This is a genomic window from Methylobacterium sp. 174MFSha1.1, assembly GCF_900116815.1.
Taxonomy (GTDB): Bacteria; Pseudomonadota; Alphaproteobacteria; order Rhizobiales; family Beijerinckiaceae; genus Methylobacterium.
In genome coordinates this window covers 1-56,161 of sequence record NZ_FPCB01000039.1, presented here as the reverse complement: position 1 = coordinate 56,161, position 56,161 = coordinate 1, and the positions used below count along the sequence as shown (strand labels likewise).

Genomic DNA, 56,161 nt, shown 5'->3' with positions numbered 1-56,161 from the left:
GGCATCGCGTTGCCGGGCATCAGGCTGCCCGGCGTCGCCGCGCCCGTCACGGGGGAGGTCCGGGCGATCGGCGGCACGACCGTGCCGTGGGCGTCCCGGGCGGGGTTGCCGAGCCACTCGGCGATCTTGTCCCGGTTCTGGTAGCCCGCCACCGCGAGCAGTCCCAGCAGGGCGGTCATCGAGGGATATCCGTTGCTCATGTCGTGTCCTCTCCGTGTGAACCGTTCAGGGTGAAGCGGTGCGTTGGGGCAGGTGACTGCTTCCCGCATCGGCGCGGGAAACGGACGTAACCTCACCGATGGTGTTCGCGACCCGATCTTCGGTCTGCCGACGATCCCTGGTCCGTCGAAGACTTGAGACTGTCGACGAGCCGGCCAGACCGCTGTCTCTCGCGATCCCGGCCTGTCCCGTCGGAAGAGCGTGTTCGGGCGGTCGCCGACGCGTGGCGTCAGCCGCGCTCCCGCTCCGGCGATCCGGATCGCCCCGCCTTCGGCGAGGTCGATTCCTGCTTCTGGCGCCGTCCCTCGGCCTCGATCCGGACATCCCCGGTGAGCTTGCCCAGAGCCTCCTTGACCGAACCCTTGAGATGATCGGCGGCCGTCGAATTCCGGTCTTCGGTCATGGGTTCTCCTCTGCGATCAGTAAATCCATAACCGTATGGGAGATGATACCCCGCCAATAGCATTCAATGATCGGTTTATACTAGTAGTGCGGACGGCATATTTGGCCGAGATGACGATCGGGCCCGCCACTCTCGCAGTCGGTCCGGAACTGCGGTCGCCCGCCGTGCTCCGGGTCGACCGAGTACGTCGGCCATTGACGCAGCGTTAAGACGAGCGATCGCCGCGCAATTCGCCCTCTCGTCTCGTCGCTGCCCTACCGGCAGTGATCCACAAACAAGTCGCGCACCAGCGGGTTCCGAAAATTTATGGCGCCGGTCTGGTATGACCGTATCATTGACAGGGGGGCGCTCGACCGAAGACGGGCGTTCAGCCCGTCCATCGGACCGATCCGGGATTGCCCCTGATCGGTGGGGAATGCCCGATCCCGGTCGACCGGCACCGTCAGAAGGTGGGCTTGGAACCGCCGACGACGATGCGGTGCCCCGGCGACCGAGATCTCGCCGAAGGCCAGGGGCTCTCCGCCGGCCCGCGCGCAGACGATGTCGGTCAACCGTCGGCTCACGGTCGCGCCCGCCCGGCCCGGACGACCCCGTCCAGGGTCGAGGCGAGGACCACCCCGATGAGCGCCACCGCGACGAACACCGCCAGCAGGGCCGAGCCGACGGCCTCCTGTCCGAACACGTGGTCGTTGAGGAGGCCGACCAGCACCGGCCCCAGGCCGAGCGCGACCAACGTCACCCCGGCGATGAACATCGCACTCACGAACCCGCGCATGGAGGCGGGCGTCAGGAACTGCAGGCCGGCCAGTGCCGCCGGGCTCGTCAGGCCGAGCGCCGCCGCCAGGGCGGCGAAGCCGGCGAGGGAGAGCCGGAGGTCGTCGGACAGGGTCATCACCGCGGTGCAGGGCGGCACGAGGAGCAGGCCGGCGGCGAGCGTCCGCCCGGCGCCGGCCCGTCTGCCGGCAGCGCGCCCGCGGTCGATGAGGCGGCCGCCCGCGAGATGGCCGAGCGGTGCGACGAAGAGCACGAGCAATCCGAGATGCACGCCGCTCTCGGCCGGCGTCAGGCCGTGCGCGCGCACGTAGAAGATCGGCGCCCAGGCGGCGAGCGTCTGCGTGACGAGGACCGCGCAGGCCGCGGCCCCGAAGAGCACGAGATAGGGCCTGCGACGACGGCGGATCCAGGCCCAGGCCCGGCCGCTCCTGCTCCGCGCCGCGCTCCCTCGGGCCGGCGGTGCGGCGATGCGCAGGGCGGCCGCGACGGCGAGGATGTTGGGCAGGCAGGCGAGGACGAGGAGGGCGCGCCACGGCGGCAGGTGGCCGAGGCCCGGCAGGTACAGGCCCCCGGCGGCGGTCAGCAACGCCAGGACGCCTCCGCCGGCGAGCAGCGCGAGGCTGCGCCCCAGGCTCGCGCTGGCCGTCAGCCAGGACACGCCGCGTCCGAGGCGGCCGGGCGGCAGGCGGTAGGCCAGCAGCGACAGCGCGGCGGGCGCGACGGCCGCCTGCCCGAGCCCGAGCAGCATGCGCGCCAGCACCAGCACCAGGAACGACTCCCCGAGCCCACATATGATGGCGGCCGCGCTCCACACGACGATGCCCGTGGCGAGCATCGCGGGCTGACGCCCGCGATCGGCGGCCCGCCCCCAGACCGGCAGGCTCAGGGCGTGCAGCAGGACGAACGCCGAGCCCTGGAGGATTCCGAGCTGCGCATCGGTCAGGCCGAGATCGAGCTTGAGCGGGTGCGCCACCACGGTGAGAAGGAACCGCTCGCAGAAGGCGAGCAGCTGGATGCCGGCGAGCAGGAGCGTGAGGGAGACGGAGCCGGACCGTTCAGGCCCGGAGCCGGACGGCGTCATCATGGGTACGGGCGGAAAGGGTTGCCATGACGGGAACCACGTCAGCGTCGTCGCGACCGATGCAAGGAAAATGAACGCGCCGTGGATTTGATCGACGGAGCCCAGCGCGGCCGGCACGTGCTCCCGCGCGAGCGGTACCGTGTCGAGGTGCGCACCTTCCCTGCGCGATCGATGCGGATGGGGCGTATCCCCGATCGAGATCTCGCCCGGCTCCGGCCGACGCTCCGCCCCGGCCACGAATTCGCCGGCCAGCAGACTGTGCAAGGCAAAATGGCCGAAGCCGTCCCGTCGCGCGCCGGACGCACGGGGCGCTCGGGCCACAGGACGGCGTAGCCCTCCTCGACCCTGACCAGCACCTCCAGCGCGCCTCTCGGATGCCCAACCACCCGCGGACCGCGGCGATGCCGAGCACGTCCACGAGGTCTACGGGAATGGCCTTACGAAACCACCAACGCTCGCCGCGCCTGACGACGTACAGGGGCACACCGAGCCGGAGCCTGGACCGGGGTCCGGGCTGTGACGGGCATCGTGCCGCCCAGACTCTGCCGCTTGGCAGAAATCTCAATGATTTCAATGTCTTATAATGGCGGAGACGGAGGGATTCGAACCCTCGAAGCCCCTTTCGGGGCTTGCTCATTTAGCAAACGAGTGCCTTCAGCCGCTCGGCCACGTCTCCTGTGGGTCAACGCTCTAGGGAATCGGCGGGGCGCGGTCAACCGGTTTCGTCGTGATCGAGGGCGGGGCGCGCAGCCCGTCCCGTGCCGGTCGGCGACGGCCTCCCCGGTGTCGTCCCGCTCGGCGCGGGCGGCGCCTTGGCAGCCGATCGTTAACCCTACCGGTCCTACATCTCCGGCCTGTCCGGCAGACGGGAGGGTGAGGCGTGAACGCACTGGTGCCGAAGGAACTCGCCGCGAAGCTGAGCGCCCTGCCGCGCCGCCCCTGCGCGCTGGGCGAGGCCGGGCACGAGCCGCACAAGCCCGTCTTCGCCGAGATCCTCGACCGCTCCGGACACGGCACCGGTCATTTCGTCCGCTTGCCGCAGAGCATGGTGGAGATGATCACCCGCGAGGCGAGAGGCCCCGAGACGGTGCGCGCGCCTGAGGCGGCGCCGGAGCCCGCGGACGACATCGCCGCCGAAGGCCCGGCCGAGAGACCCGCCAAACCGCGCCGGAAGTCCGCCGGTACGCCCAGGCGCTCGGCCCGCGGCGGGGCCTGAGCCCGCCGCACCGAGCGGCCTAGGCCCGTCGCGATAGCCCGGCAGCCGATGGACCGCCGAGGCGGTCTGGCGGCCTGCTCTCGTCGCCCGTCATTCGTCGGAGCGTCTTCGCGAGAGATTGTGTGAGCGGTCGAGGCTGTGCGCCGCCTTCCGCCGCGACTTGGCGCGCCCGGCGTGCGTTCCGATGCGCGACGCGCAAGGTGAGCCGGGCGACGAAACCTGTCCCCGGCGACGGCGCTTCGTGCGGGTTGGTCGATCGCGATCCGGATCGACCCCGTTCCAGCTCTGCGGCGCGAACGATGGCTCGGCGCGGCCGCCGCGGCGTGCTGGACCCCGCCGGCGGCGGACCGGCGCGGCCCTCATTCCCGCCGCGCCCGGCATTCCGCAGAGATCCGAGATAGGAATCATATCACATCATTCCCGGCCTTCGCGACCTCGTGCGAAAGCTCGGCCGCGTAGGCAGCCGGGTGCGTCGCAGCGCTTCATTTCTGTTCATTTCTACGACGACACCAACCACGGACCCGCCGCGTGCGGCGAAGACTGTCGATGATATCATGATAACGGTTAGATCTAGGCGTGGAAATATAAATCAATCTTAGGCGAACACACTGGATTAGGTCGATTTATATATTGGTCTATACGATCGAAGACTCAGATTGCGTCAACCAAATCAGATCTGTGCTTCCGGAAATTCCTGATTGCGTCGAATTTTACGGATTTCGGCTTGGACTTCGAAACACCTCGGAGCCGATGCTCGCCTCCAGCACAGGAGAGCAAGATGCAAGTTTCGGCGACAGGAAGCACAGTTCACGCATCGACCAACCGCCCGCAGGGCGTGGCTGCGACTGGTAAGGCCAAGCCTGATCTTCTGTCTCGCTTCGAACTCGCCAGCCAGATATTGGGACTTGCGTCGTCGCGCGCCGTCTCGTCGGGGGATCGCGAGGTTGCCGCGGGCCGGACCGGTTCGTCCAGGGCCGTCCCGGTCGATGCGAGCGGGCGGACGGCCGCGAAGGCTGCCGGCAGAACGGTGGCGGCCGTGCTGGACGGGCTCGATGCCGCCGCGCTCCGCGTTCTTCCGCTCAAGCCCGGGCAGGTGGTGCGGGACCTGGTGCACGGGGCCGCGTCCGGCGACGTGCAGCGGGCGGTCCAGAGCTACGCCGCCGATACGGTACGGGCGGGGACGAGCGCCGTCGCGACCGCTGCCGTCCCCATGGGCACGCTGCCGCGGACAATCTCCGACGCGCCGCCCGCGCTCGGCGTTCCCGACCTCGCGCCGACGGCGGATGCCGACGGGAAGCCCCGGCCGCAGGGCCCGGGCGAGGTCGCGGTGACGGGCCCCGGCCAGGCGGAGCGGGGCAAGGCGAAGCGGAGCGAGATGAAGCGCGGCAAGGTGGAACACGGCCCGGTAGGACGCGACAGGGCCGAACACCCACACCCACACAAACACCCGCATTCCGGCCAGGCCGGCCCGGCGCATCCCGCGGGACCTCACGGAGCCGGCCACCGGGACGCGCAGGGGCCGGGGACGCCCGAGGGCAAGGCCGCGCACGATGCCCGCGACGGCACGCTGCCGGCCGCTCCGGGCGGGGCGACCGCCGCCACGAAGCCGGCGCCCGACGCGAAGCCCGATCCCCGCGCCGTCGCGGCTCAGCCGTGGAAGGATGCGTCGGTGGCCAAGCCCGCCACGGAGTCCAAGCCCGCCGTCGAAGCAAAGCCCGCGACGGATACCAAGCCCGCCCTCCGCGCCGAGGCCGCTCCTCCCGCCAAGGCCGCCCGGCCGGCGCCGCAGGCGGCAAAGGCTGCGCCGGAGACATCCGCCCCGGAGAAGACCGGCACGGAGAAGACTGCGTCGGAGAGAACGGCACCGGCGAAGCCGGCGGCGGTGAGCGCCGCGGTGAAGAGCTACAAGGGGCAGTGAGCGGGCGCTACCGTGAGCGGGCGCTACCGTCCGCCGCGCCCGCCCTCTGGCCCACCCAGGCTCCAGCGCTCCCGCAGGGCCTCGGCCACGAAGGCGAGCACCGTCGCGGAGGTGCGCACCACGCGGCTCATCGTCAGGATGCCGTGGGTCTGGTCGGAGAGATGCAGCGCCGTGACCGGCACGCCCTCGCGCTCGAGACGGTGGGCGTAGAGGCGGCCCTCCTCGCAGAGCGGGTCGTGGCCGCAGGTCAGCACCAGGGCGGGCGCCGTGCCGGCAAGGCTCGCGGCGCGGGCCGGGGAGGCGCGCCAGTCGGTGCGGTCGCGCGGGTCGGGGGCGTAGTGGTCGACGAAGTAGCGCATCGTGCCGGCGGTCAGGGGCTGGCCCTCGGTGATGCGCTCGAAGCCCTCGCTGGTCAGGCCGAGATCGACGGACGGATAGAGCAGCACCTGCATCGCCGTCCGCGGCAGGATGCCGTCGCGGCCCATCAGGGCGAGCACCGCCGCGAGATTGCCGCCGGCGCTGTCGCCGCCGACCGCGAGACGGTCGGGATCGACGCCCAATCCCTCCGCCCGCTCGGCCACGAAGGTCAGAGCCGCCGCCGCATCCTCGACCGCGGCCGGGAACGGATGCTCGGGGGCCAGCCGATAATCGACCGCGATCACGCAGGCCTGCGTCAGGTTGGCGAGGCGCCGGCAGACCCAGTCGTGCGATTCGATGTTGCCGAGCACCCAGCCGCCGCCATGCAGGTAGAGGAGGCAGGGTAGGGGCGTGCCCGGCACCGTGCTCTCGCCGCGATAGAGCCGCAGCGGCACCGGCCCGGCGGGGGAGGGGGCGGCGAGATCGCGGATCTCGGCGACCGGGTCCGGCGGCGGCTGAAGGGCGCGGCGCCCGGCCAGGTAGCCGCGCCGTGCCGCCTCGGGCGGCAGCGCCTCGAGGGGTTGCGCGTTGGCGGCGCGCAGCATCGCCAGCAGGGCCTGGACGTCGGGGTGGAGGGCGGGCATGGGCGGCTCGAGCGAGGTCTCGGGACGGAGAGCCTTAGCAGGTCTCCGCCGGTCTGGTTCTGGCTGTCCGGGGTCTGGCTCGCACGCCTTAGGCGGTCGGCCAGGCGAAGAAGCCGCGGCCCTCCGATTCGAGGTGGCGGTTCAGCACCATGCGGTGGACCTCGTCGGCGCCGTCGACCAGGCGGGCTTGGCGGGCGTAGCGGTAGATCCACTCCAGCACCGTGTCCTTGGAATAGCCGCGGGCGCCGTTGATCTGGATGCCGATATCCGCCGCCCGGTGCAGGGTGTTGGCGACGTGGACCTTCGCCATCGAGACTTCTTTCCGGGCGAAGCGGCCCTGGTCGAGCTCCCAGGCGGCGCGCATCACCAGGAGGCGGCCGATCTCGATGTCCATGGCGAGGCCGCCGAGCATCAGCTGCACGCTCTCGCGGTCGGCGAGCCGGACGCCGAAGCCCTCGCGCTTCACCGCATACTCCTGCGCGATCTCGACGCAGCGGCCGGCGAGCCCGAGCCAGCGCATGCAGTGGGTGAGGCGGGCCGGGCCGAGACGGACCTGCGTCACCTTCAGGCCCTTGCCCTCGCCGCCGAGAACGTCCTCGGGCTTGATCGTGAGCCCGTCGAAGGCGAGCTCGCAATGGCCGCCATGCTCCTCCGGTCCCATGATCGGGATGCGGCGAACGATCTCCCAGCCCGGCTGATCGCGATGGAACAGGAAGGCGGTGAGCCCGTAGCGCGGATCGTCCGAGGTGCGGGCGATCAGGATGAAGTGGGCCGCGTCCTCGGCGCCGGTGATGTACCACTTGCGGCCCGAGATCCGCCAGGAGCCGTCGGGCTGGCGCTCGGCGCGGGTCCGGATCATCGACGGGTCGGAGCCGCCGCCGGGATGCGGCTCGGTCATCGCGAAGGCCGAGCGCACCGCACCCGACACGATCGGCTCCAGCCAGCGCGCCTTCTGCTCCGGCGTGCCCAGCGCCTCCAGCACCATCATGTTGCCGTCGTCGGGGGCGGCGGAGTTGAACACGACGGGCCCGAAGATCGAGCGGTTCATCTCGGTGTAGCAGGCCGCCATCCCGACCTTGTCGAGGCCCTGGCCGCCGGTCTCGGGCTTGAGCTGCAGGCACCACAGGCCGGCCGCCTTCGCCTTGGCGCGCAACGCGGAAAGCGCCTCGGGACCGATATTCTCGTGCTCGTCCCAGGTGGTGCGGTCGGCCTCGACGGGCAGGATCTCGGTCTCGACGAAGGCCGCGATGCGGGCGCGGAACTCCTCGATGCGCGGGGAGAGCGTGAAGTCCATGACCGAATCCTCCGGGCGGTGGAATTATAATTCCAAACGCTTGCGCCACCCGGAGCCCGCGGTCAAGCGCGGACCGGTCGTCGCGTCGCCGCGCCCGCCCGCCGCGCTCACTTGCCCTTTGGCGGCCCGGTCGGGACCAAGAGTGCGATGCGATAGGCGCCGGCCTCGCGGCCGATCAGGAACACGCTGGTGGGGGCGGCGTCGCCCTCGACCGGCGGTTCGTCGAACACCACCCGCAGCCGGTCGGTGATCGGCATGTTGGCCTTGAGGGTGCCGCGGGCGGTGGCCTCGGCGAGGCCGTCCTCCGGCATCGGCTCCAGGGACGCCGCCTTGATCGGCCGGCCGAAGCCGGAGCGGATCTGGTACAGCGTCAGGCGCTTGCGCTGCGCCCGGGTGCCGGTCCAGTTCACCAGCCGCTCGAAGGCGGCGACGTCGTGGTCGCGGATGGCCTGCGTCACGTAGGCGACGAGGGCGTCGGGTTGCGAGGGCAAGGGTGCCGCGCTGGCGGCGGCCGCACCCTCCTGCGAGCCCGGTTGCGGGCTCTGCGCGCCCGCCGGCCCCGCGAGGAGGCCGGCGAGCGCCAGGGCGGCGAGACGCAGCCCCGGCTTCATCATCGAACGGCTGCCGATCACTCGACGAGGAGTCACTTGGCCGCCGCCTCCTCGCCCATGACCCGGAACACCCAGATCACGCCGCCCTGGGGCAGGACGCTGACCCGGCGCTCCTCGGGGATGAGCGCGTTGATGCCGGTGAGCATGCGCTCGGCATCGACGCCCCAGCCGGCCTGGACCGCGACGTACTGGATCCCGTCGATCATGTAGCTCGACGGCACGCCGGTGACGCCGGAATTCAGCCGCGTCTCCCACAGCACCTTGCCGGTGGTGCCGTCGAGCGCCCGGAACTTGCGGTCGCTGGTGCCGCCGGCGAAGATCAGCCCGCTGCCGGTGGTGAGCAGCGGCCCCCAATTCGCCGAATCCTGGAAGTCGTGCTGCCAGGCCTTCTTGCCGGTCTTCGGATCCCAGGCCTGGATCGCCCCGATGGCGAAGGGCTTCGACTTGTCGACGCCGTCGCGCAGGCGCAGGGAGTTCAGCACCTCGTCGATCGGGATGCCGATATAGAGCTCACCGGGCTTGCGCGTGCCGGCCTGGGCCCCGGCCAGCTCCGAGCACAGGTTGTCGTTGCTGGGGATGTAGAACAGCCCGGTCTTCGGGTTGTAGGCCTCTGGCGGCCAGTCCTTGCCGCCCCACAGGCCGGGGCAGAAGGCGGCGCGGCGGTTGATGCCCGGGATCTTGGACTGGTCGTAAGTGGGACGGCCGGTCTTCGGGTCGAGGGACGAGAAGACGTTCTGGTAGACGAACGGCTTGCCGTCGACGAAGCTCAGCGGCCCGTCCTTGCTGCGCTCCAGCGTCCAGAGGTAGCCGTTGCGGCCGGCATGGATCGCGGCGGGGATCTTCTTGCCGTCGCGCTCGATGTCGATCAGCACCGGCGCCGAGACCTCGTCCCAGTCCCAGGCGTCGTTCCAGTGGTACTGGTGGTGGCCCTTGATCTTGCCGCTGTCGAGATCGAGGGCGACGACGGACGAGGTGTAGAGGTTGTCGCCCGGCCGGGAGTCCGGCGTCCACGGGCCGCCGTTGCCGGTGCCGAAATAGGCGAGGTTGGCGGCCGGATCGTAGCTGCCCTGGATCCAGACCGAGCCGCCGCCGGTCTTCCAGGCGTCGCCCTTCCAGGTATCGGCCGCCGGATCGCCGGGGCCGGCCACCGTGTAGGTCTTCCAGGCCTCGTTACCGGTCTCGGCGTCGAGCGCCGTGATGAAGCCGCGCACGCCGTACTCGCCGCCGGAGACGCCGACCACGACCTTGCCCTTCGCCACCAGCGGCGAGAGCGTCATGTAGTAGCCGTCCTGCCAGGGGGCGACGCACTTCTCCCACTTCACCTTGCCGGTGGCCGCACCCAGCGCGACCACGCAGGAATCGGTGGTGGTCATGTAGACGTTGTCGCCGTAGAGCCCGACGCCGCGATTGGTCGGGTGGAGCTGCGACAGCTCCGGCGGCAGTTCCTTCTGGTAGCGCCACAGGATCTCGCCGGTGCGGGCGTTGATCGCCATCACCTGGGCCTGCGGTGTGGTGACGAACATCACGCCGTTGTTGACGATCGGCGGGGCCTGGTGGCCCTCGCTCACGCCGGTCGACAGGCTCCAGGCCGGGACGAGCTTGGTGACGTTCTTCGCGGTGATCTGGTCAAGGGGGGAGTAGCCCCAGCTCTGGTAGTTGCCGCGGTATTGCAGCCAGTTCTCGGGCTCGGGATTGGCGAGGCGCTGGTCGGTGACCGGCTTGTAGTCGACCTTGCCCTCGGCGGCCTGCTTGCTGTCGGCGGACCCGGCCTGGACCGGAGCGGCGGACAGCGCGAGGGCTACCGCACAGGGCGCGACCGCGGCGAGCCAGCCCCTGGCGCGAACGAGACGTGACATGCTGCTCTCCTCAACCAAGGAGCCGGCGCGAGGGCCGGCCCGGCGTTTCCCGAAAACCCTGATGGTTTCGTCGTCCGGATCCGCGTCGTTGCTGCGCGGCTCTCGGTCCCTTGTCGCAAGGCGGCGCGACGGCGCCGCCCTGCATCCTCGCGGACAGCGCGGCAGCGCTGCCGTTTCCGGCGCGGGGCGGCGCGCGAACGCCGTCCCGTTCCGCTCAGGCGGGGCCCGGCCCCGGCTTGGACGTGAAGCCGCCGGCCACCATCAGCGTGCCGCCCTCGCCCTTGGCCAGCGGCAGCACCGGCAGGCGCTTGCGCGCCGGCCCCTTGGCCACCCGGCCGCCTTCGGCGGGCAGGAACTCGGAATGGTGACAGAAGCAGCTCAGGCGCTTCGATTCGTGGTTCCAGCCCGAGATGGTGCAGCCCTGATGGGTGCAGATGGCCGAGAGCGCGAGCACGCCCTCGACCGCGTGGGCGCGCTGGTCCTCGGCGACCTGGTCGGGCGCGACCCGCACCAGGATGATCTTGGCGAAGCGCGAGCCCTCGCGCTTGTTGCCCTGAGCATCGACCGCCACCGCCTCGACGAGGTCGCCGCCGACGGGCAGGCCGTCGAGCGTCACGGGCTGGCCGGCCTTGGCGCCGTCGCCGATCACCAGCCGGTCGCCCTTCTGCGGCAGCAGATCCTCGGGCCCCGCCCAGGCGGTGCCCGCCGCCGCGCAGCAGGCGACGGCCCCCATCACCACGCTGCGCCGGTCGAGTCCGGACTCGGACCTCTGCGCGCGCCGTTCTCCGCGATCCATCGTTCCTCCCGGTGGAATCGTTCTTTGTTCTTATGATTTTCTATATGAGTAGACGAGCGAGCGGTCGCGTCAACCCGCTTCGTGCCGAATCACGGGTTCCTGATGTTGCCTGTGCTTGGTGCGGTGCGAAGAAAAGCTGTGCGATGCAGCGCGAGCGCGCCGATTGGTTCACCGGGAGAGCGCGCGCCGCAGGATCCCGGCGAGCGCGTCCGGCGTGACCGTGACCGGGATCCGGCCGACCGGCACCCCCGCCGGGCCGACGAGGAAGAACTCGACCGGGTGGTCGACGACGCCGTCGTGGCGCCGGATCGGCGCGGCGTAGGCCGCCGCGAGGCCGTCGATGACCGCGACCGGACCGGTCACCGCCACGATGGCGGGGTGGAACGTGTCGAGGTAGGACGCCAGCACGCCCGGGCCGTCGCGCTCCGGATCGGCCGCGATCAGCACCGGCGCCAGCCGGGCGAGGAGGGCCGGCGGCAATTCGTCGAGGGCCTGCGTCACCGTCATCAGGGCGGTCGGGCACAGGTCGGGGCAGCGGGTGTAGCCGAAATAGACCAGGCGCAACCGGCCTGTGAAGCGGGCCTCGTCCACGGCCGTCCCGGTCTGGTCGACGAGACCGCGTCCGGCGGGCCAAGCGAGGGAGCCGGCGGCGGAGGGGTGGGACGCTGCGGCGCCGCACAGCAGGACCGCCAGTGCCAGTCCCCGGCCGAAGCGCCGCAACCGTGACGAGACCGCACCCATCTTCACCCTCACCCTGCTGGACGATGTAAGCGCCTCCACCGCAAATCGCCAACAGAAGTCGGCGATCATCCCCGTATCTCGCAGGCTTTTGACGAACGACAGTGCACCGTTCCGCCACCTATTGGATGATCGACAGCGGCGGCGAGGTTCCCTTAACCTTTCCCGACGGGCGCCGACGCATCGCCGCACATTCGAGCCATCGCCGCAGCCCTCCGTTAAGGGCGAGAGGTTCGTATGTCCCCATCAGCGAACGGGTTGCGGCGAGTGGCGACCATCGCCTCGAGAGGACGTCATGGCTATCATCAAGCAGCTCATCACCTCGGCCGGACCGGTACTGGCCTATATGGGCGTCATGCCGGTGCTGCGGATGGTGCCGTTCCTGCGCCGCGAGCCGCCGGCGCTCCTCGATGGACCGCTGCAGCAGACGGTCGACTTTCCGGCTTTGCAGCCCCCGGCCGACACCTACCTGCCGGCCTTCTCGACGATCCTGTCGGGCAACCCGGCCCAGACCGCGACCTACCTCTACCGCAGCGCCGACGGCCAGTTCGCCGCCGGCATCTGGACCTGCCGGGTCGGCAAGTTCCGCATCGACTTCGACCGCGACGAGTTCATCCAGATCCTCGAAGGCGTGGTGACCGTCACCGATGCCGAGGGCGGCTCGCGCACCTACCGGGCCGGCGATGCCTTCGTCACGCCGAAGGGCTTTTCGGGCACCTGGGACGTGATCGAGCCGATCAAGAAGCACTTCACCTGGTACGGGGCGGCGGAGGAGGGGGTCTGCTCCGCGTTCTAGGCGAGGCGGGCAAGTCAGTCGCGCGACAATCCTGACACCCTTCGCGTCATCCCGGGGCTCGACGAAGTCGAGAACCCGGGATCCATAACCGCCGACGCTTCAGGATAGAGCGACCAGCGTTCCGTCTCATCCTGCGTCGTCGGCGGTTATGGATCCCGGGTTCCGCTGCGCGGCCCCGGGATGACGTCGAAGGTGTGATACCGGCGCGAGCCTCCGGACAACCGCCCGACCCGACCCCTACAGATCGAAATTCGTCGGCAGCATCACGACGTCGCGGATGGTCATGCCGCGCGGGCGCGTCAGCATGAACATCACCACGTTCGCCACCTCCGCGGGCTCGAGCAGGCTGCCGGAGGCGCGGGCCTCCGCCAGCTTCTCGGCCGGCCAGTCGGCGAGCAAGGCCGTGACGACGGGGCCGGGCGAGATCGCGCCGACGCGGATCCCGTGCTTGAACACCTGCCGCCGCACCGTCTGGACGAAGCAGTTGATCGCCCATTTCGACGAGGCGTAGACCGGTTCCCACGGCGTCGGGTAATGCGCGGCGAGCGAGCTCGTCACGATGATGTCGCCCACGCCCCGCTCGATCATGTGCGGCAGCACGTCGTGGACGTTCTTCATCACGACGTTGACGTTGAGGGTGAGCATCCGGTCGATCGCCGCCGATTCGGCCTCGACGAGGTCGCCGCCGACGTAAGTCCCGGCATTGGCGTGCAGGATGTCGAGGCGGCCGGCCGCCGCCAGGATCCGCGGCAGCAGGTCCGCGCAGGCCGCCGGATCGAGGAGGTCGAGGGGCAACGGGATCGCCGCCTCGCCATGCGTCGCACACAGCGTCGTCAGCGCCGCCTCGTCGCGGTCGACCAGCACCACCCGGGCGCCCGCCGCCAGCATCGCCTCGGCGCTGGCGAGGCCGATCCCCGAGGCCGCGCCGGTGACCGCCGCGACCTTGCCGTCGAGTTCCCCCGCCACGGCGCGTCTCCTATCGCAGGGCCAGGGCCGGCACCGCCGGTACCGCCGGCTCGCCTTCGCGCGGCAGGCCCGACTGCCAGACCGTGTTGGCGCGGCCCTTCTCGTAGCCGTCGTCGTAGAGGCGGCGCATGTAGGCGGTATCGAACCCCTGCGAGGCCGGGACCTCGGGGATGCGCCGGTCGATATAGGTCAGGTTGAAGCCCATCCCGTTGCGGCGGGCGAAGGCCTGGGTGCTGGCGAGCGTCGCCCGGGCGCGGGATCGCCCGACGGTCGAGAGCGAGCGCACCGCGATCGGCAGGGTGCCGTTCTGCACCACGTCGAAGCTCGGCTCGATGCGGCCGTTGATGACGACGTAGATGTTGGGCTTCCCGCGGCTCGCGGCGATGCGCCCGTCCTGGGTCAGGAAGGCCTCGGGCAGGGTGAAGACCGGGGTCACCACCGAGCCGTCGACATGCATCTCCTGGAAGGCGCGGTTGCCGGCCTGGGCGTCGATCAGCATCGGCGGGAAGACCGCCGGCACGCTGGCCGAGGCGGTGAGCACGTCGCGGAACAGGGCGGCCGCGTTGGGCTGGCCGCTCGCCGCGATGGCGCCCATGTCCCAGATCACCGCGCGCTGCGAATCGAGGTTGGTGGTGACGACGAGGAGGCGCCGGCCCTTGCGGTGCTCCTCGGCCACCGCCGCCAGCAGGTCGGGCGTGACGTAGCGCCCGACGAGGTCGCGCAGGCGCGCGTCGCCGAACAGCCCGTCGCCGATCAGCACGTTGAGCGGGTTGGGCGAGCGCACCAGGGTCGCGGCCTCGCCGCTGGTGTAGATCTCGCGCAGGTAGCCGTCATAGGCCGGCCCCAGGAATGCGAAGGGGGCGATCAGCGCGCCCGTCGAGACGCCCGACACCATGGTGAAGTTCGGCCGCCGGCCGGTCTCGCTCCAGCCGTTGAGCACGCCGGCGCCGTAGGCCCCGTCGCCGCCGCCGCCCGAGAGGGCGAGGTAGCTGAACGGCTCGCGCGAGGATTTCACCTGGTCGGCGACCGCCGCGAAGCTGCGGGCCGGCCCGTCGGCCCAGAAGCGCACGTCGGGGGCCTGCCCCGGCACCGTGGCGGTAGCGGCCTCGGCGGCCGTGTAGGGGGCGCGCGGCAGCGACGCGCAGGCCGCCGCCTGCGCCCCGATCAGGGCCACCGCGAGGCCGCGCATCCAGGTCGATCGATTGCGCACGATCATCACACCACGAGTTTTGCCAAGGAGTACACGAATCCGCCCCGACCGGGAGTATCCGACGAAGACGGCGAAACGGCAACGCTTATGGCAAAGCTCGAGCGGCGGAACGGTTCCGCCGTCGTCACTCTGCAGGCTTCACTCGGCGGCTTTGGGCCCGCCGGCACGGCGGCCGAAATCCGGCTCGGCGGTCTCCTGGCCCATCGCGACGATGCCGCGGCGGATCGTCCGGGTGCGGGTGAACAGGGCGTGCAGGGCCTCGCCGTCGTCCCAGCGGATGGCGCGGGCGAGCGCCGCCAAGTCCTCGTTGAACCGGCCCAGCATCTCCAGCACCGCCTCCTTGTTGGTGAGGAAGATGTCGCGCCACATCGTCGGGTCGGAGGCGGCGATGCGGGTGAAGTCGCGAAAGCCGCCGGCCGAGAACTTGATCACCTCGGACTGGGTCACGGTCTCCAGGTCGGCGGCGGTGCCGACGATGTTGTAGGCGATGAGGTGCGGCACGTGGCTGGTGATCGCCAGCACGAGGTCGTGGTGGGCCGGGCTCATCGTCTCGACGACCGAGCCGAGGCCCTCCCAGAACGTCCGCACCCGCGCGACCGCCGCCGGGTCCGTGCCCTCCGGCGGGGTCAGGATGCACCAGCGGCCGTGAAAGAGGCTGGCGAAGCCCGCATCCGGCCCCGAATGCTCGGTGCCGGCGACCGGATGGGCGGGCACGAAGCTGACGCCCGCCGGCAGGTGCGGCTCGGCCGCCGCCACCACCGCGGCCTTGACCGACCCGACATCGGACAGGATCGCCCCGGGTGCGAGCGATCCCGCGATCTCGGCGGCCACCGCCCCGATGGCGCCGACCGGCACGCACAGGATGACGAGGTCGGCCCCGGCCACGCCGGAGGCGAGGTCGGTCGTGGCCTCGTCGGCGAGCCCGAGGGCGCGCACCCGCTCGATCACGCCCGCATCGCGGTCGACCGCGACGATCTCGCCCGCGAGCCCCGACGCCCGGGCGCCGCGGGCGATCGAGGAGCCGATCAGCCCGAGGCCGACGAGGGCGAGGCGCCGGAACGCCTCAGCCACGCGCCGCGCCCTTCTGGGGAGCGCCGCCTTGCACGAACTCGGTCAGCGCCGCGATCACGGCCTCGTTGGCCTCGGCGGTGCCGATCGTCATGCGCAACGCGTTCGGCAGGCCGTAGGCGCCGACCCGGCGCAGGATCAGGCCGCGGGCGGTGAGGTAGGCGTCGGCGTCGGCCGCCGAGCGGCCGGCCTCGTCGGGGAAGTGAATCAGCACGAAGTTGCCGACGCTCGGCGTCACGCTGAGTCCGAGCCCTTCGAGCGCCGTCGTGACCTTCGGCAGCCACGCATCGTTGTGGGCCACGGCGTTCGCGATGTGGGCGTCGTCCGCCATCGCGGCGGCGCCGGCGGCGATCGCCGCGGAGCCGAGGTTGAACGGGCCGCGGATGCGGTTGACCGCGTCCACGATCGCGGCCGGCCCCACCATCCAGCCGATGCGGAGCGCGGCGAGCCCGTACACCTTCGAGAAGGTGCGGGTCATCACGACGTTCTCGGACTCGGCCACCAGCTCGAGGCCGGCGGCGTAGTCGTTGCGCCGGACGTACTCGGCATAGGCCGCGTCGAGGACGAGCAGCGTGGTCTTCGGCAGGCCGGCGTGCAGGCGCCGCACCTCGTCGAAGGGCAGGTAGGTGCCGGTCGGGTTGTTGGGATTGGCGAGGTAGACGATGCGAGTCTTGTCCGTCACCGCCGCGAGCAGCGCGTCGACGTCGGTGGTGTGGTCGCGCTCCGGCGCCACCACCGGCGTACCGCCCGCCGCCAGGATGGCGATGCGGTACACGAGGAAGCCGTATTGCGAGTACAGCCCCTCGTCGCCCGGGCCCATATAGGCGTAGGTCAGCAGCGACAGCAGCTCGTCCGAGCCGGCACCGCAGACGATGCGCTCCGGGTCGAGGCCGTATTTCTGCGCGATGGCTTGGCGCAGCTTGGTCGCGGCGCCGTCGGGATAGAGTTCTAGATGCGCCGCACTGTCCTGCGCCGCGGCGATCGCCGCCGGGCTCGGGCCCATCGGCGTCTCGTTCGAGGACAGCTTGTGCAGCTTCACGCCGGCCGGCGCCGCGCTCTTGCCCGGGACATAGGCCTCGATCTCGAGGACACCGGGGCGCGGGACGGGGCGAAGGGCGGCGGCGGACATGAGCGAACCTTGGGGTCGATGTCGAACAACGTCACGCCCTCTAGAGCAAGTCGCGGCCTTTGGGAAACGGCGCGCATCGCGCGGGAGGCCTGCACCCGACACGGCGCCGATTCGCCGGTGCGACCCGGAGGGCCCAGGTAGCGTCGGCTAGCGTCAGCGGGCGCGGGGCGGTACACCGGGGCTTCACGGTCGCCCGTCCCGGCGCGACCCGCACGCCCGCCGGATCATGCAGCCGAGCCTTTCCGTGTCATGCGCCGCCTGATCGTCGAGGAGCCCGTCACCCGGGCGGCGCCCTGGTCCTTACGCCTCGCCTGGCTCTCGCTGGCGGTGGTCGGCCTCGCTCTGCTGCTCGTGCGCGATCCCCGGGCCGAGACCGAGGCGGCGCTCGCGGCCCTTGGCTCCGGGGTCGGTCTCGCGGCCCTGGCGGTGCTGCTCGCCGTCGCGGCCTTCGTGCGGATCTGGCGCGAGGGCGCGCGCGGCCTCGGCGTCGCGGTCGGCGGCCTGCTGCTCGCGGTCCTGGTCCTGGCCTATCCGGCCACCATGGCGGTCCGCGGCGTGATGCTGCCGCCGCTCACCGACGTCTCGACCGACATCGAGAATCCGCCGGCCTTCTCGCGCTCCCGCGCCGCCTGGGAGGCGCGGGGCGGACGATTGCCGCGCGATTCCAACCCCGCCGCCCGGGCGCTGCAGCGCGAGGCCTATCCGCAGATCGCCCCGCTGACCCTCGATCTCGGCCCCGACGAGGCCTTCGCCCTCGCCCTGAAGGCCGCGCAGAACCGCAAGTGGCAGGTGGTCGAATCCTACAAGCCCGGCGGCCGGGCCGGGAACGGCCGCATCGAGGCGGTGGTGCGCTCGCGCCTGCTCGGCCTGCCCTACGACGTCACGGTGCGGCTCCATCCCCGCGCCGACGGCACCCGCATCGACGTGCGCGCCGCCACCCGCTTCGGCGACCGCGATTTCGGCCAGAACGCGGATCACATCCGGGCGTATCTGGACGAGATCGGGAATCTGGCGCTGGCGGTGAAGTAGGCGGGAGGTTTTCGGAGCCTCGTTTGCGTCATTGAAGCGCGCGATCAACCCTCCCCCCTCTGCGGGGGAGGGTGGCCCCTGCGTCAGCAGGGGTCGGGAGAGGGGCAGCGCGACGCTGATCCAGGTGGTGCCTCCCACAACGGTTCAGTCTCTTCCGGAAGCGTGGTTCCCCTCTCCCGCCCGGCTCCGCCGGGCACCCTCCCCCGCAGAGGGGGAGGGGAAACCCGTGCCCGATCATCGGGCCCTCACCCCGGCCGATACTCGGCATCCAACGCCGGCAACCCGTCCGTCGTCACCCGCCCGCGCTCCACCAGATCCTCCAGATGGGCGAAGACCGAGAGCGCCGCGGCCGGGCGCAGCTTCGGGTCGAGGCCGGAATAGAGCGCGGCGACGAGGCCCGGGATCGTGCGCTCGCCGGTGGCCAGCCGCTCCAGGATGCCGGTCTCGCGGGCGCGGCGGTGGCTGAGGAGACCGCGCACGAAGCGCTGCGGGTCGCGCACCGGGCCGCCATGGCCGGGCCAGTACACGCTCTCGGACCGGCCCCGCAGCTTGTCGAGGGAAGCCATGTAGGCGCCCATCGACCCGTCCGGCGGCGCCACGATGCTGGTCGACCAGGCCATGACGTGGTCGCCCGAGAACAGCGCATTCTCCTCGGAGAGCGAGAAGGCGAGGTGGTTCATGGTGTGGCCGGGGGTGGCGAGCGCCGCCAGGGTCCAGCCCGGGCCGGAGACGGCGTCGCCCTCGGCGAGCTCGCGGTCCGGCCGGTGGTCGGCATCGCCCGCGGCGTCGAGCCGGCCCTGCTCGGCCCCGCGCACCGCGCGGGCCGGCCGGTGCGGGCCGCAGCCGACGATGGGCGCGCCGGTGGCCATCGCGAGGGGTCGGGCGCCGGGCGAGTGGTCGCGATGGGTGTGGGTAACGAGGATCGCCTCGACCGTTTCGCCGTCGAGGGCGGCCAGCAGCGCCGCCCGGTGCTCCGGATGGTCCGGGCCGGGATCGATCACCGCCACGCGGCCGTGCCCGACGAGATAGGTGCAGGTGCCGCTCTGGGTGAAGGGCCCGGCATTCGGGCAGACCAGCCGCCGGATCAGCGGCGACACCGCCTCGACCCGGCCGCTCGCCGGGGCCTCGCGCAGGAAGGACGGCGCCGCGTCGGGCGCCTCGGATTCGCTCATTGGACGGCCTCCCGCGGCGTCGACGACGCGTCCGGGTTAGCGGCCGTGCTCCCCCCTGTCGAGGGGCGGAGCCCCGCGCATCATGTAGCCATCCACGCCCAGGCCAGCAGGCCTGCGAAGAACAGGCCGGAACTCACGAAGACGGCCGCGACTTCGCGGTAGGGCAACAGACGATTCTCGAGCGCGGGCGACATGGCGGGAGACTTGGCGGACGGCGATGCGGGGAGGGCGCCGGGCAGGGGCCTCGGCGCATTGAGTTTCGTCACGGGCGCCTGTGAATCGCAAGCGCCGCGAGGGCGCCGTTTCCCGGAAGAGCGCCCCTGTCTCCGGCCCGCAACAGAATCCGGCGGGATGGCTCAGCGGTACGGCGAGGGCGCGACGATCCGGATCGGGGCGGCGCTCGCGTCGCTGACGATCTCGGCGAAGCCCGTGACCCCGGCGGCGTAGCGCAGGCGGCCGAACCCGCCGCCCTTCTCGGCGGCGAGCGAGCGGCGGAACTCCGCCCGCGCCCGCTCCAGGCGGCTCACGTCGAGGGTGCGGTCGAGCTCGCGCCGCTCGCCCGCGGAGAGCATCGCGGCGCGGCGGAAATCGACGAAGCGGGCCTCGCCCGTCCCGCCGCGACCGGCGAAGACCTGGGCCCCCGCCCCGCCCGCCACGGCGTCGCCGGGCCGCAAAGTCGCGTCGCGCAGGAGCAGCCGGGCGTAGCCGCCGGTACCCGGGTTGCACGAGCAGCTCGGCGTCAGGCGGCTCCGGTACGAGAAGGCGGCGGCGAGGCTGCGATAGGGCCTGCCGGCCCGGTTCACCGCCTGGTCGAGCTCCTCGCCGGCCCGCACCGTGTAGAGGGCGGTCTCCGCCCCCGGGCAGGCAGCCGCGCAGGCCTGCTCGTGCGCCGGCGCCGCGTCGCCCTTCTGGAGGTTCGCCAGCGGGAACATGTAGCCGTCGCAGGTGCGCACGCAGACGGTGCGGGCGTGGCTGCCGGCACCGTCGTAGCGGCTCGCCGCGGGGACCGGCTCGCGGGTCTGGCGGACGGAAACGGGTCTCGGCTCGGCGGCCTGCCGGCGCGGCGCCGGATCGCTCCAGCGCGGGCGCTCGACGGCGGCGCTGGCCGGCCGGCTCGTCCAGCGCACCCGCCGATCCTTCAGGGAGGCCTCCGCCCGCGGCGCCCGCGCCGGCAGGCCGAGGCTGCGTGGCACGTCGCCGAGCAGGAAATCGAGCACGCCGGCATCGTCCGCGGCATGCACCAGGGTGGTGCCGGCCCCCACGCCCCCGAGGCCGAGCAGCGCGCCGAGCGCCAGCGTGCGGACCAGGGCGCGCGTCCGGGCGCCACCGGCCACGGTCGGAATCGGGGGGAAGTTCACGGGATGCCTCACCAAAGGTTAATGGCAATTAACAATTCGCCCCGGACTCGCGCAACTGCGGAAAAGCGCTGAGTTAACAATTTCATGACTCGGGCCCGCCGGTCGGGTGATTCGACGTCCGGGCGCCTCGTCCGGATACTCTCCGCCCATCGACTCCGCACACCCGGCAGGCGGGATCGCGAGACCGTTTCGGCTCCCGGCGCGTTGAGGAGGGGAGCGGCGGCCGCGCGCGGACCGCCCGTCACGACGGAGAGACGCGATGGATTCCGACCGAATCGTCGGTGCCGGCCAGGAGCTCGGCGGCAAGGTGCAGCAGCGCGTCGGGGAGTGGACCGGCGATTCCGGCACCCGGGCGCAGGGCCTCGCTGACCAGGCGGCGGGGACGGCCCGCACGATCTACGGCCAGGCCAAGGACGGGGTGAGGGAGGCGGTGCGCGGCCTCGCCGACGCCGCGCCGGGCTCGATCGACCAGGCCCGCGAGACCGGGCGCCACACCTACCGCCGCGCCGACCGGGCGGTGGCCCGCCAGATCGGCGACCATCACCTCGCGGCCCTGCTGCTGGCGGGTGGGATCGGCTACGTCTTCGGCTGGCTGATGCACAACCGGCACTGAAAACCGGCACTGAAACGAGAAGCGCCCGCGGGATCGCCGCGGGCGCCGTCATCGATGGGCAGAATTTGCGACGGCGTCGGGTGCCCCCGCCTCAGACGCCCTCACCCATGGCCGATTGCATCATCCGGTCGCCGGAGAGGTCATCGTCGCCGTAGCCGAGGAGCTCGGCCAGACGGTTGCGGGCACGGTTGACCCGGCTCTTGATCGTGCCGATCGCGACGCCGCAGATGCCCGCCACCTCCTCGTAGGACAGGCCCTCGGCGCCCACCAGGATCAGCGCCTCGCGCTGGTCCGGCGGCAGCTTGGCGAGGCCGGCGCGCAGGTCCTGCACGTCGAGGCGGTGGCCCTGGTCGGGGGCGGTGAACAGGCGCGCGGCGTAGGAGCCGTCCTCGTCCTGCACCTCGCGCATCCGCTTGCGCTGCTCGGAGTAGAAGGCGTTGCGCAGGATGGTGAACAGCCAGGCGTTCAGGTTGGTGCCGGGCTGGAAGCGGTGCTGGTTCTGCCAGGCGCGCAGGATCGTGTCCTGGACGAGGTCGTCGGCCCGCGCCGCGTTGTTGGTGAGCGAGAGCGCGAAGGCGCGCAGCGACGACAGGGCGGCCAGCATCCCCTCGCGGAATTCCGGCTCGACGGCGCGGCCTTGCGCGGCGAGCGCCGCCTCCAGCCGCTCGATCAGCGCGAGGAAGATCTCGGGGGTCGCGGCGGTCTCGAGGGGCGCGTAGGCGGCGCGCAGCTGGTGGCCGAGATGGCGCTGGACGGTCGGGGGCAGGCCGGGCTTGGCTTCGGTGTTGAGGATGGGGTTGTCGGTGGACGCCATGCGACTCTCACGTTCTGAAGCGGGGAGGGCGGGGCGGCGGCACTCTGACGGGCCGCTCGCGACAATACCCCGCCGGGGCTTCCTGGTAGGGGAAGTGGGGCGCGCCGCGCGCCTGTCGATCCGCGCGCATCGCCGCGGGTGGGGGAGGAGCTCAGCAGCGGCGGATCCGGTGCCTCACCACGCCCTCGATCCGCACCCCGTCGCACCACATCGCCGTCTCTCCGTCCCTCGCGCGGCCGCACGGCCGCACGGCGCCCGGGCCGGCGGCCCGGGTCGCGAGGGGCAACGGATTCGTACTGCCCAGGTTCCGTTCTCGAGTTCCCTTCTCGAATTCCCCCGTTCGGATGCCCTGCTTCGTTGTTTCGCCGCACCTGCGTGCTACCAGGTGCGGGCGCCGGGCTGGCTCCGGTACTCGGCCGCACGGATGCGGGTCATCAGGCGGTCGAGTTCGGAGAGCAGCGCGGCTTCCTCGCCTTGCGCCGCGGCCGCGGCGGAGGGGTCGGTGAGGTAGAGGCGTTCCTGCTCGGCCCGGGCGAGGCGCTGCTCCAGTTCCGCCCGCTCGGCGTGGAGGGCCATCAGCTCCCGGCGCATCGGGTCGTCCGACTGGGTGTCATCGGACCTGGGATCGTCAGACCTGGGATCGTCGGGTTTCGGGTCGTCGGGGCGGCCGGTGTCGCGGCTGCCCTGGCTGCGGTTTCGCTCTGTCGTCGTATGAAGGTTGTGCACGACGGCTCGTCCTGTCGGTATGATCGCGGCCCGCGCGGGCCTGCACGCATTGCCCTCCCAACGCATGAGAGGGCCGGACCGTCGCATCCGGCCGGCGTCTGTCATCTCAGCGTCATGCAACCGTCATAGGGCCGGCGTCGCACCGGGCTTATCCCTCGCGCCGCGGCGGACGCCCCGGCAACGATCGGGACACGATCCGGCGCACCAGGGAAGCCGGTCGCGTCCTCACCGGCCGTCGACGCGCAGGGTGCGGGCCAGCGACAGCGCGCCCGCATCGTGCCGGACCGATCCGAACACGGAGAGATACCAGTGAAGCCCTTCTCCTACGCGCTCGCCATCGGGCTCGCGACCGCCCAGATCGCCACCTCGGCGCTCGCCCTCGACATCACCGGCGCCGGCGCCACCTTCCCGTTCCCGGTCTATTCCAAGTGGGCCGAGGCCTACCGCAAGGAGACCGGCAACGGCCTGAACTACCAGTCGATCGGCTCGGGCGGCGGCATCAAGCAGATCCAGGCCAAGACCGTCGATTTCGGCGCCACCGACGCGCCGCTGAAGGGCGCGACCCTCGACAAGGACGGCCTGGTCCAGTTCCCGACCGTGATGGGCGGCGTCGTCCCGGTGGTGAACATCCAGGGCGTCAAGACCGGCGAGGTCAAGCTCACCGGCGAGGTCCTGGCCGAGATCTACCAGGGCAAGATCAAGAAGTGGTCGGACCCGAAGATCGCCAAGCTCAACGAGGGCGTGAAGCTCCCCGACGCGCCGATCACCGCGGTCTACCGGTCGGACGCCTCCGGCACCACCAACATCTTCACCACCTACCTGTCGGACGTGTCGCCGGCCTGGAAGGCCGAGCTCGGCGCCTCGACCACGGTCAGCTGGCCGGCCGGCCAGGGCGGCAAGGGCAACGAGGGCGTCACGGCCGTCGTCAAGCAGGTCCCGAACGCCATTGGCTACGTCGAGTACGCCTACGCCAAGCAGAACAACCTGCCGGTCGCGCTGATCCAGAACAAGGACGGCCAGTTCCCGATGCCGGGCGACGAGGCCTTCCAGGCCGCCGCCGCCAATGCCGACTGGAAGGCTGCTCCCGGCTTCGGCATCTCGCTGACCAACCAGGCCGGCGCCAAGGCGTGGCCGATCACCGCCGCGACCTTCATCCTGGTCCACAAGAACCCGGCCGACGCGGCCCGCACCGCCGAGGTGCTGAAGTTCTTCCGCTGGGCCTACAAGAGCGGCGACAAGCTGGCCTCCGACCTCGACTACGTGCCGCTGCCCGACAAGGTCGTCGGCCAGGTCGAGGACGAGTGGAAGACGATCGTCAAGGACGGCAAGCCCGTCCTCAGCAACTAAACGTGCGGCCCAAGGCCTGACACTCGGGAGGGCGGGTTGCTCCGCCCTCTTCACTCCGCCGGCCCGATCCCGGGCCCGCGCGGCGATTGAGCGATGCCGAGATCCCGCCGCCGGCCGCCGGGTCGCGTCCGACTCGCGTCGATCCGCCGAGCGCGCTAGAGGCCGCTCACTCCAAGGGAAACCCGGATGGTCGCGTTGTCTGAGAACGTCGCTCTCGCGGCGAGGCGTGAAGCCGCCCGCCGCCCCCCCAGCCCCGTGGGCGACCGCATCTTCCGCGCCGCCGCCTTCGCGTCGGCGCTGCTGGTGCTGCTGGTCCTCGCCGGCATCCTCGCCTCGATCGCCTATGGCGGCTGGCCCGCCTTCCAGGCCTTCGGGCCCCACTTCCTCGTCTCCAGCGCCTGGAACGTCGGGCGCGAGGAGTACGGCGCGCTCGTCGCCATCATCGGCACCCTGGTCTCGGCGCTGCTCGCCCTCGTCATCGGCGTGCCGATCTCGCTCGGCATCGCGATCTACCTGACCCAGCTCTGCCCCGGCTGGGCCCGCCGCCCGGTCTCGATGACGATCGAGCTGCTCGCCGCCGTGCCGAGCATCATCTACGGCATGTGGGGCCTGTTCGTCTTCGCGCCGCTCTTCGCGCGCTTCGTGCAGATCCCGGTCTCGAACCTCGTCGAGGGCATGCCGATCGTCGGCACCCTGTTCTACGCCCAGGTGCCGTCCGGCGTCGGCGTGCTCACCGCCGGCATCATCCTGGCGATCATGATCGTGCCGTTCGTGGCCTCGATCACCCGCGATATGCTCGACCAGATCCCGACTGTCCTGCGCGAGAGCGCCTACGGCATCGGCTGCACCACCTGGGAGGTCGTGCGCCACGTCCTGATCCCGCAGGCCTCGGTCTCGATCATCGGGGCGATCATGCTGGGCCTCGGCCGCGCGCTCGGCGAGACGATGGCGGTCACCTTCGTGATCGGCAACGCCAACCGGCTCTCGGCCTCGATCTTCGATCCGGGCTCGACCATCGCCTCGCGCATCGCCAACGAGTTCAACGAGGCCGACGGCCTGCAGCTCAGCTCGCTCATGGCGCTCGGCTGCATCCTGTTCGTCGTCACCTTCATCGTGCTCATCATCGCCCGGCTGCTGGTGCGCCGCGCGAAGGTGGCCTGATCCCCTGAACCCCGCCCAAGGACGCTTCCGATGAACGCCTCCCCCGCCGCGGTCCAGGGCACCGCCCCCGCCCGGCCCGCTCCCCAGGAATGGGGCCGGGTCCGCGCCAGCCGCCGCTCCGCCGACAAGATCCTGATCGTGTCCTGCACCGTCGCGACGGCGCTCGGCGCGATGGTGCTCGGCTCGATCCTCCTGATGCTCATCATCGAGGGCGTGCGCGGCTTCACGCCGACCCTGCTCACGCAAGTGACCCCGGGCCCCGGCTCCGAGGGCGGCGGCATCGCCAACGCGATCCTCGGCAGCCTCGTCATGACGGCGCTCGGCATCGTGGTGGCCACCCCGATCGGCGTGCTCGCCGGCACCTACCTCGCCGAGTACGGACGCACCTCGAAGCTCGCCGACCTGATCCGCTTCCTCAACGACATCCTGCTCTCGGCGCCCTCGATCCTGATCGGCCTGTTCGTCTACACCCTGATGGTGCGGCCGATGGGCGGCTATTCGGGCTGGGCCGGCGGCGTGGCGCTCGCCATCATCGCCACGCCGGTGATCGTGCGCACCACCGAGGACATGCTGCGCCTGGTGCCCGGCACCCTGCGCGAGGCCGGCGTCGCCCTCGGCGCGCCGACCTCGATCGTGATCCGCAGCGTCACCTGGCGGGCGGCGCAATCGGGCATCGTCACCGGCGTCCTGCTGGCGCTGGCCCGCATCGCCGGCGAGACCGCGCCGCTGCTCTTCACCGCGCTCAACAACAATTCCTGGTTCAGCCCGAACCTGATGGGCGGCGTCGCGAACCTGCCGGTGATGATCTACCAGTTCGCCCTCTCGCCCTACGAGAACTGGCGCCAGATGGCCTGGGCCGGCGCGCTCCTCATCACCGTCACCATCCTGGGCCTGTCGATCGTGGCCCGCCTCGTCCTGAGCGGCCCGAAGGGGCGCTGACCGCACACCCTGCTTGGAGACAACCCGATGAGCGCCACCGCCACCGCCGCGCCGGTCGTGGGCCAGAGCACGGCCGACGAGTCCGCCCAGGTCCGCCTCGCCGTCAAGGACCTCAACTTCTACTACGGCGACTTCAAGGGGTTGAAGAACATCAACCTCAACTTCCTCGACCGCCAGGTCACGGCACTGATCGGGCCGTCGGGCTGCGGCAAGTCCACCCTGCTGCGCACCTTCAACCGGATCTACAGCCTCTATCCGGAGCAGCGCGCGGAAGGCGAGATCCTGCTCGACGGCCGCAACATCCTGGACTCGTCGATCGACCTCAACGAGCTGCGCGCCCGGGTCGGCATGGTGTTCCAGAAGCCGACCCCGTTCCCGATGTCGATCTACGACAACATCGCGTTCGGCATCCGGCTCTACGAGCGCCTCGGCAAGGCCGACCTCGACGTCCGGGTCGAGGAGGCCCTGCGCAAGGGCGCGTTGTGGGACGAGGTGAAGGACAAGCTCAAGCAGTCCGGCATGGGCCTGTCGGGCGGCCAGCAGCAGCGCCTCTGCATCGCCCGCACGGTGGCGCAGCGCCCGGAGGTGATCCTGTTCGACGAGCCGACCTCGGCCCTCGACCCGATCTCGACCGGCCGCATCGAGGAGCTGATCGAGCAGCTGCGCGGCGAGTTCACCATCGCCATCGTCACCCACAACATGCAGCAGGCGGCGCGCATCTCGCAGTTCACCGCCTTCATGTATCTCGGCGAACTGATCGAGTTCGGGCCGACCAACCGGCTGTTCATGAACCCGTCGAAGCGACAGACCCAGGACTACATCACCGGCCGATTCGGCTGAGGCTCACGGACTCATCCCGCCGGCCCGGGCTTCGCCGGGCCGGCGCGCCACACACTCCACCTCATCGCGGGGAGTCAGCCCTCATGTCGAACCACATCGTCACCTCCTACGATCAGGAGCTGCAGAACCTGCGGCGCAGCATCGCCGAGATGGGCGGCATCGCCGAGAAGATGGTGGCCGATTCCGGCCAGGCGCTGCTGCGCCGCGACACCGCCCTCGCCCAGAGCGTCATCGCCGTCGACCAGCGCCTCGACGGGCTGCAGCGCGAGATCGAGGAGAAGGCCATCCTCCTCATCGCCAAGCGCCAGCCGATGGCGGTCGACCTGCGCGAGACGATCTCGGCGATCCGCGTCTCGGGCGACCTCGAGCGCATCGGGGACCTGGCCAAGAACGTCGCCAAGCGCGTCGTCGCCGTCGCCGACCAGGTCCAGCTGCAGAAGATCGTCGTCGGCGTGGAGCACATGAACGAGCTGGTCCAGGGCCAGCTCAAGGACGTGCTCGACGCCTACGCCACCCAGGACACCGTCGTCGCCCTCGACGTCTGGGCCCGGGACGGCGGCATCGACGCCCTCTACACCTCGCTGTTCCGCGAGCTCCTGACCTACATGATGGAGGATCCGCGCAACATCACGTTCTGCACGCACCTGCTGTTCTGCGCCAAGAACGTCGAGCGCATCGGCGACCACACCACCAACATCGCCGAGACCATCCACTACCTCGCCACCGGGGAGACGCTGCCGACCGATCGTCCCAAGAACGACCGTTCGAGCTTCGCCACCCTCGATTCCCAGCCGGAGGCCTGACGGGTCGGCCCGTGCCGGGCTTCGTGCCCGGCGCGTGTCACCCTCTCCGGATCCCGCCCGAAGTGCCCCGCATGAGTACCCGCATCCTGATCGTCGAGGACGAGGAGGCGCTGACCCTCCTCCTGCGCTACAACCTCGAGGCGGAGGGCTTCGAGGTCGACGCCGTCGCCCGGGGCGACGAGGCGGATATCCGCCTGCGCGAGCAGATCCCCGACCTCGTCCTCCTCGACTGGATGATGCCCGGCCTCTCCGGCATCGAGCTCTGCCGGCGCATCCGCGCCCGCCGCGAGACCGAGCGGCTGCCGGTGATCATGCTCACCGCCCGCGGCGAGGAGGGCGACAGGGTGCGGGGGCTCGCCACCGGCGCCGACGACTACATCGTCAAGCCGTTCTCGGTGCCGGAACTCCTGGCGCGGGTCCGCGCGCTGCTGCGCCGCGCCAAGCCCGCCCACGTCGCCGACCTGCTGGTGGCCGGCGACATCGAGCTCGACCGGGTCAGCCACCGCGTCCGCCGCGACGGCCGCGAGCTGCATCTCGGCCCGACCGAGTTCAAGCTGCTCGAATTCCTGATGCAGAGTCCCGGCCGGGTCTTCTCCCGCGAGCAATTGCTCGACGGCGTCTGGGGCCACGACGTCTACATCGACGAGCGCACCGTCGACGTGCATATCGGCCGCCTGCGCAAGGCGATCAACCGCGGCCGCGACACCGACCCGATCCGCACCGTGCGCGGCTCCGGCTACTCGTTCGACGAGATGTTCGCGCCGGAGGCGTGAGGCCTCGCTCACGTCGGGCAGAAAGCTCGGCCGTCGGCTGCTCCACCCTCCTCGTCATTTCGGGGCCGCGCAGCGGAGCCCGGAACGACGCGGTGGATGTCAGGGCATCGAGGGACCTTGAAACGCCTGCCCCCGCCAAATCCCGACTTCTCGCGGATTGCCGCCGGACAGGATTCGTTAGGATTTGAGCGATATCGTCGACCAGTCGGAAAGGATCGGTGCGGAAGCGGCGCTACGCCGCCTCCGGATCGGTCGTCCGGATGCGGGACCTTAGCGAAACCCGACGACCTTACGTTCGCGCTTGCGTTCGGCGGCGGGCTGGTAGGCGATCCGGCTGTGGTGGGTGCAGTAGGGCAGGCCGGTGATGGCGCGGTCGCCGCAGAAGCGGAAATCGGGCGTGGACGGGTCGCCCATCGGCCAACGGCACATGAATTCCCGCAGCTCCATGATGGTGACGCGGGCGCTCTCCGGCAGCGCGGTGGTGTCGGCGGGCGATGCGGCCTGATACAGGGCGAGGGCCGGCGGCGCGGGAGCCACCACAGACGGGGTCTCGCCGGCAGCGGACTCGCCCTCGGCCCGGGGACGGCGGCCGCCGGCCGGCGCGGTGCCGTTGGCCTTCGCGACGCGCCCGGCCAGGCCGAGGCGGTGGACCTTGCCGATGACGGCGTTGCGGGAGACGCCGCCGATCTCGGCGGCGATCTGGCTGGCGCTGCGGCCGTCGCTCCACAGCCGCTTGAGAAGCTCGACGCGTTCCTTCGTCCAGCTCGGACCCGCATCCATCATCGCCGCCTCCAATCCCCCGACATCACCCATGGAATCGGCACGCAGCCGCGAGCGGCACGCCGTTCGGCCGCGCGGTGACTCCATCCGATCCTGCTGGTGATCGCCGCCACGCCTGGAGCGGTGGCGACGGGGGTGAACCTACAGGACGGCCTAACATCCGCGCAAGAGTCCGCCCCCCGTCGAGTCGGTTTTTCCCCGCGGCCGGCCGGCGGTCCGAACGCGGCCGGGTTGCGCCTCCGGTCCGGCGCGCGTCGAGGCCGCGCCGGATCGCTCCCACAAATTACCCATCTGAATCAATGGCTTGTCGGGTCTGTCCGAAAGGGGTGCCATACTGGGGCGCCGCATGATCGCAGGTTGCGCTGCCGTAGCGGCCTCCGACAGCCGGGGGTTGTCTCTCCGGTCTCCGGCAAGCGTGGCCGCAGTGCCACGCCGCCCTGTCCGGCAAGCTTGGCCGCAGTGCCACGCCCCTCGTCGGCAAGCGTGGCCGTGATGCCACGCCCCTCGTCGGCAAGCGTGGCCGCGTCGGCATGCACCGGGCCGGCGGGCCGGCGATCGCCGGTGCCCGGAACGTTGCCGGGGGCCGGGACGGGGCCTATCTTGAGAGGACCAACAGGGCCGACGCCAGCACCGACGGCCGCCCCGGGAGACCTCATGCGACCACTCCTCGCGTGCGTCCTGCTCGCGCTCTCGTCGCCCGTGGTGGCGGCCGAGGCCGTGCACCTCGCGCCCCACCGCGCCGTCTACGACCTGTCCTTGTCCGGCAGTTCCGGCACCCGCGCGGTCGAGAGCGCCCGCGGCCGGATCGTGTTCGATTTCACCGGCGATGCCTGCAAGGGCTTCGCGCTGCAGTACCGGCAGGTGACGGTGCTGGAGAGCTCGGAGAGCGGCACCCGCACCTCCGACCTGCGCAACACCACCTTCGAGACCGGCGACGGGCGCAGCTTCCGCTTCCGCACCCAGTCCGACCTCAACGGCAAGGCCGCCGCCCCGGTCGACGGCAACGCCGAGCGCGGCGACAAGGGCCTCGACATCACCCTCAAGCAGCCCAAGCGCGGCGAGATGGCGGTGCCGGGCGAGGTGCTGTTTCCCGCCGCCCACATGAAGCGGCTGATCGAGGCTGCCCGGGCCGGGCAATCCACCGTCGCCGTCAAGGTGTTCGACGGTTCCGACGACGGCCGCAAGGTCTACGACACCCTGGCGGTGATCGGCCCGCAGCGCGTCGCGGCCAAGCCCGAGGCGAAGCCCGATCCCGGCACGCCGGACGCGTCCAAGCCGGATTCGTCCAAGTCAGATTCGTCCAAGCTGGATTCGTCCAAACCCGCGGCGGCCAAGCCCGCCTCCGCTCCGGTCGAGGCGCCGTTGCGCGACGGCGCGATGGCGTCGATGCCGCACTGGCCGGTGACGCTGAGCTACTTCTCGCCGGGGGAGGGGGAGCGGACGCCGGTCTACGTCCTGGCCTTCGACCTCTACGAGAACGGCGTCAGCGGCGGCTTACGCCTCGATTACGGCGAGTTCTCGCTCAAGGGCGAGCTGTCGCGGATCGACCTGATGCCGGAGAGCAAGGACTGCAAGTAGGACGCCGCCACGGCGGACGGCCGGACCGGGAGCCGTCAGCGCGGCTTCCGCTCCGGCGGTGCCTTGCTCCCCCGCTCCTGGCCGCGTGGATCTCCGGCCGGCGGCGCGAAGCCGAGCCCGCGCTGCACGGCGGCCGCGCCGAAGCGCTCGCGCAGGGCGTCGATCGCCGCCGCCCGGCTCGCCTCGCGCACGGCCGAGACGTCGGCGAGGTCGCCCCGGTCGGCATGGGCCGCGTCGCAGAGGTCGCCGGCCCCGATCCCGATCAGCCGGTAGGCGGTGCCGTCGCAGGACTCGCGCAGCAGCGCCTCGGCCGGGCGAAACAGCCGTTCGGCGACCTGCGTCGGCGCCAGCCCCGAGCGGGTGCGGGTGCGCAGGCGAAAATCCCGGTCCTTCAGCTTCAGGGTCACGCTGCCGGCGGCGAGCTCCGCCCGCTTCAGGCGCCGCGCCACCGTCTCGCACAGCCGCCACAGCACCGGCCGCAGGGCCTCGAAGGCGCGCAGGTCCTCCGCGAAGGTGGTCTCGCCCGAGATGCTCTTCGCCTCCCGCCGCGGCTGGACCGCGCGCCGGTCCTCGCCGCGGGCGAGCGCCAGGAGGCGGGCGGCGTCGCGCCCGAGGCTCGCATGCAGCCGCTCCGGCGCGATCCGGCCGATCTCGCCGATGCGGTGGATGCCGAGCGCCGCCAGGCGCTCGGCCGCGGCCTGGCCGATCCCGGGCAGGATCCGCACCGGGCGCGGCGCCAGGAAGGCTTGCGCCTCCGCCCGGCCGATGATCGAGAAGCCGCGCGGCTTCTCGAGGTCCGAGGCGATCTTGGCCAGGAACTTGTTGGGCGCGAGCCCGACCGAGACGGTGATGCCGATCTCCGCCTCCACCTTGCGGGCGAATCGCGCCAGCGTCACGGCGGGCGGGGCGCCGTGCAGCCGCTCGGTGCCCGAGAGATCCAGGAAGGCCTCGTCGATCGAGACCGGCTCGACGAGCGGGGTCAGCGCCTGCATCATCGCCCGCACCTGCCGGCCGACCCGGGCGTATTTCTCCATGTCGGGCCGCAGCACCACCGCGTCCGGGCAGGCTTCGAGGGCGCGGAACATCGGCATCGCCGAGTGGACGCCGCGGATGCGGGCGATGTAGCAGGCGGTCGAGACCACCCCGCGCCGACCGCCGCCGATGATCAGCGGCCGGTCGCGCAGGGAGGGGTCGTCGCGCTTCTCGACCGCGGCGTAGAACGCGTCGCAATCGACATGCGCGATGGCGAGCGCGTCGCGCTCGGGATGGACGAGAAGGCGCGGCGAGCCGCAGGCCCGGCAGCGCGGGGCGTCGCCCGCCAGGCTTGCCCCGCAGTCGCGGCAGAGCGCGCCTGCGCTCACGCCCCGAACTCGCCCGCATTCTCGGGTGGGCCGAGGCGGCGCCAGGCCTGGGTGATCCGCTCCGGCGGCACCTCCAGGGCGGCGGCGCAGGCGACGAGCAGCTCCTCGTCGGCCACCACGTGGTCGAGGAGGCCGGCGACGAGATCGGGACTGTCGGCCGCCTGCCGCAGCGCATCCGGCGAGAGACCGGAACTCTCCATGAACCGGAGCAGTCGCCCGGGCTCGCCGGTGACGTAGGCGAAGACGCGGGCGCCCAGGGCCTCCGCGGCGGATTCACTCAGCACTCCGCCACGGGGATCGGACCCCCTGGCAAATCCATCGAATTTGCGTTTCATCAACATGTGCCGCTTAACAGTGTTGCGGATCCGGTCGCAGCCGGGGTGTGACGCGGCCCGCGGGAGCGCCGGAGACAGTGAGCCATGACGAAGACGGTGCTCATCGTCGAGGACAACGAGCTGAATATGAAGCTTTTCAACGACTTGTTGGAGGCTCACGGCTACGCGACCCTCAAGACGGCCAACGGGATCGAGGCGATCGAGCTGGCGCGCCGGCATCGGCCTGACCTGATCCTGATGGACATTCAGCTCCCCGAGGTGTCGGGCCTCGAGGTCACTAAATGGCTCAAGGAGGACGATGAGCTCAAGAGCATCCCGGTGATCGCCATCACGGCCTTCGCCATGAAGGGTGACGAGGAGCGCATCCGCGAGGGGGGCTGCGAGGCCTACCTGTCCAAGCCCATCTCGGTCGCGAAGTTCCTCGCGACGGTCCGCACCTATGTCGGCGACGAGCGCCAGAGCTGAGCACAGCTGAGAGGGGCCTGGCCTTCCATGTCGGCACGCGTTCTCATCGTCGACGACCTCTTCCCGAATATTAAATTGCTCGAAACGAAATTGACCGTCGAGTATTTCGACGTCATTTCGGCGATGAACGGGCCCGACGCGCTCGCGGTGTGCGAGAAGGGCCTGTGCGACATCGTTCTGCTCGACGTGATGATGCCGGGCATGGACGGGTTCGAGGTCTGCCGGCGGATCAAGTCGACGCCGACGACCGCGCATCTGCCGGTGGTGATGGTGACCGCCCTCGACCAGCCGAGCGACCGCCTGCGCGGGCTCGACGCCGGGGCCGACGATTTTCTCACCAAGCCGATCGACGACACCGCCCTGATGGCCCGGGTGCGCAGCCTGGTGCGCCTGAAGGCGGTGACCGACGAATTGCGCAGCCGCGCCATGGCGTCGCGGGTCGGCGACCCGCTGGCGGCCGCCGCCGCCGAGACCGGGCACAATGCCAACGTGCTGATCGTCGAGGACCGCCGCTCCTCCGCCGAGCGGCTCGCGGCGGCGCTCGGCCAGTACCATTGCGTCGAGACCGTCGCCTCGCCGCAGGAGGCCCTGGATCGGGTCAAGACGGGCGATTACGACGTGGTGCTGGTGAGCCTCGACCTCCAGGACCATGACGGCCTGCGCCTGTGCAGCCAGCTCCGCTCCCTCGACCGCACCCGCACCGTGCCGGTGGTGATGATGGCCGACGCCCATGACCGGGCGCGGATCATGCGCGGGCTCGATCTCGGCGTGCACGATTACCTCGTCCGCCCGATCGACCGCAACGAGCTCGTCGCCCGGGTCCGCACCCAGGTGAAGCGCCGGCGCTTCTCGGATTCGCTGCGCGAATCGGTCCAGGTCTCGATGGACCTCGCGGTCACCGACGGGCTCACCGGCCTGCACAACCGGCGCTACCTCGACAGCTACCTCGGCGGCCTGTTCTCCGAGCCGTCCTTGCGCGACCGGCCGGTGGCGCTGCTCCTCCTCGACATCGACCGGTTCAAGACGATCAACGACCGCTTCGGGCACGATGCCGGCGACGAGGTCCTGAGGGAGTTCGCCACCCGCATCCGGGCCCAGACCCGCGGCATCGACGTGGTGGCGCGCTTCGGCGGCGAGGAGATCGTCGTGGTGGTGCCCGATACCGGGCTCGAGGCCGCCCGCCAGGTCGCCGAGCGCATCCGCGAGCGGATCGAGGCGGCGGCGTTCCAGGTCCAGCGCGGCACCAGCGCCATCGACGTCACGGTCTCGATCGGCGTCGCCGCCCGCCAGCCGGAGGATGCCGACCCGGCCCAGATGCTCAAGCGCGCCGACCTCGCCCTCTACCAGGCCAAGCAATCCGGCCGGAACCGGGTGGTCGCCGCCGTCGCGGCGTGAGGGATTTTTCTGGAACCTCGACGGTTTCACCACCCTCCTGGTCATTCCGGGGCCGCGAAGCGGAGCCCGGAATCCACAGCCTCAGTTTCCGACGAATCGAGCGGGACGCGGTCCGCTTCATTCTAAGCCATCAGCGGTTCTGGATCCCGGGCTCCGCTTCGCGGCCCCGGGATGACCAGGAGGGTGACGACGCCGTTGAGGATATCGACGGCGTGCCGTGAGAAGGGGGCATGAACGCCCCTCACCCCGCCAGCAATTCCCCCAGCACTCCCGGCATCATCTCCGGCAGGTCCTCCGCGATCAGCCCCGGCCCGTGCCGGTGCGCGGCCGCGGCGTGGAGCCAGACCGCGGCGGCGGCGGCCTCGAAGGGCGCCATCCCCTGGGCCAGCAATCCACCGATGAAGCCGCACAGCACGTCGCCGCTGCCGGCGGTGCCGAGCCAGGGCGTGCCGTTGGGGTTGATGGCGGCGCGGCCGTCCGGCGCGGCGATCACCGTGTCGGGGCCCTTCAGCACCACGACCGCGTCGAGATGGGCTGCGGCAGCTCGCGCCCGGGCGAGCTTCGAGCCCTCCGCCGGCACGGCCGCCACGCCGCGGAACAGGCGCGCGAACTCGCCCTCGTGCGGGGTTGCGACCGCCTGCGCCCCGCCCGCGGCGATCATCTCCGCGAGCTCGTCGGCCTTCCCCGAAAAACTCGTCAGGGCGTCGGCATCGAGGACGAGGCCGCGGCCGGCTTCCGCGGCGACCCGCACGAGGTCGCGGGTCGGGGCGCCGGTGCCGAGGCCCGGGCCGGCGACGATCGCGTTCAGGCGCTCGTCGGTGAGGGCGTCGTCGAGGTCGTCGGCCCCGTCGCAGGGGCGGAGCATGATCGCGGTGAGCTGGGCGGCGTTCTCGGGCAAAGCCGGCGTCGGCGACAGCACGGTTACGAGGCCGGCGCCGATGCGCAGCGCGCCCCGGGCGGCGAGCCGCGCCGCCCCGGTGCGGTGCGCGGGGCCCGACAGCACCACGGCGTGGCCGCGGGTGTATTTGTGGCTGTCCTCGGCGAGGCGCGGGAAGGCGGCGCCCCACAGATCCGGGCCGTTGACGTGGGCCCGCGGTGCGATCTCCGCCACGACGGTCTCCGGGACACCGATATCCGCGACCGTCACCGGGCCGCACAGGCGCCGGCCGGGCAGCAGCAGGTGGCCGACTTTACGCCGCACGAAGGTGACGGTCTCGGTCGCCGTCACGACGGGACCGCGGGCGGCGCCGGTATCGCCGTCGAGGCCCGAGGGCACGTCGACGGCGAGCACCGGCACGCCGGCCCCGTTGACCCGCCCGACGAGCGCCGCGGCGTCGCCCTCGAGCGGCCGGGTCAGTCCTGCCCCGAACAGCGCGTCGATCACGAGCGCGGCGCCCGCGGGTTCGGCGGACGCGACCTCTGTCACCGGACCCGTCCACTCGGCCGCGGCGGCCGCCGCGTCGCCCGTGAGCGTGTCGCGGGCGCCGAGCAGGGCCACCTCGACCGTAAATCCCGCCTCGGCCAGCAGCCTGGCGGCCACGAACCCGTCGCCGCCGTTGTTGCCCGGCCCGCACAGGACCAGGATCCGGCCTTCGCCCTGGCCCGCGAGCGCCCGGGCCCGATCGGCGACCGCCTCGCCGGCGCGGTGCATCAGCGTCAGGCCCGGCGTTCCGGCGTGGATCGTTGCGGCATCCGCCCGCCGCATCTCGTCGGTGGTGAGCAGCTCGGTCCCGGCCATCGCATCATACTCCGAGAAGCGCCCGGACGCGGCGGCCCTGCCGCGGCGCCGGGCTTGAGAACGGCGGATTGCGCAACAAACGCGCAGCGATTGCTTATCGATTAGGCATTCCCGGTCCGCTCTCGGGAAATCCCCCGTGGCGGTCGGCGCGGCGCGATGCTAGGAATGCCGCCGGAACCGTTGCAGACCAGGCCCGCCCGGCATGAAGAAGATCGAAGCGATCATCAAGCCCTTCAAGCTCGACGAGGTGAAGGAGGCGCTGCAGGAGGTCGGCCTCCAGGGCATCACGGTGATCGAGGCCAAGGGCTTCGGCCGCCAGAAGGGCCATACCGAGCTCTACCGGGGCGCCGAGTACGTGGTCGACTTCCTGCCCAAGGTGAAGCTCGAGATCGTGCTGCCCGATACGCTGGTGGACGGCGCCGTCGAGGCGATTCGCAAGTCGGCCCAGACCGGCCGCATCGGCGACGGCAAGATCTTCGTCTCCTCGATCGAGGAAGCCATCCGCATCCGCACCGGCGAGACCGGCCAGGACGCGATCTGACCGAGACGCGATCTGACGGCACTGCCTTCTCTGCAGCGACGAAAACCGCGGCCTGACCCCCAGGACCGCGGCTTCATGGCGGCCAAAACGCCGTTCTAGGAAGGGATCAGACGAGAATGTCTAAGACCGCGACGGACGTCCTCAAGGAAATCAAGGAAAACGACGTCAAGTACGTCGATTTCCGCTTCACCGATCCGCGGGGCAAGTGGCAGCACGTCACCTTCGACGTGTCGCTGGTCGACGAGGACATCTTCGCCGAGGGCACGATGTTCGACGGTTCGTCGATCGCCGGCTGGAAGGCGATCAACGAGTCCGACATGCTGCTGATGCCGGATCCGGCGACCGCCTGCATGGATCCGTTCTTCTCGGCCTCGACCATGTCGATCGTCTGCGACGTGCTCGAGCCGGTGACCGGCGAGCCCTACGGCCGCGATCCGCGCGGCATCGCCAAGAAGGCCGAGGCCTTCGTCAAGGCGAGCGGCATCGGCGACACCATCTTCGTCGGCCCCGAGGCCGAGTTCTTCGTCTTCGACGACGTGCGCTTCTCCGCCGACCCGTACCACACCGGCTTCAAGCTGGATTCGGTCGAGCTGCCGATCAACGGCCAGACCGAGTACGAGGGCGGCAACCTCGGCCACCGCGTCCAGATCAAGGGCGGCTACTTCCCGGTCCCGCCGCAGGATTCGGCCCAGGACATGCGCGGCGAGATGCTCGCCGCCATGCAGTCGATGGGCGTCAAGGTCGAGAAGCACCACCACGAGGTGGCGTCCGCTCAGCACGAGCTGGGCATGAAGTTCGACACGCTCACCCTGATGGGTGACCAGATGCAGATCTACAAGTACTGCATCCACAACGTCGCCCAGAGCTACGGCAAGACCGCGACCTTCATGCCGAAGCCGGTCTACGGCGACAACGGCTCGGGCATGCACGTCCACCAGTCGATCTGGAAGGACGGCAAGCCGGTCTTCGCCGGCAACAAGTACGCCGACCTCAGCCAAGAGTGCCTGTGGTACATCGGCGGCATCATCAAGCACGCCAAGGCGCTCAACGCCTTCACCAACCCGTCGACCAACTCCTACAAGCGGCTGGTCCCGGGCTACGAGGCGCCGGTGCTGCTGGCCTACTCGGCCCGCAACCGCTCGGCCTCGTGCCGGATTCCGTGGACGACCTCGCCGAAGGCCAAGCGCGTCGAGGTCCGCTTCCCCGACCCGATGGCGAACCCCTACCTGGCGTTTGCCGCGATGCTGATGGCCGGCGTCGACGGCATCAACAACAAGATCGATCCCGGTCCGGCCATGGACAAGGACCTCTACGACCTGCCTCCGGCGGAGCTCAAGGAGATCCCGACCGTGTGCGGCTCGCTCCGTGAGGCGCTCAACAGCCTCGACGCCGACCGCGAGTTCCTCAAGGCCGGCGGCGTGTTCAACGACGACTTCATCGACTCGTTCATCGAGCTGAAGATGACCGAGGTGATGCGGTACGAAATGACCCCGCACCCGATCGAGTTCGTGAACTACTACTCGCTCTGAGCCGCAATCGGCACTGGGCAAGAGACGGGGGCCGGAGCGATCCGGCCCCTTCCTTTTTGGCATCCGGCTTGCGGCGCTGCCGCGTGACGCTCCGGAGTCCCGATGACCGATCCGACCTCCCCCGCCGCGACCCTGCGCGCGCTCCTCGCCACCCTGGTCAAGTCCGCCCTGATCGCCGACGAGGCCCGCCTCGCCGCCTGGCGCCGCGAAGCGGTCGCGCTGCACGGGCGTCTCCGGACCCAGGACCTCTCCGGCCTCAAGCTCGACGGGATCTGGACGCTGGCCGTCCGCGAGGCCGAGGCGCCGGACCTGCGGCCCGACGAGACCCAGGTCTCGCTGACGATGCCGCAGGCCTGCCCGCTCCCGCTCGACGCCGTCGCCGGGCCGGGTTTCGACGTCGATGCGGCGATCGAGCGGATCCGCAAGTCGGCCTCCACCGGGTGAGGCGGAGGCCGGGCGCCGCGCTCAGGCGGGCGGCTTGAGCGGGATGCTCTGCGGGAAGTTGAACACGTTGTCCGGATCGTATTGCCGCTTCACCTCGCACAGCCTGGCGACGTTGCGGCCGTAATAGGCGTTGAGCCAGTTCGGCAGGTCGCGGCTCGGGAAGTTGACGTAGGATTGCGGCCGCACGAAGCGTTGCATTGCCGCGAAGTATTCGGTGAGCCAAGCCTGCTGCCGCTCGACCGTGTCCGGCGTGTCGAGCGGGCTCCACGACGCCTCCATCTCCAGGATGAAGTCGGAATCGCGGTGGACATAGGCTGTGTCGGTGGCCCCCACCTCCTTCACCTTGCCGCCGGCCGCGAAAAGGATGCCCATGTTCTGCTGCAGCAGCGAGCCGCCGGGCCACCGCTCCATCCACTGGATCATCGTGTCGAGCGCATCGCCGCCGAGCCGGCCCGCGACGTAGCTCGAGCGGATGTCGTACAGGCCGCCCGGATCGTCAGTGACGAGGTAGTCCCGTGCGCTCCAGTAGTTCATGCCGTTGATCTCGGCGACGACCGGCTTCGACCGGGAAAGCGGGCGGTCGAGGAGCGCCCGCAACTGGTCCGGCGGGCCGAAGAACTGGCCGAGGGTCTGCACCTGCAGCTCGCCGCGCGTCACCCGGGCGCCGGTCATCGGCACGAGCTTGCTGCGGGTCGAGATCAGGTGCGGATTCGCCAGCTGGATGTCCTGCAGGTCCAGCATCAACTCGATCTGGTGCTTGGCCGGCCAGACGATGTTGAACACCGTCACGTCGGAGACCGGGTGCGGCTCGAAGGTGAAGGAGGTGTGCACGGCGAAGTTGCCGCCGCCGCCGCCGCGGGCGGCCCAGAACAGGTTCGTGTCCGCCCCGGTCCCGCCGACGCCGCGATGCAGCGTGCCGTCCGCCGTCACCGCGTCGGTCGCCCGCAGGGCATCGCAGGTCAGGCCGTTGCGCGTCGCCGAGAAGCCCCAGCCGCCGCCGAGCACGAGCCCGCTGATCCCCACCGTCGGGCAGCGGCCGGAGGGGACGGCGAGGCCGCTGGCCCGGAAGGCGTCGGCCATGTCCTGGTTGCTGGCACCGGCTCCGATCGTCACCAGGCCGGTCGCCGGGTCGAACGCGATCCGGCTCATCGGCTTGACGTCGATCAGCAGGCCCTGCGTGGTCGAGAAGCCGGCATAATTGTGCCCGCCGCAGCGCACCGCGAAGGTCTGACGCTCCTGGCGCGTCCAGCCGATGCAGAGCCGCACGGCCTCGTCGCTCGTGCACATCGCGATCGCCAGCGGCAGCACGTCGGCCCAGCGGCCGTTATTCGGCCAGGCGGCGACCAGGAAGCCCGGCTCGCCGGGGCGGATCAGCCGGCTGCCCAGGGCGCGCAGGTCGCGGGCCAAGGCGTCGAGCCCGCGCGGCTGCGGCCCCTCCAGAGCCGCCGCACCGGGGACCCGGCTGCCGAGGGCGGCCCCGGCCAGGACTGCGCCCGACTGGAACAGCCGGCGCCGGCTGAGGGCGGTGGAACTCCGCCCGGAGAAAGTCTCGGTGGCGAAGGTCTTGGCGGCGAAAGTCTTGATCGTGGAAGGCTGGGTCATGGCGTCTGGATCGTCCGGACCGATTCGGTCACGGACAATCAGCCGGCCTGGACGCCGCAGCGTCAACGGCATAAGGATGAGAAAATCTGTTCCATGATCAGGGCTTGACGTCGGTCGACGATGATCGATCATCAATCCGGTCGATTCGTCGGGCGAGTTGATCTCGCATAGAAGGCGACATGTCTCCTCGTCATCCCGCGACGAAGCGGGTTGCAATCCGGCCGGTCACCGCGAGCAGGCTCTCATGATCCCGGGGGCGACGGGGGATCGCCGCACCCACCACGTTGCCCCGCGGCCGCACTCATCCCATATTTCCGGGCAGCGGCCGCGGCTTGCCCGTCGGGGAGCCGTCGCGTTCCGCCGCCTGGATCGACCTGTTGGCCAAGAGACTTCATCCCAAGGGACTCCACCCGAAGCCGGCGCACGCCGTCCTGCCCACCCGCGAGGCCGTGCTCGCCTTCATCGAGGACTCGCCCCAGAAGGTCGGCAAGCGCGAGATCGCCCAGGCCTTCGGCATCAAGGGCGCGGACAAGATCGAGCTGAAGCGTCTGCTCAAGGAAATGCAGGAGGACGGCGCGATCGAGAAGGACCGCGCCGGTCTGCGCAAGGCCGGAAGCCTGCCGCCGGTCGTCGTCGCCGACATCGACACCCGCCGCGACCGCGACGGCGAGCTGGTCGCGCGGCCGGCGAATTGGGATCCGGAGGCCGGGCCCGCGCCCCTCATCACCGTGCTGATGCCGCGCGGGCGCCGCGCCGACGGGCCGGCCCCCGGCACCGGCGACCGGGCGCTCCTGAAGATCGAGCCCGACGGCGACACGCCCGGGCGCTATCTCGGCCGGGTCATCAAGGTGATCGGCCGCAACAAGGCCGAGACCCTCGGGGTGTTCCGGGCGCTGCCGACCGGCGGCGGGCGGATCGTGCCCGTCGACAAGAAGGCGCAGGGGCGCGAGATCGCGGTGCCGCCGGGCGGGGAGGGCGACGCGCTGGACGGCGACCTCGTCACCGTGATCCTCGGCCGCGAGGACCGGTTCGGGCTGACGCAAGGGCGCGTCAAGGAGCGCCTCGGCAGCCTCGGCTCCGAGAAGGCGGTCAGCCTGATCGCCATCCACGCCCACGGCATCCCGCACGTCTTCCCGCGCGAGGTGCTGGCGGAGGCGGATGCCGCCCGCGAGGTCGGACTCGACGGTCGCGAGGCAAATGACCGAGAAGATTGGCGCGACCTGCCTCTCGTCACCATCGACCCGCCGGACGCCAAGGACCACGACGACGCCGTGATGGCGGTGCCGGATCCCGATCCGGCCAATCCGGGCGGGTTCGTCGTCACGGTGGCGATCGCCGACGTCGCGGCTTACGTCCGGCCCGGCTCCGCCCTCGACCGCGAGGCCTTGCTGCGCGGCAACTCGGTCTACTTCCCCGACCGGGTGGTGCCGATGCTGCCCGAGCGGATCTCGAACGACCTCTGCTCCCTGCGCCCCGGCCAGGAAAGACCGGCGCTCGCCGTCCGCATGACCGTGACGGCGGAGGGGCGGAAGCTGCGCCACAGCCTCCACCGCGTGATGATGCGCTCGCGCGCGAAGCTCGCCTACGCGCAGGCACAGGCTGCGATCGACGGCCGGCCCGACGAGGTGACGGGCCCGATCCTGGAGCCGGTGCTCCGCCCGCTCTGGGACGCCTACCGGGCGCTCGCCGCTTCCCGCGACGCACGGGGACCGCTCGCCCTCGACTTGCCTGAGCGTAAGGTGATCCTGAACGCCGAGGGCGGGGTCGACCGGGTGATCGTGCCGGAGCGCCTGGAGGCGCACCGGCTGATCGAAGAGTTCATGATCCAGGCCAACGTCGCGGCGGCCGAGATCCTGGAGGCGAAGAGCCAGCCGCTGATCTACCGCGTCCACGACGAGCCTTCGCTCGAGAAGATGCGGGCCCTCGGCGAGGTCATGGCCTCGATCGGCCTGAAGCTGCCGAAGGAGGCGAACCTCCGGCCCGCCCTGTTCAACCGCATCCTCGGCATGGTCGAGGGCAGCGAGCACCAGCTCTTCCTCAACGAGGTGGTTCTGCGCTCGCAGGCCCAGGCCGTCTACGCCGCGGACAATGCCGGGCATTTCGGCCTGGCTCTGCGCCGCTACGCTCACTTCACCTCGCCGATCCGGCGCTACGCCGACCTGATCGTGCACCGCGCCCTGATCCGGGCGCTGCGGCTCGGCTCCGACGGCCTGCCGCCGGACATGGAGGGCGGGGACCTGGCCCAGATCGGCCAGCAGATCTCGGCCGCCGAGCGCCGTGCCATGGCGGCGGAGCGCGAGACCATCGACCGTCTGATCGCCCACCATCTCGCCGACCGGGTCGGCGCGACCTTTTCCGGCCAGGTCTCCGGCGTGACCCGCTCGGGGCTGTTCATCAAGCTCGACGAGACCGGAGCCGACGGCTTCGTGCCGATCTCGACGCTCGGCGCCGAGTATTTTCGTCACGAGGAGGGCCGCCACGCCCTCGTCGGCGAGCGCACCCGCCAGACCTTCCGCCTCGGCGACAAGGTCGAGGTGGAGCTGATGGAGGCCGCCCCGGTGGCAGGCGCCCTGCGCTTCGCGATCGCCGGCGGTGGCCGCACGTCTGCCCCCGCCCCGGCCCGCGGTGGACCGCGCAAGGGGAGGCCCGCCCCGGCGACCCGGGACAGCCTGACCAAGCGCCGCGGGAGACGCGCATGATCGAGATCCACGCCGGTCCCGCCGCCGAGCCCGCCACCCCTTCGGGCGCGGGTCCTTCCTGGGCCCTGGCGATGTGGCGCGGCTTTCGCAACCGCTGCCCGCATTGCGGCGAGGGCCGGCTGTTCGGCCGTTTCCTCAAGGTGCGGGAGACCTGCGAGGCCTGCGGGATCGAGCTGCACCACCACCGCGCCGACGATCTGCCGCCCTACCTCGTCATCTTCGTCGTCGGCCATCTCGCCGGCATCGGGATCCTCGAGACCGAGATGCGCCTCGACGTGCCGCTCTGGTTCCAGATGACCTTCTGGCCCGGCCTGGCGCTGATCGCCTCGCTCGCGCTGCTCCAGCCGACCAAGGGGGCGGTGGTCGGGCTGCAATATGCCCTTGGCATGCACGGCTTTTCCGCGATACGCCGCGCCCAGGCCCGGCCGGTGGACAATCCGGCCCAGGACAATCCGGCCCAGGACGAGACGGAGACGCGGGATGGCAGGACCGACGGACGGAGCATCGGCTCCTGAGCGGAAGACGCGGCCGCTGCGGATCCGCAACGCCGCGACGCTGATCATCCTCGACCGCTCCGGCGACGAGCCGAAGGTGCTGATGGGCCGGCGCCATGCCGGCCACAAGTTCATGCCCGGCCTGTTCGTCTTTCCCGGCGGCCGGATCGAGCTCGGCGACCGCTCGATGCCGGTGGCCGGCACCCTCAACGACCGCGCCGAAGCCGCCCTGGCCGAGCAGGTCCATCCGCCGCTGTTCCATCTCGGCCGGGTGCTGGCGCTGGCGGCGATCCGCGAGACCTACGAGGAGACCGGCCTGATGATCGGCTCCCTCGATTATGGGCCGCCCGAGACGGCGCCGCCCGGCGCCTGGGCCGCCTTCCGCGAGGCTGGGGTGATGCCCGACCTCGAATTGCTGCAATTCGTCGCCCGGGCGATCACCCCGCCCTCCCGGCCCAAGCGCTTCGACACCCGCTTCTTCGCCGTCGACCGCGAGGCGGTGGTGGCCGAGACCCCCGGCGTCGTCGGTCCCGATTCGGAACTGACCGAGCTCGCCTGGGTCGATCTCGCGGCGGCGCGCAAGCTCGAATTGCCGCGCATCACGTCGATCGTGCTCGACGAGCTGGAGGCGCGGCTCGCGGCGGGATTCAGCCCGATGCTGCCGGTGCCGTTCTTCCGCGATGTGGATGGCGAGCATACGCGGGAAGAACTGTAATCCGACGTCTCCTTGGTCGCTTCGAATAAAGGTGAGGACATCTCCCCTCTCTCGAGTGGGAGAGGGGCCGGGGGTGAGGGTGACACGCTTCAGTGTGAAACACTGAGCGTCGTGCTGGCAGCTCAACGCTCGGCGCATTCTACGGAAACGTAGCACCCTCACCCCTACCCCTCTCCCACACGGGAGAGGGGATCCCGCGTTTCACTGGTTTGTCTGAGTGAGTCTGGCGGAAACCGGACACTGAGGTTTCGGGCGGGGCTGGCTTTCGGTGCTCCGCTGGTCCATATGGGCCGGTCCTCACGGCCACCCCCATCATGACGATCCTCACAACTGAACCGGAGTTCGGGCCCGCGCGCCTCGCGGCCATCGCCGCCGCCATCACATGCGTGGCGGTGGTCGGCATCGGGCTCAGCCTGTCGATCCCGCTCCTCTCGCTCGAGATGGAGCGGATGGGCCTGTCCAACACCTGGATCGGCGTCAACACGGCGATCGCCGGGGTGGCGAGCATCGTCGTCCTGCCCTTCGTGCCGCGAGTGGCGGCGCGCCTCGGCGTCATGCCGCTCCTGCTCGGCGCCATCGCGGTCGGGGCGCTGGCGCTCCTCGGCTTCCGGGCGATCCACGATTTCGCCTGGTGGTTCCCGCTGCGCTTCGTGTTCTCGGCGGCGCTCGGCGTGCTGTTCGTCCTCTCCGAATTCTGGATCAACCAGGCGGCACCGCCCGCGCGGCGCGGCCTGGTGATGGGGGTCTACGCCACCGTGCTGGCGCTCGGCTTCGCCATCGGGCCTGGATTGCTGCGCGTCCTCGGCACCACCGGCTGGCCGCCCTACCTCGCCGGCGCGGCGTTGTTCTGCGCCGGGGCGCTACCCCTCGTCATGGCCCGCGGGCTCTCGCCGGAGATCCCGCACAAGGGCGGGCGGGGCTTCCTCGGCTACCTCCGGGTCGCGCCCTCGGCGACGCTCGCGGCCCTCGTCTACGGCGCGGTCGAGACCGGGGGCTTCGCCATCCTGCCGATCTACGGCCTGCGGCTCGGCCTCACCGCCGAGCAGGCGGCGGGTCTCGTCAGCCTCGCGGCGCTCGGCAACGTGCTGTTCCAGATTCCCGTCGGGTTCCTCGCCGACAAGGTCGACAAGCGCCGGGTGCTGCTCGCCGCGGCCTTCCTCGGCGCGGTCGGGGCGGCGGCCCTGCCGCTCGGGGCCGAGGATCCCTGGTTGCTCGCCGCGATCCTGTTCGCCTGGGGCGGCATCGCCGGCACGCTCTACACCGTCGGCCTCGCGCATCTCGGCGCCCGCTTCGACGGCGCGGCGCTCGCTGGAGCCAACGCGGCCTTCCTGGTGCTCTACAATATCGGGCTGGTGCTGGGACCGCCGCTGGTCGGCGGCGGCATGGACCTCGCCTCGCCGCACGGCTTCGCCTGGTCGCTGGTGCTGCTGTTCGTCGCCTATCTCGCGGTGGTCGGCGGGCGGATGGTCCGGGCTGCACCCTGACCTCAGTCCTTGGACCTCAGCCCTTGGACCCCAGCCCTCGGACCGCGGCCCACGGTCGCCCGGGCTTGACGCCCGGGAGGCGATGGGGCAGGAAGGCGCCGCGTTCTGGCCGGGCCTGCCCGGCCGTTTTGCGTTTCGGTCCTCCGGGCGCAACACCCAACATCCAGAAGAGGTCGCGCCATGGCCAAGGCCGTCACCATCAAGATCAAGCTGCTCTCGACCGCCGACACCGGCTACTTCTACGTCACGAAGAAGAACTCGCGGACGAAGACCGACAAGCTGTCGTTCAAGAAGTACGACCCGATCGCGCGCAAGCACGTCGAGTTCAAGGAGACCAAGATCAAGTGATCTTGGGGGTGCAGATCGCACCATGAAAAAGGCCGCCCCCGACGGGCGGCCTTTTTCCGTTAAGGGCTCGGGCGTCAGCCGAACAGGTACATCGCCCCCGGCAGGGCGACGAAGCCGGCGGCGCAGCCATAGGCCAGCCACAGGCCGGGCCGGCGGGCGGCGAGGCGGCGCAGGCGCTTGGCGGTCGGCCCGGCCTTGACGGTGCGCCCGTTCACGCACGAGCAGAGCAGGGTGTGGGCCTCGCCGGTGCTCAATTCGAAGAAGCTGCGGGCCTCCCCGAACGTGTCGCCGGTGAGCCCGCTCGCCCGCAGGACCGGATCGGCATAGGCGAAAGCGAGCGGCGAGTTGTCGGCCCGGATCGCCGCCCGCTGCTTGCGGGGCACGAACTCGATCTCCTCCAGGGTGATGAAGCTGCGGCCCGGATCGCGTTCGAGGATCTCGGCGAAGCGCTCAAGCCTGGCCCGGCGGCCCTCAAGGAGGGCCCCTTCGAGCAGGGCCGGGACCGTTTCGACGTCGGCGATGTCACGGATGTGGCGAAGCGGCTGATGTTCCATGCTGGGAACCTCATCGATGCGCTGCAGCCCATTCTTGCGCTGCGGGTGCGCCAGCATGCTCCAAGCATCCGCCCGATGCATTGGCTCACGTTAACACATTCTCTTGATCGCGTTGCTGCCCAGCTCGAAGCAAGCGCCGGTAAATCGGGCGCCGGCAAGGACTTGAATACATCGCTGAAAGCGTGGCCTTTGCTCATGCGGCAGCAGGCCTGCGACCGCCGGACGCAGTCTCGGGCCGGCGCGGCGCCGGCCCGGACAGGCGCTCAGCTCACCTCGAACCAGCCCCACAGGCCGGTATCGAACCGCTCCAGAGCCGTCGCGCTCAACAACCAGCGGCCGGGATTGTCGGCGAGGAACGCGATGCGGGCGGTGCGGCCCTCCAGCAGCTGGAAGGTGTCGAGCCAGTAGGGCTCCCAGCCGTCGTCGAGGGGGTGCAGCAACCGGAAGACGTGGCCGTGCAGGTGCAGCGACTGCGGAAAGGCGGTGGTGTTCGTGAGCGCCAGCACCACGGCGGTGTTGCGCTTGACCGAGAACAGGGGCGGATTCTCCACCCGGCCGGCGGCGCCGTTGAGCGTCCAGATCCGGCTCGGGTCGCCGGTGAAGGCCGGGGCCGCCTCGGGCTTTCCCTTGTCGAACACCGCGCCCCCCGCGATGGTGATGTCGCGTCGGAAGGCGTTCTGGAGCTTGATCTCCGGCGGCAGCAGCTTGTTCTCGCCGATCGGCGCCACGGCGGGTCGGGCGGCGACCGGCTCGCCCTTGGCGACGATGCGGGCGAGCGGCATGCCCGGCCCGATCAGCGCCACCACGGCGCCCGCCGGCTCGGAGGCCGCCGGCACGTCGAGGAAGATGTCGTAGCGGGTGCCGGGCTGGAAGGGGAGGGTGGCCCGCAGGGGCTCGAAGGTGTCGGTCGGCTGTCCGTCGACCGCCGCCACCCAGGCCTTGAGGCCGTCGAAGCGGATCCGGGTCGCCCGGGCGTTGCAGGCATTGGCCAGCCGCAGCCGCAGGCGGGTGCCGGGCGCGGCCTCGATCACCTCCGGCGCCGGCCTGCCGTTGACGGTGAGCGCGTTGCCGAGCCGGCCCGAGCTCGCCGCGAAGGCGGCCTGCCCGAAGGGCGCGAGCGTCCCGTCGGCCTCAAGGCGCCAATCCTGCAGGACCAGCGGCACGTCGCGGTCGACGACCGGGGCCTTCGCCTCCTCGACCACCAGGAGGCCGGCGAGCCCCCGCCCGGCGGGCTCGCTCGACCCGCCGACGACGAGCGGGCGGATCAGGAAGGTGCCGGCATCCGGCGGGGCGAACTCGTAGAGGAAACTCGCCCCCGGTGCGACCGGGCTCTGGGTGACCCCGCCGACCCCGTCCATCGCGTTGCGGTTGCGCACCCCGTGCCAGTGCAGCGACAGCGGCCGCTCGGTCTTGTTCTCCAGCCGCAGGCGGACGGTCTCGCCGAGCTTGACGCGCAGGACCGGCGGCGCCGCTTGTCCGTCGAAGGCCCAGACCGGGGTCTCGGGCGCCGGCTCCGGCTTGATCCGCGCCTTGGCGGGGAGTGCCGTCAGGCGCTTGCCCTCCGCCGCTCCCGGCGCCATCTGGGATTGCGTGCCGCCCTGCGCCCGGGCGAGCGCCGGCGCGAGGGAGAGGGCGGCGCCGGCGAGCAGCGCGCGGCGCGAGGGCGGCAGGGACGACGGCATGGCACCTCGCTGAACGGAGATCGTTTTCGCTTCGGGCGCGAGCGGCCCCCGGGCGGACCCGCCTTGTAGCCGGGCTGCCGGCGCGGGGCGAGGCGTGGCCTAAAATTCTTGCTGCGTGGCCGATACACCATGCTATAGAGCCGCGCCCGGGTGCGTCAGGCCTCGGGCGCGAGCGTCGCGGGCGTGGCGGAATTGGTAGACGCGCTGGATTTAGGTTCCAGTGACGAGAGTCGTGGGGGTTCGAGCCCCTCCGCCCGCACCACCTCCGCCAGGCGACACGACGGATTGGGTTCAAGCAGCAGGGCCGGCTCCTTGTCCTGACGGTCCCGTCGCACGGCAGCCGCCGTCCGGGCCCGCAGCCAAGCCGGATTCGAAGGTGCAAGGCGGAATGACGACGATGCAGGTGACCGAGATCAAGGCCGAGGGGCTGAAGCGCGAATTCCAGGTGGTTCTGCCCGCGGCCGAGCTGGAGAGCCGGCTGGCGACCGAGCTCGACGGGATCAAGGGCAAGGTGCAGATCAAGGGCTTCCGCCCGGGCAAGGTGCCGGTCGCCCACCTGCGCAAGGTCTACGGCCGCTCCGTGATGGCCGACGTCGTCCAGAACGCCGTCACCGAGGCCAACCAGAAGATCGTCGAGGACAACAAGCTCAAGCTCGCGCTCGAGCCCCAGGTCCAGATGCCCGAGGACAAGGACGAGATCGAGAAGGCGCTCGACGCCAAGGGCGATCTCTCGTTCAAGGTTGCCCTCGAGGTGATGCCGAGCTTCGACCTCGTCGACCTCTCGGACGTGAGCCTGACCAAGCAGGTCGTCACCCCCTCCGACGAGGAGGTCAACGAGACGATCGAGCGGATGGCCTCGGCCAACCGCCCGTTCACGGACCGTCCCGAGGGCCAGTACGCCGAGTCGGGCGACCGCCTGACCATCAACTTCACCGGCCGGATCGACGGCACCCCGTTCGAGGGCGGCACCGGCGAGGACATCAACCTCGACCTCGGCTCGAACACCTTCATCCCCGGCTTCGAGGACCAGCTGCTCGGCGCCAAGGTCGGCGACGAGCGCCTGGTCAAGGTCACCTTCCCGGAGAATTACGGCGCCGCGCACCTCGCCGGCAAGGAGGCCGAGTTCGACGTCACCGTGAAGGCCATCCAGTTCCCGGGTGAGCTGACGATCGACGACGAGCTCGCCAAGAACTTCGGCATGGACTCGCTCGACGCCCTCAAGGACGCCGTGCGCACCACCATGGGCCGCGAGTACGAGGCGGCCTCGCGCCAGAAGCTGAAGAAGGGCCTGCTCGACGCCCTCGACAGCCGCTACTCCTTCGAGCTGCCCCCGAGCCTCGTCCACCAGGAATTCGCCGCCGTGTGGGCCCAGGTCGAGCAGGACCTGAAGAATCGCGGCAAGACCTTCGAGGATGAGGACACCACGGAGGAGAAGGCGCGCGAGGAGTACCGCCGGATCGCCGAGCGCCGCGTGCGCCTCGGTCTGGTGCTTGCGCAGGCCGGCGAGAGCGCCGATATCAAGGTCTCGGACGACGAGGTGAATCAGGCCCTGATCGCCCGCGTCCGTCAGTTCCCCGGCCAGGAGCAGCAGGTCTGGGATTTCTACCGCAAGACCCCGCAGGCGCTCGCCGAGCTGCGTGCCCCGCTGTTCGAGGAGAAGGTGGTTGACCACGTCCTCGGTCAGGTCAAACTGGTCGAGGAGCCCGTCTCCAAGGAGGCGCTGTTCGCCGACGAGGACGACGCCGAGGACAGCAGCAAGGGCGAAGCGGCCAAGGCCGACGCGCCCAAGGCCGAGACGGCCGAGGCTGCTCCCGCGGGTGAGTCCAACCCGGCCTGATCCTCGTCCGGCCCCGAACGGGCGGCGGGGACGGGGCCTGCGAGGTCGTTCGTTTCCGCCGCTACCCCGGCCGCCCCGAGGCGGCCGGGTTCCGTTCAGAGGGCCATCGAGATGAGAGATCCGGTCGACTATTACAACAGCGCGCTCGTCCCCATGGTGGTCGAGCAGTCGAGCCGCGGCGAGCGCGCCTTCGACATTTATTCGCGCCTGTTGCGCGAGCGCATCATCTTCCTGACCGGCCCGGTCGAGGATTACTCCGCGTCGCTGATCGTGGCGCAGCTGCTGTTCCTTGAGGCGGAGAACCCGAAGAAGGAAATCTCCTTCTACATCAACTCGCCGGGCGGCGTGGTCACCTCCGGCCTGTCGATCTACGACACGATGCAGTTCATCCGCTGCCCGGTCGCCACGCTCTGCGTCGGCCAGGCCGCCTCGATGGGCTCGCTGCTGCTGGCCGCCGGCGAGGCCGGCCACCGCTTCGCCCTGCCGAACGCCCGGATCATGGTGCACCAGCCCTCCGGCGGCTTCCAGGGCCAGGCCACCGACATCCTCATCCACGCCCGCGAGATCGAGGCCCTGAAGCGGCGCCTCAACGAGATCTACGTGAAGCACACCGGCCGTGAGTACGAGGCGATCGAGCAGGGCCTGGAGCGCGACAACTTCATGACCGCCGACGCGGCCAAGGAGTGGGGCCTGATCGACGAGGTGCTGCAGAAGCGGGCCGAGGCGCCGGCGCAGGCCTGACGACAGGGCCTCCCGCCGGAGGGTCCCGCATTGCTGGACCTCCCCCGGCGGGAGGTCACCGCTCCGGAAGGCGGATCCCCGATGCGGCCATTTGGCGGAAGCCTGTCGCATCCGCGGGATTGATCCGGCGGTGGCTGCGTGTTTGCATCGCGATTCTGCGTCGGGCGCCCGGCGCGCGGGAGGCGGTGACTGTTTCTTTAGCCGGGCGCCACTATCTAAAAGCGATGCGGTCGTGCCCCCGGGGCGGGACCGATCGGGGACTTGGAGACCCATATGAGCAAGGCTGGCGGCAACGACTCGAAGAGCACGCTGTACTGCTCGTTCTGCGGCAAGAGCCAGCACGAGGTTCGCAAGCTGATCGCGGGCCCGACCGTCTTCATCTGCGATGAGTGCGTCGAGCTGTGCATGGACATCATTCGCGAGGAGTCGAAGTCCTCGCTGGTGAAGTCGCGGGACGGCGTACCGACCCCGAAGGAGATTCGGCGGGTCCTGGATGACTACGTCATCGGGCAGGACTTTGCCAAGAAGGTCCTGTCGGTGGCTGTGCACAACCACTACAAGCGCCTGGCGCACGCGACCAAGCACAACGACGTCGAGCTGGCGAAGTCCAACATCCTGCTGATCGGCCCGACCGGGTCGGGCAAGACGCTTCTGGCCCAGACCCTGGCGCGCATCCTCGACGTGCCGTTCACGATGGCCGACGCCACGACGCTGACCGAGGCCGGTTACGTCGGCGAGGACGTCGAGAACATCATCCTCAAGCTGCTCCAGGCCTCCGACTACAACGTCGAGCGGGCGCAGCGCGGCATCGTCTACATCGACGAGATCGACAAGATCTCCCGCAAGTCGGACAACCCGTCGATCACCCGCGACGTGTCCGGCGAGGGCGTGCAGCAGGCCCTCCTGAAGATCATGGAGGGCACGGTCGCCAGCGTGCCGCCGCAGGGCGGACGCAAGCACCCGCAGCAGGAATTCCTGCAGGTCGACACGACCAACATCCTGTTCATCTGCGGCGGCGCCTTCGCGGGGCTGGAGCGGATCATCTCGGCCCGCGGCAAGGGCACCTCGATCGGCTTCGGCGCCACCGTCCAGGCCCCGGACGACCGCCGCACCGGCGAGATCTTCCGGAACGTCGAGCCCGAGGACCTGCTGAAGTTCGGCCTGATCCCCGAATTCGTCGGCCGTCTCCCGGTCCTGGCGACCCTTGAGGACCTCGACGAGACCGCGCTGAAGCGGATCCTGCAGGAGCCGAAGAACGCGTTGGTCAAGCAGTACCAGCGCCTGTTCGAGATGGAGAACGTCGACCTGACGTTCCAGGAGGAGGCGCTGAGCCTCGTCGCCCGCAAGGCGATCGAGCGCAAGACCGGCGCCCGCGGCCTGCGCTCGATCCTGGAGAGCATCCTGCTCGAGACGATGTACGACCTGCCCGGCCTCGATTCGGTCGAGCAGGTGGTGATCGGGCCTGAGGTCGTCGACGGCAAGTCGCGGCCGCTCTACATCCACGGCGACCGCGGCAAGGACGCGCCGGCGAGCGCCAGCGCCTGAATGTGACCCGGAGGCCGCCGCGAAAACGGCGGCCTCTTGCATGAGAAGTGGCCGGATGCGGCCGGGTGGCACGGTGCTTGAAAGCGGCACCCTGAGGAGCCACCTGAGAGTCAACGCGGCGGCCGCATGCTCACCGAATCGAGGTGCGGTGCCGCGACCCGGCCGCTCTCTCGTTTCCGACCCCCGCGGCCCGGTCGGCCCCCAGCGTTCCTCCTGCTTTCCCCCTCCACGAGGGGAGGGATCTGGGCGTCACCACACAAGGAAGTCAGTCAATGACCCAGCCGAAATCGCGCCAGCCCGTCGTCCCCGGTACGAGCGGAACCTACGCGGTCCTGCCGCTGCGCGACATCGTGGTCTTCCCGCACATGATCGTGCCGCTCTTCGTCGGCCGCGAGAAGTCGATCCGGGCCCTCGAAGAGGCGGTGCGCACCGACCGCCACATCCTGCTCGCCACCCAGGTCAACGCCACCGACGACGACCCGGCCACCGACGCGATCTACACCATCGGCACGCTGGCGAGCGTGCTGCAGCTCCTCAAGCTCCCCGACGGCACCGTGAAGGTGCTGGTGGAGGGTGGCGGCCGGGCCAAGATCCAGGATTTCGTCCGCTCGGACGAGTACTACGCCGCCGACGCCGAGGTGCTGCCGAACGATCTCGGCGACAAGATCGAGGCCGAGGCGCTCGCCCGCTCGGTGATCTCGGAGTTCGAGAACTACGTCAAGCTCAACAAGAAGATCTCGCCCGAGGTGGTCTCGGCGGTGATCCAGATCGACGAGCCCTCGAAGCTCGCCGACACTGTCGCCTCGCACCTCGCCGTCAAGATCTCCGACAAGCAGGCGATCCTCGAGATCCCGACCGTCGCCCAAAGGCTGGAGCGCGTGCTCTCGCTGATGGAGAGCGAGATCTCGGTGCTGCAGGTCGAGAAGCGCATCCGCACCCGCGTCAAGCGGCAGATGGAGAAGACCCAGCGCGAGTACTACCTGAATGAGCAGATGAAGGCGATTCAGAAGGAACTCGGCGACGAGGACGGCCGCGACGAGCTGGCCGAACTCGAGGACAAGATCGAGAAGACCAAGCTGTCCAAGGAGGCGCGGGACAAGGCGCTGGCCGAGCTGAAGAAGCTGCGCCAGATGTCGCCGATGTCGGCCGAGGCCACGGTCGTGCGCAACTACCTCGACTGGATGCTCGGCATCCCGTGGGGCAAGCGCTCGAAGATCAAGAAGGACCTGCCCGGCGCGCAGGCGATGCTCGATGCCGACCATTTCGGCCTCGACAAAGTCAAGGAGCGGATCGTCGAGTACCTGGCGGTGCAGCAGCGCGCCAACAAGCTCACCGGCCCGATCCTCTGCCTCGTCGGACCGCCCGGCGTCGGCAAGACCTCGCTTGGCAAGTCGATCGCGAAGGCCACGGGACGCGAATTCGTCCGCATGTCGCTCGGCGGCGTGCGCGACGAGGCCGAGATCCGCGGTCACCGGCGGACCTATATCGGCTCGATGCCCGGCAAGATCGTGCAGTCGATGCGCAAGGCCAAGACCTCGAACCCGCTCATCCTGCTCGACGAGATCGACAAGATGGGCATGGATTTCCGCGGCGACCCGTCCGCGGCGCTCCTCGAGGTGCTGGATCCGGAGCAGAACGCGACCTTCAACGACCATTACCTCGAGGTCGATTACGACCTGTCGAACGTGATGTTCGTGACGACGGCCAACACTCTCAACATTCCGCCGGCCCTCCTGGACCGGATGGAGGTGATCCGCATCGCCGGCTACACCGAGGAGGAGAAGGTCGAGATTGCGCGCAAGCACCTGATGCCGGGCGCGCTGAAGAAGCACGGCCTCGAGCCGAAGGAATGGTCGATCACCGATGACGGCCTGATGCTCCTGATCCGCCGCTACACCCGCGAGGCGGGCGTGCGGAATCTGGAGCGCGAGATCTCGAACCTGATCCGCAAGGCGGTGAAGGAGATCCTGATCTCGGGGGTGAAGAGCGTGACGGTCTCGGCCGACAACCTCGACACCTTCCTCGGCCCGGCGAAGTTCCGCTACGGCGAGGTCGAGACCGACGATCAGGTCGGCGTGGTCACGGGCCTGGCCTGGACCGAGGTCGGGGGCGAGCTGCTCACGATCGAAGGCGTCATGATGCCCGGCAAGGGCAAGATGACGGTCACCGGCAACCTGCGCGACGTGATGAAGGAATCGATCTCGGCGGCGGCGTCCTACGTCCGCTCGCGGGCCGTCGATTTCGGCGTCGAGCCGCCGCTCTTCGAGCGTCGGGACATCCACGTCCACGTGCCGGAGGGGGCAACCCCGAAGGACGGGCCGTCGGCCGGCATCGCCATGGCCACGGCGATCGTCTCGGTCATCACCGGTATCCCGGTGCGCCGCGACATCGCCATGACCGGCGAAGTGACCCTGCGCGGCCGGGTGCTGCCGATCGGCGGTCTCAAGGAGAAGCTCCTGGCGGCGTTGCGGGGCGGCATCAAGATCGTGCTGATCCCGGAGGAGAACGCCAAGGACCTGGTGGAGATTCCCGACAGCGTGAAGAACGGGCTCGAGATCTTCCCCGTCTCGCGAATGGATCAGGTTCTCGAACGGGCGCTGATCCGCATGCCGGTGGCGATCGACTGGGACGAGCCGCTGCCGAAGGCCTCGCCCGCCCGGTCGGACGACGACGCCTCCGGGGTGGTGGCGCACTGATCGCCGCGACCCGCTGCTGATACGAGAAAGGCCCCCGGATCGCGAGATCCGGGGGCCTTTTTGCGCGGGCGGGAGTTCCCTCCGCCCGCGGCTTTGGCGGACCGGCCGTCAGGCGCTGCGGCGACGGCCCAGGCCGCTGTTCTTGGCGAGTTCGGAACGCTGGGCGGCGTAGTTGGCGGCGACCATCGGGTAATCGTGCGGCAGGCCCCACTTGCGGCGGTACTCCTCGGGGGTGAGCCCGCGGGTCGACAGGTGGCGCTTGAGCGACTTGTACTGGCGGCCGTCCTCGAGGCTGATCAGGTAGTCCGGCGTCACCGTCTTCTTGACCGGCATCAGCGGGACCGGCTTCTCCACCTCGACCGCCTGGGGATCGCCGAGCCGGCTCAGCGACTGGTGCACCGCATTGATCAGGGCCGGCAGCTCGGCCACCGGCACGGAGTTGTTGGACACGTAGGCCGACACGATGTCGGCCGCGCGCTCAATCAGGTTGGTTTCTTGATCTTGGTCCAGCATTTAATCGGCTCCGATGACAGAGTGCGTGCCCATGCGTCTTTGGGCGCTGCGGGTCAATATTTCTTTTTGGGAATGCGACAGAATTACACCGGAGAAACAAAGTTGTGCGCCATGGATAGTGCTGGGTCGCTTCTTCCGACGGCGATGTGCATCCATGCGCTCACGTAATACAAGGATTGCGTGCTTGGCCGGCCATGTGGCGCCCGCAAGCATCAGCACCGAGCTCGCCCGCGTCGCATGAGGAGGGTGGGATGGGCACGAGAGGGGAGGGGCCTCGGCGGCCTGTCGCGAGAGCTTCACAAAGGAGTTGACGGGGAAAAACGCGGGGCCTATACGACCACCCATCGGCGCCGGCCGCTCCCGCGGACCGGCCGCTGAACCATCTTCGAGACAGTCTGGGCCGGCAAGCCTGACCTTGGTCAGGTGCTGGTCCT

Annotated in this window: 51 protein-coding genes and 2 tRNA genes (1 of these 53 cut by a window edge); 27 read left to right on the top strand and 26 right to left on the bottom strand. The window is 70.4% G+C overall.

Annotation, left to right across the window (positions count from 1 at the left end):
• The 4 genes from BM430_RS27625 to BM430_RS27605 all read right to left on the bottom strand — a co-directional run.
• Window positions 1-200: the start of a YidB family protein gene (locus tag BM430_RS27625; protein ID WP_093570439.1), read on the bottom strand. The gene continues 310 nt to the left of window position 1, outside the view; only the first 200 of its 510 coding nucleotides appear in the window; its start codon is at window positions 198-200; its stop codon lies beyond the left edge, outside the window.
• A gap of 248 nt (window positions 201-448) precedes the next feature.
• A complete protein-coding gene (locus tag BM430_RS27620; RefSeq protein ID WP_093570438.1) occupies window positions 449-622 on the bottom strand; it encodes a CsbD family protein in 174 nt (57 codons plus the stop codon).
• 559 nt (window positions 623-1,181) lie between these two features.
• Window positions 1,182-2,480 carry an MFS transporter gene (locus BM430_RS27615; RefSeq protein WP_093570437.1) on the bottom strand — a complete coding sequence of 433 codons (1,299 nt, stop codon included), beginning with the start codon at window positions 2,478-2,480 and terminating at the stop codon, window positions 1,182-1,184.
• A 581-nt stretch (window positions 2,481-3,061) separates the two neighbouring features.
• Window positions 3,062-3,153, bottom strand: a tRNA-Ser gene (locus tag BM430_RS27605).
• Window positions 3,154-3,357: 204 nt separating this feature from the next.
• Here BM430_RS27605 and BM430_RS35375 point away from each other — a divergent pair.
• Together BM430_RS35375 and BM430_RS27595 are read left to right on the top strand one after the other, a co-directional pair.
• A complete protein-coding gene (locus tag BM430_RS35375) occupies window positions 3,358-3,693 on the top strand; it encodes a hypothetical protein (RefSeq protein ID WP_244539685.1) in 336 nt (111 codons plus the stop codon).
• A 778-nt stretch (window positions 3,694-4,471) separates the two neighbouring features.
• On the top strand, window positions 4,472-5,611 hold the full coding sequence (locus BM430_RS27595) for a hypothetical protein (RefSeq protein WP_143132145.1): 1,140 nt from the start codon (window positions 4,472-4,474) through the stop codon (window positions 5,609-5,611).
• Window positions 5,612-5,634: 23 nt separating this feature from the next.
• Here the strand turns inward: BM430_RS27595 and BM430_RS27590 are convergent, their stop codons facing one another.
• The 6 genes from BM430_RS27590 to BM430_RS27565 all read right to left on the bottom strand — a co-directional run bounded on the left by BM430_RS27590 (window position 5,635) and on the right by BM430_RS27565 (window position 11,910).
• Complete coding sequence (locus BM430_RS27590) at window positions 5,635-6,612, bottom strand: alpha/beta hydrolase (RefSeq protein WP_093570434.1); 978 nt, start codon at window positions 6,610-6,612, stop codon at window positions 5,635-5,637.
• Window positions 6,613-6,700: 88 nt separating this feature from the next.
• Window positions 6,701-7,906 (bottom strand): acyl-CoA dehydrogenase family protein, encoded by a 1,206-nt coding sequence (locus BM430_RS27585; protein WP_093570433.1) that lies wholly within the window; start codon window positions 7,904-7,906, stop codon window positions 6,701-6,703.
• Between the two features lie 107 nt (window positions 7,907-8,013).
• A complete protein-coding gene (locus BM430_RS27580; protein ID WP_143132144.1) occupies window positions 8,014-8,553 on the bottom strand; it encodes a hypothetical protein in 540 nt (179 codons plus the stop codon).
• Window positions 8,550-10,373 carry a PQQ-dependent dehydrogenase, methanol/ethanol family gene (locus BM430_RS27575; protein ID WP_093570431.1) on the bottom strand — a complete coding sequence of 608 codons (1,824 nt, stop codon included), beginning with the start codon at window positions 10,371-10,373 and terminating at the stop codon, window positions 8,550-8,552. The genes BM430_RS27580 and BM430_RS27575 overlap by 4 nt, the downstream gene beginning before the upstream one ends.
• A gap of 214 nt (window positions 10,374-10,587) precedes the next feature.
• Window positions 10,588-11,169: a QcrA and Rieske domain-containing protein gene (locus BM430_RS27570; protein ID WP_143132143.1), complete on the bottom strand. Its 582-nt coding sequence runs from the start codon at window positions 11,167-11,169 to the stop codon at window positions 10,588-10,590.
• Window positions 11,170-11,337: 168 nt separating this feature from the next.
• Window positions 11,338-11,910, bottom strand: coding sequence for an SCO family protein (locus BM430_RS27565; RefSeq protein WP_177303189.1), 573 nt, complete (start codon window positions 11,908-11,910; stop codon window positions 11,338-11,340).
• Window positions 11,911-12,202: 292 nt separating this feature from the next.
• On the opposite strand from BM430_RS27565, the gene BM430_RS27560 reads away from it, so the two are divergent.
• Window positions 12,203-12,703 carry a cupin domain-containing protein gene (locus tag BM430_RS27560; protein ID WP_093570428.1) on the top strand — a complete coding sequence of 167 codons (501 nt, stop codon included), beginning with the start codon at window positions 12,203-12,205 and terminating at the stop codon, window positions 12,701-12,703.
• Window positions 12,704-12,940: 237 nt separating this feature from the next.
• Here BM430_RS27560 and BM430_RS27555 read toward each other — a convergent pair whose 3' ends face one another.
• The 4 genes from BM430_RS27555 to hisC form a co-directional block, all read right to left on the bottom strand.
• Window positions 12,941-13,669 (bottom strand): SDR family oxidoreductase, encoded by a 729-nt coding sequence (locus tag BM430_RS27555; protein ID WP_093570427.1) that lies wholly within the window; start codon window positions 13,667-13,669, stop codon window positions 12,941-12,943.
• A gap of 10 nt (window positions 13,670-13,679) precedes the next feature.
• Entirely contained in the window at window positions 13,680-14,879 is a 1,200-nt protein-coding gene (locus tag BM430_RS27550; protein WP_093570455.1) for a patatin-like phospholipase family protein, read from the bottom strand.
• A 138-nt stretch (window positions 14,880-15,017) separates the two neighbouring features.
• A complete protein-coding gene (locus BM430_RS27545) occupies window positions 15,018-15,950 on the bottom strand; it encodes a prephenate/arogenate dehydrogenase family protein (RefSeq protein ID WP_093570426.1) in 933 nt (310 codons plus the stop codon).
• Complete coding sequence (gene hisC / locus BM430_RS27540) at window positions 15,943-17,076, bottom strand: histidinol-phosphate transaminase (protein ID WP_093570425.1); 1,134 nt, start codon at window positions 17,074-17,076, stop codon at window positions 15,943-15,945. Before hisC ends, BM430_RS27545 begins: the two co-directional genes overlap by 8 nt.
• Window positions 17,077-17,325: 249 nt before the next feature.
• On the opposite strand from hisC, the gene BM430_RS27535 reads away from it, so the two are divergent.
• A complete protein-coding gene (locus BM430_RS27535; protein ID WP_093570424.1) occupies window positions 17,326-18,105 on the top strand; it encodes a DUF1499 domain-containing protein in 780 nt (259 codons plus the stop codon).
• Window positions 18,106-18,350: 245 nt separating this feature from the next.
• Here the strand turns inward: BM430_RS27535 and BM430_RS27530 are convergent, their stop codons facing one another.
• Together BM430_RS27530 and BM430_RS27525 are read right to left on the bottom strand one after the other, a co-directional pair.
• On the bottom strand, window positions 18,351-19,277 hold the full coding sequence (locus BM430_RS27530) for an MBL fold metallo-hydrolase (RefSeq protein ID WP_093570423.1): 927 nt from the start codon (window positions 19,275-19,277) through the stop codon (window positions 18,351-18,353).
• 356 nt (window positions 19,278-19,633) lie between these two features.
• Window positions 19,634-20,635 carry a DUF2865 domain-containing protein gene (locus BM430_RS27525; RefSeq protein WP_244539684.1) on the bottom strand — a complete coding sequence of 334 codons (1,002 nt, stop codon included), beginning with the start codon at window positions 20,633-20,635 and terminating at the stop codon, window positions 19,634-19,636.
• Between the two features lie 259 nt (window positions 20,636-20,894).
• Here BM430_RS27525 and BM430_RS27520 point away from each other — a divergent pair, with 259 nt between their 5' ends.
• Window positions 20,895-21,248 (top strand): CsbD family protein, encoded by a 354-nt coding sequence (locus BM430_RS27520; RefSeq protein WP_093570422.1) that lies wholly within the window; start codon window positions 20,895-20,897, stop codon window positions 21,246-21,248.
• A 91-nt stretch (window positions 21,249-21,339) separates the two neighbouring features.
• Here BM430_RS27520 and BM430_RS27515 read toward each other — a convergent pair whose 3' ends face one another.
• A complete protein-coding gene (locus BM430_RS27515; protein ID WP_093570421.1) occupies window positions 21,340-22,062 on the bottom strand; it encodes a sigma-70 family RNA polymerase sigma factor in 723 nt (240 codons plus the stop codon).
• A gap of 378 nt (window positions 22,063-22,440) precedes the next feature.
• A complete protein-coding gene (locus BM430_RS27510; RefSeq protein ID WP_093570420.1) occupies window positions 22,441-22,653 on the bottom strand; it encodes a hypothetical protein in 213 nt (70 codons plus the stop codon).
• A 444-nt stretch (window positions 22,654-23,097) separates the two neighbouring features.
• On the opposite strand from BM430_RS27510, the gene pstS reads away from it, so the two are divergent.
• From pstS to phoB, 6 genes are all read left to right on the top strand, one after another.
• Window positions 23,098-24,135 carry a phosphate ABC transporter substrate-binding protein PstS gene (gene pstS / locus BM430_RS27505; protein WP_093570419.1) on the top strand — a complete coding sequence of 346 codons (1,038 nt, stop codon included), beginning with the start codon at window positions 23,098-23,100 and terminating at the stop codon, window positions 24,133-24,135.
• Window positions 24,136-24,321: 186 nt separating this feature from the next.
• Window positions 24,322-25,296, top strand: coding sequence for a phosphate ABC transporter permease subunit PstC (gene pstC, locus BM430_RS27500; RefSeq protein WP_093570418.1), 975 nt, complete (start codon window positions 24,322-24,324; stop codon window positions 25,294-25,296).
• A gap of 30 nt (window positions 25,297-25,326) precedes the next feature.
• The gene (gene pstA / locus BM430_RS27495) at window positions 25,327-26,235 is read left to right on the top strand and encodes a phosphate ABC transporter permease PstA (RefSeq protein WP_093570417.1); all 909 of its coding nucleotides are present in this window, start codon (window positions 25,327-25,329) and stop codon (window positions 26,233-26,235) included.
• A gap of 27 nt (window positions 26,236-26,262) precedes the next feature.
• Entirely contained in the window at window positions 26,263-27,075 is an 813-nt protein-coding gene (gene pstB / locus BM430_RS27490) for a phosphate ABC transporter ATP-binding protein PstB (protein ID WP_093570416.1), read from the top strand.
• An 83-nt stretch (window positions 27,076-27,158) separates the two neighbouring features.
• On the top strand, window positions 27,159-27,878 hold the full coding sequence (phoU, locus tag BM430_RS27485) for a phosphate signaling complex protein PhoU (RefSeq protein WP_093570415.1): 720 nt from the start codon (window positions 27,159-27,161) through the stop codon (window positions 27,876-27,878).
• Between the two features lie 71 nt (window positions 27,879-27,949).
• A complete protein-coding gene (gene phoB, locus BM430_RS27480; RefSeq protein WP_093570414.1) occupies window positions 27,950-28,651 on the top strand; it encodes a phosphate regulon transcriptional regulator PhoB in 702 nt (233 codons plus the stop codon).
• Window positions 28,652-28,921: 270 nt separating this feature from the next.
• Here the strand turns inward: phoB and BM430_RS27475 are convergent, their stop codons facing one another.
• Entirely contained in the window at window positions 28,922-29,434 is a 513-nt protein-coding gene (locus BM430_RS27475) for a GcrA family cell cycle regulator (RefSeq protein WP_093570453.1), read from the bottom strand.
• A 651-nt stretch (window positions 29,435-30,085) separates the two neighbouring features.
• On the opposite strand from BM430_RS27475, the gene BM430_RS27470 reads away from it, so the two are divergent.
• Window positions 30,086-31,009: a cell envelope integrity EipB family protein gene (locus tag BM430_RS27470; protein WP_093570413.1), complete on the top strand. Its 924-nt coding sequence runs from the start codon at window positions 30,086-30,088 to the stop codon at window positions 31,007-31,009.
• A gap of 35 nt (window positions 31,010-31,044) precedes the next feature.
• Here the strand turns inward: BM430_RS27470 and BM430_RS27465 are convergent, their stop codons facing one another.
• Both BM430_RS27465 and BM430_RS27460 read right to left on the bottom strand, forming a co-directional pair.
• A complete protein-coding gene (locus tag BM430_RS27465; RefSeq protein WP_093570412.1) occupies window positions 31,045-32,370 on the bottom strand; it encodes a DNA polymerase IV in 1,326 nt (441 codons plus the stop codon).
• Complete coding sequence (locus BM430_RS27460) at window positions 32,367-32,654, bottom strand: DUF3572 domain-containing protein (protein WP_244539683.1); 288 nt, start codon at window positions 32,652-32,654, stop codon at window positions 32,367-32,369. Before BM430_RS27460 ends, BM430_RS27465 begins: the two co-directional genes overlap by 4 nt.
• 135 nt (window positions 32,655-32,789) lie before the next feature.
• Here BM430_RS27460 and BM430_RS27455 point away from each other — a divergent pair, with 135 nt between their 5' ends.
• Window positions 32,790-33,170: a response regulator gene (locus BM430_RS27455; protein ID WP_093570411.1), complete on the top strand. Its 381-nt coding sequence runs from the start codon at window positions 32,790-32,792 to the stop codon at window positions 33,168-33,170.
• A 27-nt stretch (window positions 33,171-33,197) separates the two neighbouring features.
• Window positions 33,198-34,565 carry a PleD family two-component system response regulator gene (locus BM430_RS27450; RefSeq protein ID WP_093570410.1) on the top strand — a complete coding sequence of 456 codons (1,368 nt, stop codon included), beginning with the start codon at window positions 33,198-33,200 and terminating at the stop codon, window positions 34,563-34,565.
• Between the two features lie 241 nt (window positions 34,566-34,806).
• Here the strand turns inward: BM430_RS27450 and BM430_RS27445 are convergent, their stop codons facing one another.
• Entirely contained in the window at window positions 34,807-36,303 is a 1,497-nt protein-coding gene (locus BM430_RS27445) for an NAD(P)H-hydrate dehydratase (protein ID WP_093570409.1), read from the bottom strand.
• A 202-nt stretch (window positions 36,304-36,505) separates the two neighbouring features.
• On the opposite strand from BM430_RS27445, the gene BM430_RS27440 reads away from it, so the two are divergent.
• The 3 genes from BM430_RS27440 to BM430_RS27430 all read left to right on the top strand — a co-directional run bounded on the left by BM430_RS27440 (window position 36,506) and on the right by BM430_RS27430 (window position 38,817).
• The gene (locus tag BM430_RS27440; RefSeq protein WP_060845473.1) at window positions 36,506-36,844 is read left to right on the top strand and encodes a P-II family nitrogen regulator; all 339 of its coding nucleotides are present in this window, start codon (window positions 36,506-36,508) and stop codon (window positions 36,842-36,844) included.
• 116 nt (window positions 36,845-36,960) lie between these two features.
• A complete protein-coding gene (gene glnA / locus BM430_RS27435) occupies window positions 36,961-38,373 on the top strand; it encodes a type I glutamate--ammonia ligase (RefSeq protein ID WP_093570408.1) in 1,413 nt (470 codons plus the stop codon).
• Window positions 38,374-38,475: 102 nt separating this feature from the next.
• Window positions 38,476-38,817: a hypothetical protein gene (locus BM430_RS27430; RefSeq protein ID WP_093570407.1), complete on the top strand. Its 342-nt coding sequence runs from the start codon at window positions 38,476-38,478 to the stop codon at window positions 38,815-38,817.
• 21 nt (window positions 38,818-38,838) lie between these two features.
• On the opposite strand, the gene BM430_RS27425 is transcribed toward BM430_RS27430, so the two are convergent.
• A complete protein-coding gene (locus BM430_RS27425) occupies window positions 38,839-40,419 on the bottom strand; it encodes an FAD-binding oxidoreductase (RefSeq protein ID WP_093570406.1) in 1,581 nt (526 codons plus the stop codon).
• 377 nt (window positions 40,420-40,796) lie between these two features.
• Here BM430_RS27425 and rnr point away from each other — a divergent pair, with 377 nt between their 5' ends.
• From rnr to rpmG, 5 genes are all read left to right on the top strand, one after another.
• Window positions 40,797-43,118, top strand: a complete 2,322-nt coding sequence (gene rnr, locus BM430_RS27420) for a ribonuclease R (RefSeq protein ID WP_093570405.1) — start codon at window positions 40,797-40,799, stop codon at window positions 43,116-43,118.
• Window positions 43,115-43,633, top strand: coding sequence for a DUF983 domain-containing protein (locus BM430_RS27415; RefSeq protein ID WP_093570404.1), 519 nt, complete (start codon window positions 43,115-43,117; stop codon window positions 43,631-43,633). Before rnr ends, BM430_RS27415 begins: the two co-directional genes overlap by 4 nt.
• The gene (locus BM430_RS27410; RefSeq protein WP_093570403.1) at window positions 43,599-44,327 is read left to right on the top strand and encodes an NUDIX hydrolase; all 729 of its coding nucleotides are present in this window, start codon (window positions 43,599-43,601) and stop codon (window positions 44,325-44,327) included. Before BM430_RS27415 ends, BM430_RS27410 begins: the two co-directional genes overlap by 35 nt.
• A gap of 314 nt (window positions 44,328-44,641) precedes the next feature.
• Window positions 44,642-45,811: an MFS transporter gene (locus tag BM430_RS27405; RefSeq protein WP_093570402.1), complete on the top strand. Its 1,170-nt coding sequence runs from the start codon at window positions 44,642-44,644 to the stop codon at window positions 45,809-45,811.
• 180 nt (window positions 45,812-45,991) lie between these two features.
• Entirely contained in the window at window positions 45,992-46,159 is a 168-nt protein-coding gene (rpmG, locus tag BM430_RS27400; protein WP_048427126.1) for a 50S ribosomal protein L33, read from the top strand.
• A 74-nt stretch (window positions 46,160-46,233) separates the two neighbouring features.
• Here rpmG and BM430_RS27395 read toward each other — a convergent pair whose 3' ends face one another.
• Window positions 46,234-46,713, bottom strand: coding sequence for a hypothetical protein (locus BM430_RS27395; RefSeq protein WP_093570451.1), 480 nt, complete (start codon window positions 46,711-46,713; stop codon window positions 46,234-46,236).
• A 263-nt stretch (window positions 46,714-46,976) separates the two neighbouring features.
• Window positions 46,977-48,395, bottom strand: coding sequence for a multicopper oxidase family protein (locus BM430_RS27390; RefSeq protein ID WP_093570401.1), 1,419 nt, complete (start codon window positions 48,393-48,395; stop codon window positions 46,977-46,979).
• Between the two features lie 177 nt (window positions 48,396-48,572).
• Here BM430_RS27390 and BM430_RS27385 point away from each other — a divergent pair.
• The 5 genes from BM430_RS27385 to lon all read left to right on the top strand — a co-directional run bounded on the left by BM430_RS27385 (window position 48,573) and on the right by lon (window position 55,214).
• Window positions 48,573-48,657 (top strand) — tRNA-Leu (locus tag BM430_RS27385).
• 135 nt (window positions 48,658-48,792) lie between these two features.
• The gene (tig, locus tag BM430_RS27380; RefSeq protein WP_093570450.1) at window positions 48,793-50,232 is read left to right on the top strand and encodes a trigger factor; all 1,440 of its coding nucleotides are present in this window, start codon (window positions 48,793-48,795) and stop codon (window positions 50,230-50,232) included.
• 111 nt (window positions 50,233-50,343) lie between these two features.
• Window positions 50,344-50,973 carry an ATP-dependent Clp protease proteolytic subunit gene (locus tag BM430_RS27375; RefSeq protein ID WP_048427128.1) on the top strand — a complete coding sequence of 210 codons (630 nt, stop codon included), beginning with the start codon at window positions 50,344-50,346 and terminating at the stop codon, window positions 50,971-50,973.
• A gap of 273 nt (window positions 50,974-51,246) precedes the next feature.
• On the top strand, window positions 51,247-52,518 hold the full coding sequence (gene clpX, locus BM430_RS27370) for an ATP-dependent Clp protease ATP-binding subunit ClpX (protein ID WP_048445376.1): 1,272 nt from the start codon (window positions 51,247-51,249) through the stop codon (window positions 52,516-52,518).
• 272 nt (window positions 52,519-52,790) lie between these two features.
• The gene (gene lon / locus BM430_RS27365) at window positions 52,791-55,214 is read left to right on the top strand and encodes an endopeptidase La (protein WP_093570400.1); all 2,424 of its coding nucleotides are present in this window, start codon (window positions 52,791-52,793) and stop codon (window positions 55,212-55,214) included.
• Between the two features lie 108 nt (window positions 55,215-55,322).
• On the opposite strand, the gene BM430_RS27360 is transcribed toward lon, so the two are convergent.
• A complete protein-coding gene (locus BM430_RS27360; RefSeq protein ID WP_093570399.1) occupies window positions 55,323-55,727 on the bottom strand; it encodes a Ros/MucR family transcriptional regulator in 405 nt (134 codons plus the stop codon).
• Window positions 55,728-56,161: the final 434 nt, after the last annotated feature.

Excerpts from the sequence above, each read along its gene's own strand:
- BM430_RS27620 (WP_093570438.1), bottom strand. The coding sequence starts at position 622 with ATGACCGAAGACCGGAATTCGACGGCCGCCGATCATCTCAAGGGTTCG.
- BM430_RS27615 (WP_093570437.1), bottom strand. The coding sequence starts at position 2,480 with ATGATGACGCCGTCCGGCTCCGGGCCTGAACGGTCCGGCTCCGTCTCC.
- BM430_RS27595 (WP_143132145.1), top strand. The coding sequence starts at position 4,472 with ATGCAAGTTTCGGCGACAGGAAGCACAGTTCACGCATCGACCAACCGC.
- BM430_RS27590 (WP_093570434.1), bottom strand. The coding sequence starts at position 6,612 with ATGCCCGCCCTCCACCCCGACGTCCAGGCCCTGCTGGCGATGCTGCGC.
- BM430_RS27585 (WP_093570433.1), bottom strand. The coding sequence starts at position 7,906 with ATGGACTTCACGCTCTCCCCGCGCATCGAGGAGTTCCGCGCCCGCATC.
- BM430_RS27575 (WP_093570431.1), bottom strand. The coding sequence starts at position 10,373 with ATGTCACGTCTCGTTCGCGCCAGGGGCTGGCTCGCCGCGGTCGCGCCC.
- BM430_RS27570 (WP_143132143.1), bottom strand. The coding sequence starts at position 11,169 with ATGGATCGCGGAGAACGGCGCGCGCAGAGGTCCGAGTCCGGACTCGAC.
- BM430_RS27565 (WP_177303189.1), bottom strand. The coding sequence starts at position 11,910 with ATGGGTGCGGTCTCGTCACGGTTGCGGCGCTTCGGCCGGGGACTGGCA.
- BM430_RS27560 (WP_093570428.1), top strand. The coding sequence starts at position 12,203 with ATGGCTATCATCAAGCAGCTCATCACCTCGGCCGGACCGGTACTGGCC.
- hisC (WP_093570425.1), bottom strand. The coding sequence starts at position 17,076 with ATGTCCGCCGCCGCCCTTCGCCCCGTCCCGCGCCCCGGTGTCCTCGAG.
- BM430_RS27535 (WP_093570424.1), top strand. The coding sequence starts at position 17,326 with ATGCGCCGCCTGATCGTCGAGGAGCCCGTCACCCGGGCGGCGCCCTGG.
- BM430_RS27530 (WP_093570423.1), bottom strand. The coding sequence starts at position 19,277 with ATGAGCGAATCCGAGGCGCCCGACGCGGCGCCGTCCTTCCTGCGCGAG.
- BM430_RS27520 (WP_093570422.1), top strand. The coding sequence starts at position 20,895 with ATGGATTCCGACCGAATCGTCGGTGCCGGCCAGGAGCTCGGCGGCAAG.
- BM430_RS27515 (WP_093570421.1), bottom strand. The coding sequence starts at position 22,062 with ATGGCGTCCACCGACAACCCCATCCTCAACACCGAAGCCAAGCCCGGC.
- BM430_RS27510 (WP_093570420.1), bottom strand. The coding sequence starts at position 22,653 with ATGCGCCGGGAGCTGATGGCCCTCCACGCCGAGCGGGCGGAACTGGAG.
- pstC (WP_093570418.1), top strand. The coding sequence starts at position 24,322 with ATGGTCGCGTTGTCTGAGAACGTCGCTCTCGCGGCGAGGCGTGAAGCC.
- pstA (WP_093570417.1), top strand. The coding sequence starts at position 25,327 with ATGAACGCCTCCCCCGCCGCGGTCCAGGGCACCGCCCCCGCCCGGCCC.
- pstB (WP_093570416.1), top strand. The coding sequence starts at position 26,263 with ATGAGCGCCACCGCCACCGCCGCGCCGGTCGTGGGCCAGAGCACGGCC.
- phoU (WP_093570415.1), top strand. The coding sequence starts at position 27,159 with ATGTCGAACCACATCGTCACCTCCTACGATCAGGAGCTGCAGAACCTG.
- phoB (WP_093570414.1), top strand. The coding sequence starts at position 27,950 with ATGAGTACCCGCATCCTGATCGTCGAGGACGAGGAGGCGCTGACCCTC.
- BM430_RS27475 (WP_093570453.1), bottom strand. The coding sequence starts at position 29,434 with ATGATGGATGCGGGTCCGAGCTGGACGAAGGAACGCGTCGAGCTTCTC.
- BM430_RS27470 (WP_093570413.1), top strand. The coding sequence starts at position 30,086 with ATGCGACCACTCCTCGCGTGCGTCCTGCTCGCGCTCTCGTCGCCCGTG.
- BM430_RS27455 (WP_093570411.1), top strand. The coding sequence starts at position 32,790 with ATGACGAAGACGGTGCTCATCGTCGAGGACAACGAGCTGAATATGAAG.
- BM430_RS27450 (WP_093570410.1), top strand. The coding sequence starts at position 33,198 with ATGTCGGCACGCGTTCTCATCGTCGACGACCTCTTCCCGAATATTAAA.
- BM430_RS27445 (WP_093570409.1), bottom strand. The coding sequence starts at position 36,303 with ATGGCCGGGACCGAGCTGCTCACCACCGACGAGATGCGGCGGGCGGAT.
- BM430_RS27440 (WP_060845473.1), top strand. The coding sequence starts at position 36,506 with ATGAAGAAGATCGAAGCGATCATCAAGCCCTTCAAGCTCGACGAGGTG.
- glnA (WP_093570408.1), top strand. The coding sequence starts at position 36,961 with ATGTCTAAGACCGCGACGGACGTCCTCAAGGAAATCAAGGAAAACGAC.
- BM430_RS27430 (WP_093570407.1), top strand. The coding sequence starts at position 38,476 with ATGACCGATCCGACCTCCCCCGCCGCGACCCTGCGCGCGCTCCTCGCC.
- BM430_RS27425 (WP_093570406.1), bottom strand. The coding sequence starts at position 40,419 with ATGACCCAGCCTTCCACGATCAAGACTTTCGCCGCCAAGACCTTCGCC.
- BM430_RS27415 (WP_093570404.1), top strand. The coding sequence starts at position 43,115 with ATGATCGAGATCCACGCCGGTCCCGCCGCCGAGCCCGCCACCCCTTCG.
- BM430_RS27410 (WP_093570403.1), top strand. The coding sequence starts at position 43,599 with ATGGCAGGACCGACGGACGGAGCATCGGCTCCTGAGCGGAAGACGCGG.
- BM430_RS27405 (WP_093570402.1), top strand. The coding sequence starts at position 44,642 with ATGACGATCCTCACAACTGAACCGGAGTTCGGGCCCGCGCGCCTCGCG.
- rpmG (WP_048427126.1), top strand. The coding sequence starts at position 45,992 with ATGGCCAAGGCCGTCACCATCAAGATCAAGCTGCTCTCGACCGCCGAC.
- BM430_RS27395 (WP_093570451.1), bottom strand. The coding sequence starts at position 46,713 with ATGGAACATCAGCCGCTTCGCCACATCCGTGACATCGCCGACGTCGAA.
- BM430_RS27390 (WP_093570401.1), bottom strand. The coding sequence starts at position 48,395 with ATGCCGTCGTCCCTGCCGCCCTCGCGCCGCGCGCTGCTCGCCGGCGCC.
- tig (WP_093570450.1), top strand. The coding sequence starts at position 48,793 with ATGCAGGTGACCGAGATCAAGGCCGAGGGGCTGAAGCGCGAATTCCAG.
- BM430_RS27375 (WP_048427128.1), top strand. The coding sequence starts at position 50,344 with ATGAGAGATCCGGTCGACTATTACAACAGCGCGCTCGTCCCCATGGTG.
- clpX (WP_048445376.1), top strand. The coding sequence starts at position 51,247 with ATGAGCAAGGCTGGCGGCAACGACTCGAAGAGCACGCTGTACTGCTCG.
- lon (WP_093570400.1), top strand. The coding sequence starts at position 52,791 with ATGACCCAGCCGAAATCGCGCCAGCCCGTCGTCCCCGGTACGAGCGGA.
- BM430_RS27360 (WP_093570399.1), bottom strand. The coding sequence starts at position 55,727 with ATGCTGGACCAAGATCAAGAAACCAACCTGATTGAGCGCGCGGCCGAC.